This is a genomic window from Sorangium sp. So ce204, assembly GCF_051526795.1.
In the GTDB taxonomy this organism is placed as follows: domain Bacteria; phylum Myxococcota_A; class Polyangia; order Polyangiales; family Polyangiaceae; genus Sorangium; species Sorangium cellulosum_B.
Genome location: NZ_CP150317.1, coordinates 5,736,164 through 5,793,834, shown reverse-complemented (window position 1 = coordinate 5,793,834; position 57,671 = coordinate 5,736,164). Strand labels below are relative to the sequence as shown.

Sequence of the window (57,671 nt, the reverse complement as noted above, 5' to 3'; positions counted from 1 at the left end):
GATGAGGGGCTCAGGCGTGCCCTTCGCGAGGGGCGAAACCTCGGTGATCGGCGCGACCGCCGCCGCCGGAGGAACCGCCGCCGCCGGAGGAGGCGAGGCTCCGGCCGGGATGACGGCGACGACGATGCGTGGGACGAGGGCCGCGACGAGGCAGCCAAGGCATCCCGCGAGGCGCGGGACGAGAGGCGGAGACACCATTGATGAGGTCACCGACAAAGAGCATGTGAGGAGCGGCCGTGCAAGCCGACCCTGGAGCATTTCTCCAGCATCCGTCAGAGGGAGAGGTGCCCTTGATGGGTGGTTGTTCCCACCGAGGGGAATCGGAGATGGAAACCAGGTCGGCCAGGTGAGGGGCGCCCGGCTGGAGGCGCGCTCTCTGGACTCCCGCGCTCGTCGACTAGCCCCGGCCCGCCAGCGCGCGCGCGGCGCCGGCGCTGCTCGACGCGCCGAGGGCGAGGTGTCGCTCGATCAGGAAGATCAAGCACGACGACGCGAGCGTGAAGGCGATCGCCAGCGCGGCCACGGCGCCCATGCCGTCGAGGCGCTGGTCGGGGAGCTCGTGCAGCATCCTGGCCGCGAGGAACGCGGCGAGCGCCGACGAGAGGTGATCCACGGCCGACTGGATCGATCCGAAGCGCGCCCGCTCGGAGGGGAGCGGCACCCTCGAGGCGAGCGTGCCGTGGGAGATGTTGCGGATCGCCGTCCCGGTCATGAAGGCGACGAAGACGACGAGCACGGGCAGCCCCGGCACGTACGACTGGAACCCGGCGTAGAGGACGGCCACGAGCGTCGCCGCGCCGACCAGGCTCGTGCGGAACGCGCCGATGCGATCGATCAGCGCGCCCGCGGTGCGCATCACGACGAAGGTGAGCGCGCCGCCCACGAGGTAGAGCAGGCCGAGCCGCTCGCGCGGATAGCCGAGGTTATGCTGCACGTAGGCCGAGATGTTCGGGATGACGAGGAACGACGCCATCGTCATGACCGCCGTCGTCGCGTACGAGAGCAGCACGAGCGGGCGGGCGACGAGCGCGCGGAGCTCGCGCAGGGCGTCCTCCTCGGCGCGCGCCCGCGCCCCGGCGAGGTGGCCGCGCATCGATGGGAGCAGCAGCAGCGCGAGCCCCGCGACGGTGAGCCCGAGCGCCGCGACGGCGAAGAACGGCGCCTGGAAGCCGCCGCGCCGCGCGAGCTCGAGGCCGGCCGGCACCCCGAGCACCGCGGCCAGGGAGTAGGCGCCCATCACGACGCCCATCGCCCTGCCGCGCCGCTCCGGCGGGATCGCGTCCGCGACGATGGAGAACGCGATCGAGGTCGCGGGCCCCCCGAAGGCCCCGGCGAGCACGCGCGCCGCGAGGAGGCTCGGCAGGCCGGTGGCGAGGCCGCCAGCGGCCGTGCCGAGGACAAGGCCGAGCATCGCGATGGCGAGCGCGCTGCGCCGGTCGAAGCGGTCCAGGAAGAACGCGCCGGCGACCCCCGAGACCGCCGCCGCCGCGGTGTAGCTGCCGCCGATCAGGCCGATGTCGGACATCGGGATGCCGAGCGCGACAGCGAAGTCCGGCCCGAGCGGCATGACGATCATGAAGTCGAGCAGGTTGACGAACTGGACCGCGGCGATGAGGAACAGGAGGGTCCGTTCGGAGCGAGCGTTCTGCACGACCGTGGGCTCAGCTCCGGGCCTTCGCGCCCGCGCCGCGCTCGATCACGCCGCGGCTCGCCAGCTCGAGCAGCGCGTCGTGCGCCGCGTCGATCGTGTGATCGATCTGCGCCTCGGTGTGCGCGCCGCAGAGGAAGTTGACGTCGCGCCGCAGCAGGACGCCGCGCCTCGCCATCGCGCCGACGAACGGCTCCATGCGCTTCGTGTGGACGGCCAGATCCTCGGCCATGAGGAAGAAGGGGATCGCGTCGTAGCCCACGATGCGCAGCGGGAAGCCGCCCTGCTCCGCGCGCCGGTTGATGCCCTCGCGGAGCCGCCTCCCGAGCGCGGCGACCTTCGCGACGTAGTCGGTCTCGCGGTACTCGCGCAGCGCCGCCCTGCAGACCTCGAGCGAGAGCATCTCGCCGCCGAACGTCGTCGACACCTGGAGCTCCGAGAGCCGGCTCATCACCTGGCGCGGCCCGGCGATCGCCGACAGCGGCATGCCCGCGGCGATGCCCTTCGAGAGGCACACGAAATCAGCCTCGATCTGGTAGTACTCCTGCGCGCCGCCGCGCGCGAGCCGGAAGCCGGTGACGACCTCGTCGAGGACGAACAGCACGCCGTGGGCGCGGCACGCCTCGCGCACCTTGCGCAGGTAGTCCGCCGAGACGCACCGCTTGTAGGGCAGCGAGAGCAGCACGAGCGCGAGCTCCGGGCCCTTGCTCGCGATGAGATCGAGCAGCGGCTGCTCGTCGGCCTCGGCCATGAGCGGCATGCGGTGGGTGTACTCGCGCAGCACCGCCGGGACGCCGGGGGTGTCGAACATGAAGTGGTCGTGCCAGCCGTTGTAGCCGATGGTGACGACCTTCTCCTTGCCGGTCACGTGGCGGGCGAGCCGGATGGCCGCGGACGTCGCGTCCGCGCCGGTCTTGAAGAAGCGGGCCATCTCGGCGCCCGGGGTCAGCGCGACGAGGTCCTGCGTGGCGGTGACCTCGACCTCCGTCGGCAGCGAGTGAAGGATGCCCCTGTCGAGCCGCCGCCGGATGGCGTCGACGACCGCAGGGTGGTTGTGCCCCAGCGTGTTCGCCCCGAGGCCGCAGATGTAGTCGATGTACTGGTTGCCATCGACGTCGCGCACCAGCGCGCCCTCGCCGCCCTCGAGGTACACGGGGAACGAGCCGAGCGCGAACATCTCCGGCCGCTTCATGAGCGACTGCGTGACGCCGGGGATGAGCCGGCGCGCCTCGGCGAGCAGCGCGTTCGAGCGGTCGAGCCGGAGCCCCTCCGCGGCGCCTTGCGGCGCGCCGGTCCCTTGCTTCCTGTCCCGTGGGTCGATCATCTGTGTGGTCATCGTGGTCGTTCTCTCTGGCTGGAGGTTCTCGTCCGTGAGCCGGTGTCATGCGGGGCGCGGCGCTCGCCGCGCCGCGCGCGAAGGGGGCGGCAGGAGGCCTTCCTCGACGCAGCGATCGAGGTAGCGATAGAAGAGCGCGCGATCGATCGGCGGGCACGTGATGCCGGTGCCGGCCAGGCCGCGCTCCAGGTTGTCGCAGCGCACGCGCCCGATGCCGAAGGTCGCCTCTCCGTCGGCAGGGGCCGACTGCAGATCGAAGAACGCGAGCGTGGCGCTGTCCGCGGCGTCGGCGCCGTCCTTCAGCCGCGCGCGCCACGCCGCGACAGGGCGCCGCTCGACCGGGTAGCCGTAGTCGCGCGCCCAGTCGAAGAGCTCCGTCAGCCGGACCTCGGGCGCAGGGGCGACGTTGACCACGGCGCCCGTGTCCTGCGCGGTGAGCGTGGTGAGCGAGAGATGCACGATCGCGCGCCCGACGTAGTCGACGGGCGTCCACACCTCCCTCACGTCGAGATCGGGCAGGACGCCGGCGGGGATGCCGGCCCTCAGCAGCCGGAAGACCAGATCCTGCTCGTTGACGACGCCGGTGTCGGGCGCGCCGACGACGCGGCCCAGGCGGTACACGGCGACCGGCAGCCCGCGCTCCGCGGCCTGCTGCACGAGGCGCTCGGCCGCCCACTTGCTCTGCTGGTAGCCGTCGCGCAGGCCGGGGTGCGGCGGCACGAACGCCTCCGCGACCTCGGGGCTCGCCGCGATGCCCGGGGCCACGGCGAGCGTCGACACGTGGTGCAGCGGCTTGGGGCGCGCCGCCGCGGCCAGGCGGAGCGCCTCGCGCGTGCCGATCACGTTGGCGGCGCGCAGGCTGCGGTAGTCGCGCACGAGGCTCACCACCGCGGCGTTGTGGTAGATGGCGTCGCACTCCGCGGCGAGCTGGCCGAACCGCGCGGCGCTCAGGCCGAGGCGGGGCTGCGTCAGGTCGGCGGGCACGGCGAGCACCCGCGCGTCGATGCCGTCCACCGGCAGGCGCTGCTTCGAGAGCGCCTGCCGGATCCGCTCCGCTGCGTGCGCCTCGCTCGTGGCGCGCACCAGGCAGACAACGGTCGCGTCGGTCTGCGCCAGGAGCTCGTGGAGCAGGTGCGCGCCGACGAAGCCGCTCGCGCCGGTGAGCACGACCTGCCGCGGGCGACCGCCGCCGCCGGACCAGGCGAGCGATCGGGGGACGACGTCCTCGGGGAGCTCGGCGTCGGCCAGCATGGCGCCGGGGGTCTCGCCGCTCGTCCGCGCCGCCGCCGCCGCCGCCGCCGCGCCCTGCGCCTCGTCGAGGGCGCGCGCGAGCGCCGCGACGGTCGGGTGGCGGAAGACCATCGCGACGGGGATCTCCCGCCCGAGATCGACGCTGAGCCGGTTGGCGACCTGGATCGTCTGCAGCGACTGGCCGCCGCGCTCGAAGAAATCGTCGTGCGCCGACAGGCCGCTCACGCCGAGCACCTGCTCCCAGACCTGCAGCAGCTGCCGCTCGAGCGCCGTCGCGGCGGCCGGCGGCTCCGCCGCGGCGGTGATCGGCGCCTCCCGCAGCGCCTTGCGGTCGATCTTGCCGGAGCTCGTCCTCGGCAGCCGATCGGTGAGCACGAAGGCCGAGGGGATGGCGGCCGCGGGGAGCAGCGAGCGCGCGTGCCGGCGGAGCTCGGCCGGCGACGGGGCGGGGTCCCCGGCGACGAGGAACGCGGACAGGCGCTTGCCGCCGCCGGCCGAGGCGTGCCCGATGACGGCCGCCTCCCGCACGGAAGGGTGGCGCAGGAGCGCGGCCTCGATCTCGAGCGGATCGACGCGATGACCGCTGATCTTGAGCTCGTCGTCGACGCGCCCGATGAAGACCAGCTGCCCGTCGGCCCGCTGGAGGACCAGGTCCCCGGTGCGGTACGCGCGCGGGCGGCCCTCCAGCTGGTCGAGCACGACGAAGCGCGCGGCGTCGAGGTCCGGCCGCCCGAGGTACCCCCTCGCCAGCCCGGGCCCGATGAGGTGGAGCTCGCCCACGGCGCCCCGCGGGACCAGCCGGCCGCGCGCGTGCGTGTGTGTGTCGACGATGGCTGCGCGGACCCCGGGCAGCGGCGTGCCGATCGGCGCCTCGTCTCCAGCCTCGTCCGGAGCGTCGCCGCCGCTCAGCGTGGCGGCCGAGGCGACGACGGTCGCCTCGGTGGGGCCGTAGGTGTTGAGCAGCCGCGCGCGCCGGCCGACGGCGCGGCGGAAGCGCTCGACGCGCTCGGGCAGCGCCGCCTCGCCGCCGATGATGACGGTGCGGACGCCCTCGGGGAGCGACGCCGCGCCGGTCGAGAGGCCGTAGGCGAGCTCGTGCCAGAACGCGGTCGGCAGATCCAGGACGGTGATCCGGTGCCTCTCGCAGGCGTCGAGCAGCCGCGGCACGGATTGCAGCATCTCGTCCGTGCGCAGCACCAGGGCGGCGCCCGCGCACAGGGTCAGGAAGATCTCCTCGACGCTGGCGTCGAAGTGCAGCGGCGCGAACTGCAGCACCCGGTCGTCGCGGCGCAGATCGTAGCGGTGGGTCGCGGCCGCCACGAAATGGGCCAGCGCGCCGCGCTCGATCATGACGCCGTTCGGGCGGCCGGTGGAGCCGGACGTGTAGATGACGTACGCCAGGTGCTCCTCCGCGCCCTGGACGGGCGCCCGCGCCGGCGCCGGCGCGCCGTGCATCGCCTCGTCCAGGAGCACGAGGCGCGCCGCGCGATCGCTCCCCACCTTCGCGGCGTGCTGCGACGTCGTGACGACGATCGCCGGCCTGGCGTCGTCGAGGATCGCCGCGGTCCTCGGCTGCGGCCCGTCCGGATCGAGGGGGAGGTAGCCTGCGCCGGCGTAGAGCGCGCCGAGGATCGCGGTGACGGCGCCGACGCTGCGCGGAAGGAGCACCGCGACCAGCGTGTCCGGCCCGGCGCCGAGCGCGGCGAGCCGGGCGGCGAGCCGCCGGGCGGCGAGGTCGAGCTCGCCGTAGGTCACGCGCTCGAGGCCGTGGTGGACGGCGGTCGCGTCCGGCTGCTCGCGCGCGCGCAGGGCGATCTGCTCGACGACGGGTCGCGCCGGCGCGGGCAGCGGGCCCCCGTCGAGCAGCGCGCCGGGCTGCCCGGCCGCCTGCGCGCCGGGCGCGCGCGCCGCGGCCCGGGGGAGGTCGATCTCGGCGCGATCGAGGGCCTGCTCGGGGGCGGCGGCGACCTCCTCCAGGAACGCGAGGAAGCGTCGCTGGTGCGCCGAGAGATCCTCGTCGCCGTAGCAGGCCGGGTTGGCGTCGAGGTCGAGCCGCGGCCCGCGCCCGTCCGACCTCGCGTAGACGCCGAACGACAGATCCTCGACCGGGCCGGCGGAGATGTTGTGCGCGACGCCGCGATGCCCCGCGAAGCGCAGGTCGTAATCGAACGGCATGATGTTGACCACCGGGCCGAACAGCCGGCGGCCGCCGCCGATCAGCTTGAGATCCCGGCGGAGCTGCTCGTAGCGGTAACGCAGGTGCGGCCGGATGGCCGCGAGCTCGGCCGCGACCTGCCGGGCGACATCGACGAGGCTCGCGCCCTCCGCGACCGGCACCCGGAGCGGGACGATGTTCATGACCATGCCCGGGATGCGCAGCGACACCGAGCCGAGGCGCCCCATCACGGGCAGCCCCAGGACGATCTCGGGCGCGCCGGTGAGCCGGTGCACGTACGCGGCGGTCGCGGCGACAACGACGTCGGGCCAGGTCGCCTTCGCCTTTCGCGCCACGTCCTTCAGCCGGTCGACGGTCGACGGCGCGAGCGACGCCGTCCGGCGCAGGCAGGCGCGCGACGCGGGCGCCGGCTCGTCGCCGAGGCTCACCGGCTCGGGCCGGTCGGCGAAGCGCTGCGTCCAGAAGGCGCGATCGCGCTCCAGATCGGGGGAGGCGCGGTAGGCCAGATCCTCGTCGACGACCCGGCGCAGCGACCCGAAGGCGCCGCCTTCGCTCGATCGGCCCTCGACGCGCGCTGTGTAGATCTCGGCCACCCGCCGCGCGATCAGCGAGAAGCCGTAGCCGTCCAGCGCGATGTGGTGCGCGCGCTGGTACCAGAAGATCCGATCGGGCCCCGCCGTGAACAGCGCCTCCGTGAAGAGGGGCCCGCGCGCGAGATCCACCGGGCTCGCGAGATCCTCGCGCATCCACGCCTCGGCCGCGGCGAACGCGTCCGGCGCCGCGCTGACGTCGACGCGGTGTACAGGGAAGTCAGGGGACGGGTCGAGGCGCTGGCGCGGCCCGTCCGCCTCGCTCGTGAAGCGCACGTGAAGCGTCTCTGCCTCCGAGGCGGCCTGGCGTATCGCGGCCTCGAGGGTCGCGAGATCGACGGACCCGCAGATCTCGACGCACTCGCCCGCGTTGTACACAGGGCTCGCGGGGTCGAGCTGCTGGCCTAGCCAGATACCGTGCTGCGCGGCCGACAGCGGCCAGCGCGCGTCCTGAGGAGCGACCATGACGACAACCCTCCTGGTTCAACCGGCGCTCGACGGGACAGCCGCCAGAGGCACGCTCGCGGCAGGCGATCCGCGTCCCGCGACGACGGCACAAAGGCGGCCGTGACGCCCGCGCCTGCGCCGCTCGAACGAAAGCGGAACCCGCCGGCGCACGGGGCCCGACCCCCGAGAGCAAGCAGGGCAGGGGCGCCGGACGTCGTCCCGACAGCGGACCCAGCTCGATGACGCCGCGATGGGCGGGGCCACCCCGGCGTCGGCGATTGAATGAAAGTGAAAACTACTTTCAAGTTCGTTTATGGTGAGGTAGGGTGGGCATTGTCAAGTGAATTCGTTGGGACCCCCGCCGCGGGCCACCGTCGCGTGGTGGCCTGTCCGCGCCAGCGAGGCATGGCGCCGGCGACCCGGGCGAGCGCGCAGATCGCGCCGGTTTCGGCCGCGATCTCGCGTTGCTCGGACCTGCGGACGTCGCGACGCCTCGTGGACGCCGTGGACGCTCTCCGACCGCTTTCGCTTGACAACGCTGTTGGTAGCATGGCAGGTTCCGGAGTGAAAGTGAAAGTGACTTTCATTATTGAAAGTGGGGTTCCACGATGGACAACCTGATGTCGAAGGCGACTGCTCCGCTCGACAGCCGGTGTGATCACTGCGGCGTTGCTGGACGTGCCGAGCCCAACTCCGTGCGTTGCGGCTGCGGCAGCCTCCTCGCCCGGTATGTGCCCGGCGGCGTCGAGCTGAAGTGCCGGCGGTGCAAGCGCGTCGTCATCGTCCCGGTCCCGGCGGCGGCGGAGGACGTGAGCGGTTGAATCTCCCAGCGCGCTGACATGAGAGCTCGCGGCGGCGGCCCCTGGCCAGCGCGGTCTGCGCCATCCGGAGAGGCCTGAAGAGCCGGCGAGCGAGACGCCACGACAACCAGCTTGCGCAGAGCCGGCCAGAGCGCCGCATCGTCACGCTCCGGTGAGCATGCCCGGTGATCTCATGATTCGATTGCAGCCCTTGCGTTTCGCCGCCCTGGCCGGGACTCTTGTCCTCGCCCCCTGCGGTGCCCTGTTGGCCTTCGCCGCGGACGCGCGGGCGAGCGAAGAGGCACCCGGGGCCGAGGCAGCGCCGGCGGCGCGCGCCCCGGGCGATGGCGTCGCGCTCGCGGTGCGCCCGCCCGAGCTCACGGGCGCGGTCGAGGCGGCGTATCCCCAGGCGGCGCGCGAGGCGGGGTTGGAGGGGAGCGTCGTGCTGCGGCTGACGATCGACGCGGAAGGGCGTGTCACCAGCGCAGAGGTCGCCGAGCCCGCGGGCCACGGGTTCGACGAGGCCGCGCGGCAAGCGGCGCTGCGCTTCCGCTTCACGCCGGCCCGGCGAGGCGACCGGAGCGTCGCGTCGCGCATCCTCTACCGCCACGACTTCCGGCTGCCTGCGCCGCCCCCCGCGGCCGGGCCGGTCACAGGCGCCGCCGGTGCCGCGCCCGTCACAGGCGAGGCCGGTGCCGCGCCCGTCACAGGCGAGGCCGGTGCCGCGCACGTTACAGGCGAGGCCGGCGCCGCGCCGGTCGCTGCCGCCGCAGGGCCAGCGCTGCCCGCGATCGAGGTGAGCGTGCGGGGGGCCTCCGAGGCCGAGCGGCTCCGGACCTCCGCGCAGGCGGTCCAGGTGATCGAGACCGTCGAGGCCAGGCGGCAGGCCGCGGATCTCGGCCAGGTGCTGGCGCGCGCCGAGGGCGTGAGCGTGCGCCGCCTCGGCGGGCTCGGCTCCGACGCGCGCTTCTCGCTCAACGGCCTCACCGACGACCGGATCCGCTTCTTCCTCGACGGCGTGCCGCTCGACCTCGCCGGGCACTCCTTCGGGATCGCCAACGTGCCGGTCAACCTCGTCGAGCGCGCCGAGATCTACCGCGGCGTCGTCCCGCTGCGCTTCGGCACGGACGCGCTCGGCGGCGCGGTGAACCTGGTGACCGATCAAGACACGCGCGGCACGGCCGCGTCGGCGTCCTACCAGGTCGGCTCCTTCGGCACGTACCGGATGACCCTCGGCGCGCGCCACGCGCACGCGCCGAGCGGCCTCTTCGCCCGCGCGAGCGGGTTCGTCGATCGCGCGCGGAACGACACCCCGATCGACGTCATGGCGTACGACGAGCGCGGGCGCCTCTCGCCCGCGCGCGCCCGGCGGTTCCACGACGGCTACGTCGCGGCCGGCGGCGCGGCCGAGCTCGGGGTCGCGCGGCGGCCGTGGGCCGACCGCCTGCTCCTCCGCGCCTTCTTCACCTCGCACGACAAGGAGGTGCAGCACGGCCTGCTCGTCGACATGCTCGACGGCAGGGTCAAGTCGCCGCCCTTCGGAGAGGCCACCTTCGGCAGGCAGACCGGCGGCGCGCTGCTGCGGTATGCGCAGCCGTTCTTCGGGAGGGCGCGGCTCGACGCCCTCGCGGGGTACTCGTACGCGCGCACGACCTTCCTCAACGTGGCCACGTGCACCTATGACTGGTCGGGTGGCTGCGTGGAGCGCCCGTATCGGGGGGAGATCGGGGACGACGCGAACGACCAGCAAGTCCACCAGCACACCACCTTCGCTCGCGTCAACCTGGCCTGGCACCCCGCGACCGAGCACCTCCTGCGCTTCGGGCTCTCGCCGAGCCACGTGACGCGCACAGGGAGGAACCTTGTCGTGGCCGAGCCCGAGAAGGACCCGCTGACCGCGGAGCGGGCGCTGTGGAGCGGCGTGGCAGGCGTCGAGTACGAGGCCAGGCCGCTCGAGGGCCGGCTCGCGAACATCGCCTTCGCCAAGCTCTACCTGCAGTCGATCCGCGCCCGGGAGCACCTGCCGAGCGGCCGGATCGGCGACGTCGATCGAGCGACCCACCGGGCGGGGGCAGGGGACAGCCTGCGCTTCCGCTTCACCGACGCCCTCTATGCCAAGGCCTCGTACGAGTTCGCCACCCGCCTGCCGACGCCGGAGGAGCTGTTCGGCGACGGAGGGCTCATCGTCAGGAACGTCCACCTGGAGCCGGAGGTGAGCCACAACGTCAACCTCGGCGTGACCCTGGAGCGCGCGGAGAGCGGCGCGGGGCAGCTCCGGTTCAGCGCCAACGGCTTCGGGCGCTTCACCGAGGATCTGATCACGCTGCGAAGGCACCTGGGCTACTCGGAGTACGGAAACACGCTGTCGGCGCGATCCGTCGGTATCGAGTCGACCGCCGGGTGGACCTCTCCGGGCGACTGGCTGTCGGTCGACGGTCACGTCACATGGCAGGACTTCCGGGACGGCTCGACCGGCGTTCGCATCCAGAACCAGCCGTACCTCTTCGGCGGGGTCGCCGCGCGCGCGCAGTGGCCGGAGATCGCGGCGCGGCGCGATGTCCTGTCGCTGACCTGGAACGCCGATTATGTACACGCCTTCTTCGTCGGCCCGGAAGGCCGCGGCGCGGCCGACTCCAAGGCGGAGATCCCGTCGCAGCTCGTGCACACGCTCGCGCTCACGTACCTGGTCGAGCGCGGCGGATGGACGGTGAGCTCGACCGTCGAGGTGCAGAACCTCACCGACGAGAAGGCCTTCAGCTTCTACGGCGTCCAGCGCCCCGGGCGAGCGGCGTACGCCAAGCTCGCCTTGAGCCTGTGAGCCGATGTTCGTGCGACAGCGGTTGAAACCCGACACAAGGAGATCCTTCATGTTATTTCGTGCGCGCTACGCGAATGCCCTCCTCTTGACCCTGCTCCTCCCGTGCTTCGTCGCCTGCGGCGACGACACGAGCGATGGCACGAGCAGCGGCGCGACGAGCGGCGGCACCGGCGGCGCGGGGGGCGCGGGGGGCGCCGGCGGAGCCACCAGCGGCACGGGGGGGACGCCCGACGCGGGGCCGGCGTACGCCCTCACGGTCCAGGTGTTCGGGCCGGACGGCGGCGACACCCAGAGCTACGTCGTCGTGACGGACGACATCGACTCGGATGAGGCGCTGTCGCTGGACGACGCCATCGAGGTGCAGGGGCGCGCCCTCGGCGTCGGGCTGGACGGCGGAGGCGCTGTGTTCGTGGCGAGCGACGCCGCGGCGACCGTGACCCGCTACGACCTGCGGGCAGACGGCAGCCTCGAGGAAGGGGACACCGTGAGCTTCCAGGGCAAGGGCCTCGCGAAGCTCGGCGAGTACGGCACCCAGTTCCACTTCGTCTCGGAGACCAAGGCGTACTTCTTCGATGGTCCCACGGCCCAGGTGGTCGTCTGGAACCCTCAGGAAATGACGGTCACCGGCGACATCCCGCTCGAGGAGCTCGTGATCCCGGACGCCACCCTCACGTACTCCTCGTCGTCGCCGCTGGTCCAGGGCGACGACGTGATCACCTTCGGCGGCTTTCGGATCGGCTCGGAGGTCCCGAGCGTGGCCGCGGTCGTGGTCGTGGACAGCGCGACGGACGAGGCGACCGTCGTCACCGACGAACGCTGCGGTTACGTGCGCGATGGGGTCGAGGGGCCCGACGGCATGATCTACGTGGCCACCGAGGCGTACGGCGCGGCGGTGCACCGGCTCAACCCCGACAACGCAGCCGCCCCCTGCATGCTGCGCTTCGACCCCGAAACGAGGCAGTTCGACCCCGAGTTCCACGTCGAGCTGAGCACGCTGTTCGACGGCGACGCCGCCGGCTCGCTCTTCGGGGGTCCGGACGGCAAGGCGTTCCTGCGGGTGCTCGACGAGAGCCTCTTCGCGATCGCGGACGACACCCACCCGCGCGTGCTGGCGAGCGCCGCGGCGTGGCGGTGGGCCAGCGTGACGCTCGGCGATACGCCGACCGCCACGGTGCTCGACGCGGCGCCCGGCGGCGGCAGCGTCCTGAGCGTCGCGCTCGGCGACCGCACCTTCCTGCTGGAGTTCGAGGGACAGGAGTCGACGACGCTCCGCGAGATCGGCGAGGACGGGCCCGGCGAGGCGGGCGTGAGCGCGCCTGGGCTCACCTTCTCCGTCGCGAAGATCCGATGACGCTCGCGCCCGATCACGGAGGAGCGATGAGGGACGACGCCGCGCGAGGGCCCCGTTCGCCGCGGGGCCTCCGCGGGCGGCCGCGTTACGGCGCGATCATGAAGGTCGTGCGGCGCGTGCACATGTACCTGGGCCTATTGCTGTTCCCCTGGATACTGCTGTTCGGGATCAGCGGCACGCTCTTCAATCACCCGCAGATCGGGCGAGACATCGACAGCCGGTCGCTCTCGGGAGAGCGGCTGTCGGCGCTCACCGGGTTCCAGCCCTGGGATCCCGGCGAGCTCGCGCGCCAGGTCGTCGAGCAGCTCAACGCCGGCTCGCCCTCGCGCTACACGCTCGATCCGGGCACCCCGGGCGCGTTCTCCGGGTGGCCCCTGCTCGCGGCGCCGCGCGCCGACGGGGGGCGCGAGGTGGTGATCCTGCGCCTCGACGACGGCAGCGCGACGGTCTCCAGCCACCCTCCCGAGCCCGAGGCCCCCGCGCCCCCGTTCGCCGGCGTCGCGATCGACCTTCCTGCGCACAGGATGGCGGCGGTGCAGGAGCAGATAAAGGATCTCCTGCCCAGGATCGGCGTCGACGCCGCGGGGCCGCTGCGCGCCCACCCGAAGATCAGCCCCGAGCTGCGCTTCGGCATGCGGGACGCGGACGGCCGCGCCTGGAACGTCACGTACAACCTGGGCACGGGGCGGCTCGACGGGCGGCCAGCCGGCGCGCGGGGGTGGCCTCGCTTCGTCGAGGTGCTCGAGACGCTCCACAAGACGCATCACTTCCCCGTGCACGGCGGCGTGGCGTGGCTCTGGGCGCTCTTCGCGGACATCACCGGGATCACGCTGGTCGTGTGGGCGCTCAGCGGCCTCGCCATGTGGTGGCAGATGAAGCCCTCGCGGGTCCTCGGCGCCCTCGCGATCGCCGCCGCCGTGGCGCTCGCCGCGGCGGTGATGGTCGGCACGGCGTCGGACGCGCTGTTCGGAAACGTGGGCAAGGAAGGCCCCTAGAGCGACAAACGGGCTGAAGCCGCACGCAAACAGCGAGAAGTTGAGACGCCAAGAGACGCCAAGAGACGCCAAGAGACGCCAGAAGACGCCAAGATTTATTGTTTTCTTGGCGTCTTCTGGCGTCCTGGCGGTTCATTTCTCGCTCGAACGAAGCCAGGCGAGGATCAGGCGCCCAGCGTGGCGCCTCCGTCGATGCAGAGGTCGTGCATCGTGATGTGCCGCGCCTCGTCCGAGAGCAGGAACAGCACCGCGCTGGCGACGTCGTCCGTCGTGGCGATCCGGCGCAGCGGGATGCCCAGCCGGAACGCCTCGGGAGCGCCGGCGATGACCGCCTGAGCGCCGCTATCATCCGCCCAGAGCGCGCGCTGCATCGGCGTGTCCGTCGAGCCAGGGGAGACCACGTTGCACCGGATGTCGTGCTGCGCGAGCTCCAGGCCGAGGCACTTCGTCCACTGGGCCGCGGCGGCCTTCGAGGCCGCGTAAGCGCCCATGTTCATCCGCGGCGTGCGCGCGGCGTTGGACCCGACCGTCACGATCGACCCCGATCGGCGCGGCACCATGCGGCGCGCCACGGACCGGCTCACGTTGAACACCCCCCGGGTGTTGACCGCGAAGGTGCGCTCCCAGTCGTCGCTCGTCAGCGAGAGGGCGCCGCCCACGCGCAACACGCCGGCCACGCTGACGAGCATCTCGAGGGGGCCGAGCTCGCGCTCGATCCGCTCCACCGCGCCCTCGACCGCCTCGCCGTCGGCCACGTCCACCGCGAACGCCGCGGCGCGATGGCCGCTCGCCTGGAGATCGGCGACGACGGCGCCCAGGCGCTCCCGGTTCGCGTCCACCGCCGCCACCGCGGCGCCCCGCGCGGCGAGCCTCCGGGCGACGGCCTCGCCGATCCCCTGGGCCGCGCCCGTGACGAGCGCCGCCCTGTGCTTGAACTCCATCGATCGCTCCTGTCAGGCCCTGTCGAGCCCATCCATGATCCGGTGCCGCTCCGCGTGGTACGCCTCCTCGGACTGGCTCGCCTTCCAGTAGGGGATCGCGTACAGCGCCTCGCGCCCGAGCCCGCGCTCGTCGAGCAGGTGATCGCGGATCGCCACGACGGACGACGACTCACCCGCAACCCAGGCGAAGACGCGGCCCTCCGGCCATTCGAGGGAGCGGACGGCCGCCTCGAGCCGGGGGCCCGGGGCGTGCTCGCCCTGCAGGTAGATCCAGGTCAGCGCGACGTGCGGCGGGCGATCGATCTCCTGCACGTCCGCCGCGTCGGGGACCGCGACGATGGCGTGGCCGCGCGCCGTCTCCGGCAGGGCCTCGAGCAGCGCGCCGATGGCCGGCAGCGCGGAGAGGTCGCCGGCCAGGAGGTACCAGTCCGCGGGACCGAGCATCGGATCGGGGCCGCCCGGCCCGGCGATGCCGATGCGGTCGCCCGGCCTCGCGTGGTGGGCCCACCGCGACGCGGGGCCGTCGTCCCCGTGCAGGACGAAGTCCACGTCCAGCTCGCCGGCCTGCGCGTCGTACCTGCGCACCGAGTAGGTGCGCGTGATCGGCCGCCGCGGCATCGGAGGCCAGACGGGGCCGTCCGGGCCCAGCGTCGGCAGCTCCGGCGCCGCCTGGTCGCCGCGCGGGAAGAAGACCTTGATGTGCGCGCCGCCCGAGCGCGCGGGGAACCCCGCGATCGCCGCGCCGCCCAGCGTGATCCGCCGCATGCGGGGGGAGATCGCGGTCGTGCGCAGCACCTCGAGGAGGCGCGGCGGGGTGCGCGCCACCGTCCTGGGTGGGGATGTCGCGACCTGATTCATGCTGACCTGTGCCATGGGGAAGCCGTCGTCTGGCAAGCTCGGCCGGTCAGCGGGCGGCTTCCTGGAGGGGCGCCTCCGCGCGGTGCCGGGGCGCTGGTCTCGCCTCGCGCGGCAGCCGGGTCGACAGGAGCTCCCACCAGTGCCCGAGCGTCGGCAGCTCGGCGAGATCCACGAACGCGACGTCGATCCCCGCGGCGCGCCACTGCTCGACGAGCGTCATGAGCCGTATCGAGTCGAGCCCCAGATCGAGGATGCTGTCGCGATCGGAGATCGCCGAGGGGAGCTGGTCGAGGACCTCGGCGACGTCGCCGCGCAGGCCCTCGACCCACGGCGCCCGGTCCTGCGTCGCGCTGAGCGGCGCCGCCGCGTCGCGCTGCGGGGCGCTCGTCCGCTCGCGGGGGGCGAGCGCGGCCAGGACGTCGCTCGTCGGCAGCGCGACGCCGCACCGCTGCGCCACGTAGGCGATGGCCATGTCGTGCTGCTGCCGGGAAAAATCGGCGGTCGCGTCGGTCACGAGGAACGGCTGGACGTCGTTCATGAACGCCTCGCACGCGGTCAGCAGGCACCCGATGTGCGCGTACACGCCGCACACGATCAGCTGATCGCGGCCCCACCGGCGCAGGAGATCCAGGAGCTCCGTCCGCTGGAAGGCGCTGTAGCGCCACTTGGTGAGCACGGTGTCGGCGCTTCCCGGCGCGAGCTCGCGCACGATCTCGTGTTTGTCGGGCTGCTGCGTCAGCCCGGGCCCCCAGAGATCCGTCAGCAGACCGCGCTGGGCCCTCGTCTGCTCGGCGGGCTGCTTCGTGTAGACGACCGGGATCCCGCTCGCCGCGCACCGCTCCCGGAGCAGGCGGACACTCTCGATCAGCTCGACCATCGGAGACGCGCTCGCGTCGTAGAAGCCGAGGAAATACTCCTGCATATCGTGGATCAAGAGGACGGAGCGCCCCGGATCCGGCCGCCATGACGCCCGGCTCTCCGGGAGCTCCTCGGCTCGTGGCATGCGATAGGTCTGGATGCGGGGGATGGCCATGGTCGTTCCTCTCTTCTCTCTCTCGTGATCGCAGCGCTCCTGTCGATGGAACGGGCCGCGGGCGTCGCTGCGCCGCCTGGGCCCGCGCTGTCCTCTCAGGCGCGCGCGCCCTGCGCGAGCCTGTCGGCGATCCAGCGGCGGAGCGCCTTCTTGTCCACCTTGCCGACGCTCGTCGTCGGGAGGGCGTCGAGCCACTCGATGCGATCGGGCACCTTGAACTGGGCGACGCCGCGCTCGCGCAGGAAGGCGCTTATCTCCCTCGCCGGCGGCGGCTGCCCGCGGGCCACGAGGAACGCGCACGAGCGCTCGCCGAGGTGGACGTCCGGCATGGCGACGAGCGCCGCGTCGCGCACCGCCGGGTGGGCGAGGACGTGGTTCTCGACCTCCTCGGCCGCGATCTTCTCGCCGCCGCGGTTGATCTGATCCTTGGCGCGGCCCTCCACGACGAGGTAGCCCTCCGGGGTCCGCCGCACGAGATCACCCGTGCGGTAGAAGCCGTCGCGCGTGAACGCCTTCTCGTTGTGCGCGTCGGCCCTGTAATAGCCGCGGATCGTGTAGGGCCCTCGCGTGAGCAGGTGACCGACCTGCCCGGGCTCGACGTCGCGGTCGTCGTCGTCCACGACGCGGACCTCGTCGTGGGGCGAGATGGGCCGGCCCTGCGTCTCGAGCGCGATCGCGTCGGGGTCGTCGAGGCGGGTGTAGTTGACGAGCCCCTCCGCCATCCCGAACACCTGCTGCACCTTGCAGCCCAGGGTCGGCCCCACGCGGCGCGCGACCTCCGCGGGGAGCCTGGCGCCGCCCACCTGGAGCACCCTCAAGCTCGACAGGTCGTGCCGCGCCGCCCGGGCCGCTTCCAGCCAGACCGAGGCCAGCGGCGGCACGAGCGCCGTCAGCGTGACCCGCTCCCGCTCGATCCACGGGAACGCCTCGTCCGGGCTGGGGCGGCGGCAGAGCACGACGCGGCCGCCGGCGTGGAGAACGCCCAGGCTCCCGGGTGAGCTGAGCGTGAAGTTGTGCGCGACGGGGAGGGCGGCGAGGTAGACGCTGCCCTCGTCGAGCCCGCAGATCTCCGCGCTGGCCCGCACGCTGTAGAGGTAGTCGTCGTGCGTCCGCGGGATGAGCTTCGGTACGCCCGTGCTCCCGCCGGACAGCTGGAAGAAGGCGACGTCCCCCGCGGCGGGCTCCGGGAGCGCGACGGGCTCCCGGTCCAGGCCGGAGAGCGCCGTGTGCTCGCCCGGATCGCCGGCCACGAGCACGTGCCGCAAGGTCCTGACGTCGCGCCGGAGCTGGCTCGCCAGCGCGCGGTAATCGAACCCGCCGTCCCGGTCGGCGATGACGTACGCGACCGCCTCGGTGTGCTCGCAGAAATACGCGATCTCGGCGCGCCGGTGCGCGGGCAGGGCCAGCACGGGGAGCGCCCCGAGCCGGAACAGCGCGAAGCACACCTCGAAGAACTCCGCGATGTTCGGGAGCTGGACGACGACGCGATCCCCCGGCCGGAGCCCGAGGTGCAAGAGGCCCGCGGCGAGGCGATCGGCGCGCTGATCGAGCTCCCCGTAGCTCAGCCGGCGATCGCCGCTGACGAGCGCGATCCGATCCGGGTGCCGCGCGGCCCGCTCGCGCAGCAGGCGCCCGAAGGTCTCGCCGCGCCAGTAGCCGGCGCGCCGGTAGAGATCGGCCACCGCGGCCGGCCACGGAGTCCAGCCGTCGAGCGCCTGTGGTCGCGCCTGCGCGGGCGCCGGCCGGCTCTCCTCCGGAGCGCTCATGCCTTCTCCGGCGCCTGGTCGAGGCCGAGCGCGTTCAGCATCGTCCCGAGCTTGGCGGTGGTCTCGGCGAGCTCGTGCTCGCCGTTCGAACCGATGACGATCCCGGCCCCGGCATAGAGGCGGAGCGCCCGGCCCGCGACGTCGGCGCAGCGGATGACGACCGCCCACTCGCCGTCGCCGCTGGCGTCGGACCAGCCCACGAGCCCCGTGAAGAACCCGCGATCGAACCGCTCGATCGCCCCGATGGCCTCGCGGGCGCGGTCCGTCGGGTATCCGCACACCGCGGGGGTCGGGTGCAGCGCGGTGGCCAGCTTCATCGAGGAGATCGAGAGATCGCGCAGCTCCCCGGTGAGCCGGCTCGACAGGTGCCACAGCGTCGGGGTCTGCGTGAGCGAGGGCTCGTCGGGGACGCTCAGGCGCCGGCAGAACGGCCGGAGCGCGGCGGCGACGGCGTCGACGACGATCGCGTGCTCGTGCCGGTCCTTCTCGGACGCGAGCAGGGCGATCGCGCGCCGGCGGTCCTCGTCGGGGTCGGGGCTGCGGACCGCGGAGCCGGCGAGCGGATTGGCGATCACCCGGAGCCCGGAGCGCGACAGGAGCAGCTCCGGGCTCGCGCCGAGGAGCGTCCGCGCGCGCGACGTCGCGACGCCGCGCTCCGCGCTGGAGAGCCCCGCCATGGGATCCGAGAGGTTGGCGGCGAAGGTGTAGCCGTTCCGGTTCTGCTGCGAGAGGCGCTGGAGGACGAGGCGGAGATCGACCGGCTCCCGCAGGACCATCTCCAGCATCCTGGAGAGGACCACCTTGCTCAGCGCCTCGGACCGCATCAGGCCCACCGCCGTCTCGACGCCGCGCACGTAGTCGCGGGGCTCCGGGACCTGGCGCAGCTCCTGGACGGTGATCGGCAGGTGCGCCCGCGGCGATTCCGACGTGGGGTTGAGCGGGCCCGCGCTCTGGATCGCCCGCGGCACGATGAGGTGCGCCGGCGACGTGCTGTTGAACGGCACCGCGCCGACCACCATGGGGAGGTTCTGGCCGGCGCCGGCGCCGGCCCTCGACGCCGACGCGAGCACCCTCGTGACGCGGTCCGCGAGGCGGTCGCCCTGATCCGCGCCGTTCGGCTCGAGGATCATGTCGTGTACGCCCTGCGCGAGGAGGGTGCGTGTCGGCGACGCGAAGAAGAACGCCGACTCGGGGGTGTATTGCTTCAACAGCTGCCCTGCGTTCACCGCGGGCAGCGCGACAGCGGCCGGTATCGAGATGGAACTCGTCACATTCAGCTCCGATGGGCGTCGAGAGCCACGTGGGCTCAGGTCATCGGGCGCTGGACGTCAGGTCTCTGGCCGCTCGTTCCTGATAACTGATAAAGAAAATCAGTTTCAAGTGACTCATGGCACGCGCGTGCACGACTGTCAAGGGACTCCCGGTTCTGTCTCGGGTGTGCGTCGCCGGTGGGCTTGTGGACGGGGCGCTCCGGGTCTTCGCTTCTGCGTTGACATCCTGCGTGACGGGTGCGACGAGTCGCCCCGCCATCGGTGCTCGTCCGGCCATCACCGGGCGAGCTGAAAAGGGAACCCGGTGAGAATCCGGGACTGCCCCCGCAGCGGTGAACGGGAACGACCATCACCAAGAAGCACTGGGCACGCACCAGAGCAGCCTGGGAAGCGGTGATGTGTAGGAGAGCGACCGGCGACGGCCGCAGCGCCCGTGAGTCCGAAGACCTGCCGAAGGTGCGCGCGCCGGTGCGCCGGCGCGCGCTGACCTGAGCCTTCGAGGGGAAGGCGCCCAGGCCCTAGACCACCTCGCTCGCGCGCGGTGTCGCGGCCCGTCACGCAGCCCCCTCGCTTCGGCTCTCGGCTCACCCGGAGCAGCGCTGGGTCGACGCGGGCAGGCGGCGCGTGAATGGTTGATTCCTCGGATCGTCGGTCGCGGCGGCGCCGGAGCGCTGGCGTGGCGTGCTGGCTCTCGCTCGCCGCCTGCAGCGCCGTGGCGGCCCTGCCGGCCGCCCGCGCCGACGATGCGCGCAGGCCGGAGGCCGAGCAGGAGGGCGGTCGCGCTGCCGCTCCGCCGGGGCCGGACCCGCTGGAGGTGCGCGTCGAGGGGGATCACCTGCGCGCGCCCGCGCCGCCCAAGGACAGGTCCGTCGCGGGGTCGGTGCTGGGCCGCGAGCGCCTCACCGGCGCGGGGCTCGGGGCGGCGGACGTGCTCCGCACGCAGCCGGGCGTGCTCATCATCGAGACGGGCGGCTTCGGCGGGCCGGCGACAGCGGCCCTCCGGGGAGCGACCGCCACGCAGACGCCGGTGTACCTCGCCGGCGTCCGCCTGAACGACGACGTCGTGGGGACGGCGGATCTCTCCCTCGTGCCCCTCTGGCTCATCGAGCGCATCGAGATCTACCGCGGCCACGCGCCCATCGAGGCCGACCGCCTCGGCCCCGGCGGCGCGATCTTCTTCGAGCCGCGGCGGCCTTCCCGGACGACGGCCGGCGCGGGCGCCATGGCGGGCTCGCTCGGCGCGCGGCGCGGGTGGGCGTTCGCCGGCGCCAGCGCGGGCCCGGTGAGCGCGCTCGTCGGGGTGAGCGCCGAGGCCGCGGAGAACCGCTACGCGTTCGTGGACGATCGCGGGACGCTCTTTGACGAGAGCGACGACACCCTGGAGCGCCGGCAGAACGCCGACGTGCGCACGATCGACGCCTGGGCGCTCGCGCGCGTCGAGCTCGGGGGCGGCGCGATCGTCGACGTGATCGCGAACGGCACCGATCGCGAGCAGGGCGTGCCGAGGCTCGCGCTCCTGCCGTCCCGCGAGGCGCGGGGGGAGTCGCGGCGCGCGCTGGCGTCGGTCGCGGCGCGGGTGCCGTTCGGCGGAGAGGCGCAGCACACGCTCGAGGCGCGCACCTCGTTCATCGAGGCGCGGTCGGAGGTCCACGACCCCCTCTTCGAGCTCGCGCTGCAGACGCCGGAGCTCCGGCTCGCCGGCCGCCGCCTGGAGCAGACGCTCGGGGCGACGCTCTCCTTCGCCGACCGGCTCCGGGTGCGGCCTGTGCTCTCGGTCGCGCGCGAGGGCATCTCGCGCGCGCCGGACGACGTGCCGGTCGCGCGGGCGCGGCGCTCGTTCGCGCGCGGCGCCGTCAGCGCGGAGGCGCGCCTCGGCGAGGGGCTCGCGCTGCACGCCCTCGCGAGCGGGGAGTGCCACGCCACCGGCGCGGACCGCGAGCGCCCTTGCGACGTGCTCGTCCCGACCGGGCGGGTCGGCGTGGAAGTGGGGAGCGACCGGCTCCGGCTCCTCGCGACCGTGGGCCGCTACGTCCGCGTCCCGACGCTCGGCGAGGTGTACGGCGTCTCCGGCGTCGTCCACGGCAACGCGGCGCTCGAGCCGGAGTCGGGCGCCACGATCGAGGCCGGGATCCGGGCGCAGACGGGGCGCGGCGCCGTGCTGCGCGGCGCCTTCCTCGACGTGTTCGCGTTCGGGAGCGTGGTCTCCGGGCTCGTCGCTTACGAGAAGTCCGGCCAGGGCTACGTGAGCCCGTACAACGTCGGCCGCGCCCGCGTCGTGGGCGCGGAGCTCCTGGCCGGGGTCGAGGTGACCCGGTTCCTCCGCGCCGAGATCGCGGCGACGCTGCTCGATCCGCGGGACACGACGCCGGGGCGGACGACGAGGAACGACCTCCTCCCGTTCCGCTCGCGCCTCGTCGTCGCGCCGCGCCTGCACGCCGAGTGGAAGCGCCCGGGCGGCGCCGTGTTCTCGGGCGCGTCGGGCGAGCTCCGGGCCGTGTACCAGTCGAGCCGGTACGCCGACCCCGCCGGCCTCGGCGTGATCGCGGAGCAAGCGACCCTCGACCTCGACGCGGAGGCGAGGTGGCTCAGCGGGCACCTTGCGGTGAGAGCTCGCGTCGCGGACCTCCTGGACGCGCGGCGCACGGATGTCGTCGGGTTTCCGCTCCCGGGGCGGAGCGTGTTTTTCACACTGGAGTCAACATGGTGAAGATCAGTCTGTTTGCGTTCGCGATCTCGATTCCGATCCTCGGGTGCAACGTGGATTCGCCGCCGCCGTCGACGGGCGGCGTCCACGGCGGCGGCGACGACGCGTGTGAGAGCGGCGTTGTCATCGTGACGAGCGACTACCAGTCGACGAACATCGCCGTGTCGGCGCTCGACGGGACCACGCTGTCGCCCTCCTTCGTGTCGAGCGGCGCGGCGAAGCCGGGGCTCAGCCTCGCGCTGTCCGGCGATGTCGATGTCCCGGGGGTGGCGTCGCCGTCCGGCCGCGTCGTCCTGCTCGATCGGTTCGGAACGAACGTGATCACCTGGATGGATCTCGAGACGGCCGAGGTCCTCGCGCAGCTCCCGGTCGGGCAGGGGTTCGAGTCGAACCCTCAGGACTACATCGAGGTGGGCGCGGATCGCGCGCTCGTGTCGCGCTACGGGAGCAACCCGAGCCCTGGCGTGGAGCCGTTCGACGAGGGCGGCGATCTCCTGATCGTCGACACGAAGGAGTACTCCATCGCGGGGCGCATCGCCCTGCCGGAGGAGGAAGAGGGGCTCCTGCCGCGCCCGTCGGGCATGGCGCGCGTCGGTGACGACGTTGTCGTGGCCCTCGGCCGGCTCGCCGCGGACCTCTCGACCGTGGGCGAAGGGCGCTTCGTTGGCGTCTCGCCGGCCGAGGGCGCCGTCACATGGACGGTCGACGTGCAGGGGCTCTACGGCTGCGGGCGTCTCGCCGTGTCGCCCTCGGGAGAGCGGCTGGCGGTCGCCTGCTCGAGCCGCTTCGACGTCGAGGCGATGGAGTACGATCCGGCGACGAGCGATGTCGTGATCTACGACGCTCGCACCTCGCCCCCGGAGGAGATCGAGCGGCTCGGCGTGGCGAGGGCGCTCGGCGCCGCGGTCCAGCCCACGCTCGTCTTCGCCTCCGAGGACGTGCTTCTCGGGACGGCCTACGCGGGCGGCGCGTCCGCCGGGGACCGCGCCTTCTCCGTGAGCATCACCACGGGCGAGGTCACGACGCTCGCCGAGGCGACCCAGTCTTACGCCTTCGGCGGCGTCCACTGCTCGCCCGGCTGCGGCGATGTCTGCCTGCTGAGCGACGCGGAGAGGAGCAAGCTCCGGCGCTGGAAGGTGGCGGCGAACGGCGCGCTCGAGCCGCTGGAGGACGCGACCGTCGACACCGAGATCGGGCTCCCGCCGCGAGGGATCGGCGGGCTCTGATCGGCCCCGCGGGGGTGCGTCGGTTGATTGGCGTCAGAAAGCGGCGTCCAGGACGACCTCCCCGGAGACGCCGACCTGGTACGCGGAGACGCGGCGCTCGAAGAAGTTCGTGACCTCCTGGACGTCTTGCAGATCCATGAACGAGAACGGGTTCTTCGCCCCGTAGCGCTTCGGCATGCCGAGCGTGGCGAGCCGCTGGTCGGCGCAGAACTCCAGGTAGCTGCGCACGTCGCGCGCCGACATGCCCGCCACGCCGGCGCCGAGGAGATCCTCGGCGAACCGGGCCTCGCAGGCGATCGCCTCATCCATCATGTCGAGGATCGACCGCGAGAGCCCGGCGTCGAAGAGCTCGGGCTCCTCGCGCCGCGCCGTGCTCACGACCTCGAAGGCGAAGCGCATGTGCGCGCTCTCGTCGCGGAAGACCCAGCTCGTCCCCGCGGCGAGCCCGTGGAGCAGGCCGCGCGAGCGCAGGAAGTACACGTACGCGAACGCGCCGAAGAAGAAGAGCCCCTCGACGCACGCGGCGAAGCAGATGAGGTTCAGGAGGAACCGCCGCCGCTCGGCGCGCGACTCCAGCCGGCCGAGCGACTCGACGGAATCGAGCCACCGCATGCAGAAATCGGCCTTCTGGCGGATCGAGGGGATGTTCTCGACGGCCGCGAAGGCGCGGTGACGGTCCTCGGGATCGGGGATGTACGTGTCGAGGAGCGTCAGATAGAACTGGACGTGGAGCGCCTCTTCGTAGAGCTGCCGGGACAGGTACATCCGCGCCTCCGGGGCGTTGATGTGCCTGTACAGGTTGAGGACGAGGTTGTTCGCCACGATGGAGTCCCCCGTGGCGAAGAACGCGACGAGGCGCTGCACGAGGTGCCGCTCCGCGTCGGTCATCTTCCGCAGGTCGCCCACGTCCGTGGAGAAGTCGACCTCCTCCACGGTCCACGTGTTCTTGATGGCGGAGCGGTACATCTCGAAGAAGGCCGGATAGGCCATCGGGCGCAGCGTGAGGCACTGGCCCGGATCGAGGAGGCGCGCGGGGCGGCTGACGCGGCTCACTGGCAGGCCTCGCAGGCCTCGGGGTTCTCGAGCGCGCACGCCACGTCCGCGGCCGCCTTCGCCGGCGCCGCCTCCACCGTGGCCTTGGTGATGCGCGTCGCGGGGCGCGATCGCAGGTAGTACGTCGTCTTGAGCCCCTTCTTCCATGCGTGGAAGTACATGCTCGAGAGCTGGCCGATGGTGGGGTTCTCGATGAAGAGGTTCAGCGACTGGCTCTGATCGATGAACGCCCCGCGATCCGCGGCCATGTCGATGAGCGAGCGCATCGGGATCTCCCACGCCGTCCGGAACACGGCGCGGAGCTGCTCGGGCAGCTCGTCCATGCCCTGGACCGAGCCCTCCGCGAGCTTGAGCCGGGCGCGCACCGCGTCGTTCCAGGCGCCGAGCCGCTTGAGCTCCGCGACCAGGTAGCGGTTCATCTGCAGGAAGTCCCCCGAGAGCGTCTCGCGCTTGAAGAGGTTGGACACCTGCGGCTCGATGCACTCGTAGCAGCCCGCGATCGACGCGATGGTGGCCGTCGGCGCGATGGCGACGAGCAGCGAGTTCCTGAGCCCCTCGGCGCGGATGCGCGCGCGGAGCGCCTCCCAGCGCGCCGCGTCCTCCGGGACGACGTTCCACGCGTCGAACTGGAGCTCTCCGCGCGCGGCGCGCGTCTCGTCGAACGCCGGGTGCCGCCCCTTCTCCGCCGCGAGGTCCGCGGACGTCGAGAGCGCGTTGTAATACACCTCCTCCGAGATCCGCCTGGAGAGCTCCCGCGCGGCCGGGGCGTCGAAGGGCAGGCGCATCTGGAAGAACACGTCCTGCAGGCCCATGAGCCCGAGCCCGACGGGCCGCCAGCGGAGGTTCGATCGCCTCGTCGAGGGGATGGGGTAGTAGTTGAGGTCGATGACGCGGTCGAGCTGGCGGACCGCGGTCCGCACCGTGCGCGCGAGCTTCTCGAAGTCGAACGCGACCGCGCCGTCCGCCAGCGTGGCCGTGTGGCGCGCGAGGTTGATCGAGCCCAGGTTGCAGACGGCCGACTCCTCGTTCGAGGTCACCTCCAGGATCTCGGTGCAGAGGTTCGAGAGGTGGACGATCCGGCCCGGCAGCGCCGTCTGGTTGCAGGCGCGGTTCGACTTGTCCTTGAACGTCATCCAGCCGTTGCCTGTCTGCGCGAGCGTGCGCATCATCCGCGCGTAGAGCTCGCGGGCCTTCATCGTCTTCTTGGCGAGGCCCGCCCGCTCGGCCTCGACGTAGCGACGCTCGAACGCCTCACCGTAGAGATCGGGGAGATCGCGCGCGTCCTTCGGGTCGAACAGGCTCCATTCGCCGTCGGCCTCGACCCGCTTCATGAAGAGGTCCGGGACCCAGCTCGCGAGGTTCAGGTTGTGCGTGCGCGCGGCCTCGTCGCCCGTGTTGTCGCGCAGCGAGAGGAACTCCTCGACGTCGGCGTGCCACGGCTCAAGGTAGACGCAGCACGCGCCCTTGCGCTTGCCGCCCTGGTTCACGGCCGCGACGGACGCGTCGAGCGTCTTGAGCCACGGCACGATCCCGCTGGAGTGCCCGTTGGTGCTCTCGATGAGCGAGCCGCGCGAGCGCACGCGGTGGTAGGCGAGCCCGATGCCGCCCGAGAACTTCGAGAGCATCGCGACGTCGGTGTAGCGCTGGTAGATGGTCTCGAGGTGATCGTCCGGCGAGTCGAGCAGAAAGCAGCTCGAGAGCTGCTCGTGGCTCGTCCCGGAGTTGAACATCGTCGGTGAGCTCGGCAGGTAATCGAGCGACGAGAAGAGCCGGTAGAGCTCGACGGCCTGCGCCGCCGTCTCGGACAGCGCGCACGCGATGCGCAGGAAGAACTGCTGCGGCGTCTCGAGGACGAGGCGCGTCTCGGGGTGCTTCAGCAGGTAGCGGTCGTAGAGGGTCCGCAGGCCGAAGTACTCGAGCTCGTGATCCCGCCTCGGCTCGATGGCGTCGTTCAGCTTGCGGGCGTTCTGCGCCACGAAGCCGTGGAGCCGATCGTTGATGAGGCCCAGCCGCCGCCCCACGGCGACGGACTGCGAGAAGGCGTGGATCTCCTGATTGCGGACCTCCTTGTCGATGTACGTGGCGAGCAGGCGCGCCGCGAGCTTCGCGTACTGGGGCTCATCGGCGATGAGCGACGCCGCCGTCTGGATGGAGAGCTGATCGAGCTCGCGCGTCGTCGCGCCGTCGTAGAGGCCGCTGATGGTCTTTGTCGCGACGCGGAGCGCGTCCACGTCGGACAGGGCCGCGCACGAGCGGCTCACAGCCCGTACGATCTTGTTGACGTCCACGGGCTCGCTCGACCCGTTCCTCTTCTTCACCCGCATCGTCGTGTGCGGGGGCGTCTCCTCCGCGCCGGCGCTCGTCATGGCGGGCGCATGAGGTGCGTGGAGTGCGTGGGGGGCGTGGAGCGCGCGCAACGGCGCCGCGCCGTTGCTCTTCACCAACGGTTCGTTCAGCATGGCATCCTCCTCGTGCTCGTTCCGAGCGGTCCCGGACCGCTCGCGTCGATGCCGCGAGAGCGAAGAGGCCAGCCGATGCGCACGGGTGCGCCAGGCTCTTTGGAGGAGCCCTCGGACCGACCGCTCGCCCCCGCGGGCGAAAGGAAGACAGCGCGGGAGGGGGTCGGAACCGGGACAAGCGCGAGAGTCTGCGCCAGCTCGGACCTACCCGCCTCCCGCGAGGCTTCCAGGTCAAACCGGCGCCGGATGTCTCCCCAGCGCAGGATGTTGGCAGGTCTTCGGGCTCACGAGCGCTCCGGCTCTCGCCGGGTTCCTACGGTCCACCGCTTCCCAGCCCGAGGGCCAGTGCGCGTCGTGGAGATCGTTCTCGCTTACCGCTGCGGGGCAGCCCCGGATTCACACCGGGTTCCCTTTTGAGCCCGGGCCGAAGCCCGAGGCACCAACATGGGCACTACATATGGTGGTGCAGTGAGCCGGTCAAGCGAGATGTTGTGGGGGGAGCTCCGTTGCTCGGTTGCACGCTCGATTGCACGCTCGATTGCATGCGCGGCTGCGTGTTCATTGCACGCTCGGTTGCCTCGGTTGCATGGTCGGGCGGTCGACGCACGCTGGCCTGGCGGCGCGCGCCGTGGCGGGCCACAACCCGGGCATATGTCGCTCAGCGAAGCGCGTCCGGCCGATCCGCTCGACGACCTCGTCGCGCTCCTGCGCGGCAGGCGGATCGTGGCGCTGACGGGCGCGGGGTGCAGCACCGAGTCCGGCATCCCCGACTATCGAGGGCCCGAGACGCGGCGCCGCGCGCGGAACCCGATCCAGGGGCGGGAGTTCTGCCGCTCGGCCGAGATCCGGCAGCGCTACTGGGCGCGCGCCGTGATCGGCTGGGAGCGGTTCTCCAGGGCCGAGCCGAACCCCGCCCACCGCGCCCTCGCGCGGCTCGAGCACGCGGGGCAGCTCGAGGGCCTCATCACGCAGAACGTCGACGGCCTCCACCAGGCCGCGGGCAGCCGTCGCGTCATCGAGCTGCACGGGACGCTCTCCGAGGTCGCCTGCCTCGCGTGCGGCGCGATGGAGCGGCGCGCCGCCCTCCAGGAGCGGCTCCTCGCCCAGAACCCCGGCTGGTTGCGCCTCACGGCCGACCTCGCCCCCGACGGCGACGCCGACCTGCCCGCCGAGCGCGTGGCGGGCTTCCGTGCGCCGCCGTGCCTCCGCTGCGATGGGCCGCTCAAGCCGCGCGTCGTCCTCTTCGGCGAGAACGTGGCCCGGCCGATCGTCGACGCGGCGTTCGCGCTGGTGGACGCGGCGGACGCGCTCCTCGTCGTCGGCTCGTCGCTGGCGGTCTTCTCGGGCTACCGCTTCGTGCTGCGCGCCGCGCAGCGAGGCATCCCGATCGCCATGATCAACCTCGGCGCCGCGCGCGGCGAGGAGCTCGGCGCGCTGAAGATCGAGGCCCGCGCCGGCGAGGTGCTGCCGCGCCTCGCCGAGGCGCTCGGCGCCGGCGCGACCGCGGCGCCGCGCTGAGGCGCCGAGCGCCGGCGCACGCGCGGCGCTGGCATCAGCCGCGCCGGTACATCACGTCGCTGCGGAGGACGTACTTGCTCCCCCGTGTCACGGCGGCGCCGCGGTGGAGCCGGCGGTGCTCGAACAGCAGCGCCATCCCGCGCTGCGGGGCGATGCTCCGGCCGCCCCAGAAATCGGTCGTGCCGCCCTCGAAGTCGTCGTTCAGGTAGATCATCGCGGTGAACAGGCTCCGCTCGCCGTCGGATCGCACGAACGACCCGTCGCCGTGCCAGTTGAAATATTCGCCTTCGGTGTAGCGATAGTAGCGGAAGCGCTCGTTCAGCCCGACGGCGCGGTGGAGGCCGAAGCGCGGCGGCATCCAGGGCGCGAGCCGCTCCCAGAGGCTCGCGGCGAGGTCCGGATCGTCGATCATGACGCGGCCGTTCCTGCGCACCTCGAGGTTGATCACCTCGGTGCCTCCGATCGGCGCCTGCTCGAAGCCGCGCGCCTCGGCGAGCGCGATGAAGGCCTCGCACTCCTCGGGCGACAGGACGTTCGTCACCGTGAAGATGCGGAGATCGTCGGTGTAGTCGGTGCACTGGGCGGTCCGTTCGGCGTGCAGGGTGCTCATGCGTGGAGCGTGGGTTCGGGCGGACCGGATCCGGAAGGGCGGGATCCGGGCAGGACCGGGCAGGACCGGGCAGCGCGGTGGACAGGAGAGCGCCCCATCGCCGATGATCGAGCGCTCGCACCGATGGCACGGGTCTCCAGGGCGGGCCGCGGCGCGGAGCCCGCGGTCCGCTTCAACCACACGCTCCTCCAGCGGGCGCGGCTCGATCTCGACCTGACGCAGGAGCAGGTCGCCGCGTCGATCGGCGTCGACGTGCGGACCTACCGCCGCTACGAGTCGGGCGCCGTCAACGATCCGCGGCTCGGCTTCTCGGTCCGGAGCCCGTCCCGGCGGCGCATCCTCGAGCGGCTCGGCGCCGAGCTCGGCCTCGCCGAGGCGGAGCTGCTCGTCGTCGAGGCCGAGGCCGAGGCCGCGCCGGCGGCGGATCCCGCCGCAAAGGAAGCGGGTGCGGCGAGCCAGGCCGCGGAGGCGCCCGCCGGGGCGGGGGAGGCGCTCCACGAGAAGGCAGGGGAGAAGGCGCCGGCCGGCGCGCCCGCGCCGTCGCGGGGAGCCGCCCCGGCGTGGCGCCCGCTGCACGCGCACACGCTCCAGCGAGCGCGGCACTTCGTCGGGCGCGCCGAGATCCTCGATCGGCTCGCCGCGTGGGCCGGCGGCTCGCCGCCGCGCCCCCGGGTGATCGCGCTCCTCGGCGTCGGCGGGGCGGGCAAGACGGCGATCGCCGAGCGCTTCCTCCAGGGGCTCGGCGACGCACCGCGGCCCGGCGGGGTGCTCGTCTGGAGCTTCTACGACGACCCCAGGACCGAGGCGTTCCTCGACCAGGCGGCCGCCTACTTCGCGCCGGGCGCGGGCGCCTCGGGCCTGGCGGCGCCGCGGCCCGAGGCGCCCGGAGAGCAGCTCGCGCGGCTGAAGGAGGCGCTGGGGCGGGGGCCGCCGCACCTGCTCGTGCTCGACGGGCTCGAGACCGTGCAGGCCGAGGGGGGCGCAGGGCGCGCGCACGGCGAGCTCCACGACGCGCTCCTCCGGCGGCTGCTCTGCGCGATCGCGTCCGGGCTCGGCGGCGCGCGGGCGCTCGTCACGTCGCGCTTCGAGCTCGCGGATCTGTCCGCCTGGGCCGAGGGCGGGCTCGCGACGATCCGGCCCGAGCCGCTCTGCGAGGGCGACGCCGCGTCGCTCCTGCGCCGCTGGGGCATCCGCGGCGACGACGGCGCCCTCGGCGCGCTGTTCGAGGCGACGGGCGGCCACGCGCTCTCGGTCGCCGTCGTCGGCTCCTACGTGGGCGCGTTCCTCGGCGGCGACGCGGGGCGGCTCTCCGCGGCGCAGGCGGCGCACCTCGCCGGGGCCGAGCAGGACGACGTCCTCGCCCGCCGCCTGAGCTCGGTGCTGTCGGCCTACGCGCGCGCGCTGCCGCCGGGCGAGCGGGATCTTCTCGCGCGCCTCTCGGTGTTCCCCGGCGGCGCGGGCGAGGAGGCGCTGCTCCAGCTGGTCCGGGCCGGCGGCGAGATCGCGGGCGCCATGGCCGGGTGGGGCGCCGCGGAGCTCGCGCGCGGGCTCGCCCGGCTCGAGCGGCTGGGGCTCGTGTTCGCGGCGCGCCCGGGCGAGCGCTGCTACTCGACGCACCCCTTCGTGCGGCAGCACTTCAAGTCGCTGCTCGGCGTGTCGCCGGAGCGCGTCCACGCCGCGGGGAGCGCCGCGCCGCCGCCGCGCCTCGACGAGGCGCCGCGCCGGGCGCCGCGGGAACGCGAGGCGGTCGACGCGTACGAGGCCATCCTCACCGAGCTGCTCGGCGCCGGGCGCGCGGGCGAGGCGTACGAGATCTACGCGCTCGCCCTCGGCGGCTTCGCGCACCTCGGGCTCAAGCTCGGCGACATGGCCCGCGGCGCCCGCATCCTGCGCGCGTTCGCCGGCGGCGACGACCCCCGCGGCATGCCCGCCTCGCTGCCCGCGCGGGTGCGCGCCTCGCTCGCGTACGACGCGGGGCTCTACGCGGGCGCGCTCGGGGATCTCGCGTTCGCCTGCGCCTGCTACGAGGCGCACAACGAGATCGCCGGGGCGCTCGCCGACCCGGCCCCGATCGCGACCGGCCTGCGCACGCTGGCGTACACGGAGCGGCTCCGGGGCGATCTGACCGGCGCGCGCCGCCTGCTCGAGCGGTCGGCGGAGATCGCCGGCGGCGCCGCGGGGGGCGCCCGTCGCGCCGCGGCCCACGTGGACCAGGTCCACGCCGTGCGCGCGCTGGCGCTGCTCGCCGCGGTGCTGCACGACCTCGGCGAGGTCGACGCGGCGGGCGAGCGCTTCGCGCGCCTGCGGGCGCTGGGCGACGCGCCGGTGGCGCGCCGCGCGCTCTGGGAGGCGGAGCACGCGCTCGCGCTCGGGCGCCGCGACGAGGCGCGCGAGGCCACGGAGCGGAACATCGCCGAGTGCAGGCGGAGGGGCTGGGAGGGGCACGTCGCGCACGGCCACACGCTGCTCGGCCTCGCGCTGCTGGACGGCGGCGACGGCGGCGACGGCGGCGGCGGCGACGTCGCGCCGGCCGAGGCGCACCTCGTCGAGGCGCGCCGCTGGGCTGCCGCGACGGGCGAGGTGGAGGTCGCGCTGCGGTGCCACGAGCTCGCGGCGCGGATCGCGCTCGCCGCTGGCCGGCTCGACGACGGCGCGCGGCAGGCGCTGGAGGGGCTGCATGTCGCCGAGGCGTGCGGGTTCGGCCCGTTCCGCGCCCGGCTCGCGGTCGTCGCCGCGCGGTGCGCGCTCGCGCGCGGCGCGGGGGCGGCGGCGTCCGCGACGGCGCTCGCCGACTCGTCGGTGGCGTGGGCGGGCGAGGACGCGTGGGCGAGGGCGGACGCGCTGCACTGGGCGGGCGTGGCGCGCGCGGCGGCGGCGCGCGGCGAGGAGCGCGCGCGAGGGCGGGAGCTGCTCGCCGAGGCAGCGGCGCTGCGGGCGCGCCTGCGCCACCCCGGGGCCGGAGCGTCGCGGGAGGCGCTCGCGCGGCTAGAACGACAAACGGGTTGAAACCGCCAGAAGAGAGCAGAATTCGAACCGCCAAGGCGCCAAGGACGCCAAGAAAATCACAAAAATCTTGGCGTCTTATGGCGCCTTGGCGGTTCACTTCTCGCTCGATCAACGTGATCGGTTTTCTAGGCGGATGAGGGCGTGGCCCGCGCGCGCGCCGGCGACGAACGGAGCGCCGCGGGCGGACACTCCGCTGCTCGCTGTCGGGATCGTGCCCGCGAGGGGGATTTCCGGGCTCCGCGTTACGAGCGCGGGATAACGTGCCGTGAATCGCGGGTCGCATGCGAGCGGCCGCGCAGTTGCGCTGTTTTCCTTGCCAGGAGCGACCATGTTCCACCGATGTCCCAAGCTGACGATCTCTCTCGTGCTCGCCCTCTCCACGGCGCTGGGAGCACCGGGCTCCGCGAACGCCGAGCCAGTGATCATCGAAGGAGGTCCTGTAGCGCCGCTCCCCGCCGAGGGAGGAACGGGCCTGTGCGCCGCGCAAAGGCCATCGTCCGCGCCGGATGTCGACTTCTGGGTTCCGACGGGCGAAAGCGCGGGCTTCATCGAGAAGATGAGCGCGTTCTTCGACGCGGGGGAGGAAGAGCTCGTGAGCTCCGTGGTGCGCACACCGCTCGATCTCTCGAACAAGTACGACGCCGGGAGCGGGGCGAGCTTCGGCGATTTCACGGACGCTGTCTCCGACTGCCCGGCAGGAGGGTGCGACTTCGTCGCGAACGAGCCCGACGCGGCGTTCGGCATGCGCTTGCGCGGGTACCTGGCCGTGCCGAGCGACTACATCGGGCAGCCTGTCCACTTTGGCATTTACGCCGACGACGCCGTGGCCCTCGTGATCTACGACTCGGTGCAGGCCGCCTATCCGGTGCTGGTGCAGCCACCCGCGCTCGGCGCGCCCAGCTGGCGAATGACGAATACCGTCACGTTCGGCGAGGAGGGCCTGTACCCCGTCGAGATCCTCTATGCCGCGATCGTCGAGCATTCAGAGCTCGAGGTGTCGCTCCTGGTAGGCGAGTTCCAGGATTTTCAGCTCAAGTCCGGCGAGGCCGCCGGCACGAACCTCGCCGAGTCCGGCTTCACGCTCCTCGCGCCGGCGGCGTTCCATCGGAGCGTGGCGGGCGACGCCTCCGCGCCGGACGAGGACGCCTGCGCGCAGTGCGGCCGCGAGTTCGTCGGCCAGAGCGGAAACAACGGCTGCGAGGCGGGCTCCTACTGCAACGACGCCGCGCTGTGTGCGCCGTGTGTCATCGACGCCTTCTGCGGGCCTTCGTGCAACCCGTGCAGCGCGGCGGCGCCGCGCTGCGCCCTCGTGGAGGGGACGCCGGCGTGCGTCGCGTGCGTGAGTGATGCGGACTGCGATGACGGCGAGGCCTGCGACCTCGAGGCGCACGCCTGCGCGGTGCCGCCCGGCCCCGACGCGGGCGCCGGCGGGACCGGCGGGGGCGGGGGCGGCGCGGATGCGGGCGGCGGCGGCGCGGCGTCCGAGCCAGACGCGGAGGGCGACGACGGCGGCTGCGGGTGCCGGGTCGGCGGCGAGGGGCGGCAGGGCGGCGGGCTCGCCTTCGCGCTCGCGGGGCTCGGGCTCGCGCTCGCGGGCGCCCGTCGCCGGACGCGCGCGGCCTCGCGGTGAGCGGGTCCACGGAGCGCGGCTCGCGCTGAGCTCCCGCGGCGCGGCCTTGCCTGCGCGTCAGAGGGCTGCCGGGCCGCGCCCCGGCAGCCGCAGCAGGATGTCCGTCGTCTCGGCGCTTTTCTTGAGCCCGGCGAGGCGCTGCTCGATGTCGCGCCTCAGCACGCCAGCCATCACCGGCTCCAGCACCGGGGCGAGGGCCTGCGGGCGCGCGGTGAAGTTGTAGCGGAACGTGACGCGCGTCCGTCGCGGCGACAGCGCCTTGAAGAGCCATGCGCCCGAGAACTGGCGGAAGATCCGTGGCCCATCGACCATCGTGATGGCCACCTGCTCCGGCGGGTTCAGGGTGATGTAGCGGGCCTCCATGGACAGCCCGTTCTTCGCCCGCACCCACACCCGCACGCCGACGGCGGGCTCGGTCGCGCCGTCGCGGTAGCGCATCTCGCGGAGGAACGGGTCCCACTGGAGCCGGAGAGCGTAGTCCTGGGACAGCGCGAAGAGCTCGTCGCAGGCGGCGTCGATCTCGGCGGTGCTCTGGATCGTGGGCATGGCGTCGACGATAGGGTCGTGACGCGCTGGCGTGGCATACTGCCGGACCATGAACGAGCCGGCGCGCAGGATCGTCTGGACATACGCCGAGTATCTCGAGCAGGAGCGGGCGAGCCCGACGAAGCACGAGTTCCTGAACGGCGAGATCTTCGCGATGGCCGGCGGGACGCCGGAGCACGCGCGCCTGTGCCTGAGCGTCGGCGCCGAGCTCCGGGCGCAGCTCCGCGGGCGACCCTGCGCGGTCTACTCCTCCGATCTGCGCGTCCGCGTGCAGGCGACCGGGCTCGCCACGTACCCTGACGTCAGCGTCGTCTGCGGGAGGCTCGAGCGCGATCGCGAGGACAAGGACGCGGCGCTCAACCCGATCGTCCTGGTCGAGGTCCTCTCCGAGAGCTCGGAGGCCTACGACCGTGGGCAGAAGTTCGCGCACTACCGGCGGATCCCCTCGCTCCGGGAGTACGTGCTCGTCTCGCAGCACGAGCAGCGCATCGAGGTGTTTCACCGCAACGAGGACGACTCGTGGACGCTCCGGGAGGCCCGCGCTGGAGAGGGCGCACATCTGGAGGCGATCGGGTGCGCTCTGTCGGTAGACGAGGTTTACCGAGACCCGTTCTCCCAGGTCGCGACGGCGGCAGAGGGGTGACTCCGGTATTCGTGATGAGCCTCGCTACTTCGGCTCGATGAGCGGCTTGCCCGGAAGTCGTCGCGCAGCGGGCCGAGGTCACGGGCGCGTCGAGGACCGGAGCCTCCGCAGCGGAGTGGGCCCTCTGCGGGGAAGCCCGCATCCAGGAACGGGAGCCACGACGCTCGATCCAGAAGAGTGGCGGCTGTACGTATCCGGCGCGCTGCGTTCGCCGGCCTCGCGACCTGCACGCCGCGCCAGTCCCTTCGGACCTCCGCGCCCGCCTGCGCCAGCTGGCCCTGTGCCGGCGGTCTGCACCGTAGCGCGGCGTAGCGCGGCCGGTGGCCCCCGCACGGCGGGCGCTACCGGAGGTCACGTGGATCGCTCCACCGCTGTGGCGTCCTGCCGGGTGACACTACGTGCGTCCCCCCATCGAGAGGAGGGCATCCGGAGTGACACTACGTGTGTCCCGCCGTTTACAGATCGGCCTGCGAAATGACACTACGTGTATCCAACCGTTTACAGATCGGCCTGCGAAATGACACTACGTGACCCCATCCACACCCGCCCCGGGGTTCGCGGCCACGGGGGCGCCTCCCTCCGCAGCCCCATCCCCCTCGCGTCGAGATCCTGCGCTCCTCCGAGCACACATCCGGCGCTGCTGTGGCCTACCGTCGCGCTCGCCTGGACGTAGGTTCCCACGATGGCCAAAGCCAAGACCCAACAAGCACACACCGGGAAGGCGCCCACGGCGACTCCCACGGCAAAGACAACCTACCACGCCTGTTACAAGCGTTTTGCCCCGCAGGCCATGGCGCTCCCGGACCGCGACGTCGAGGTCTGTCGGGCGGACGTGCGGATCGCCTTCGCCAACGTGAAGCGCGGCTTCCAGGCCGCCTGCGCGGATCCCGCGCGGATTCGGCGAGCGCTGCCCGAGCTGCCGCTCGACGACGTGCTCGCGCTGCCGGACCTCGGCCGGGCCCTGGTCTTCGCCGCCACGCGCGTCACGGCGAAGCCGGCCAGCTCCGGTGAGATCGAGGCCAAGCTGAAGGTCGTGATCGAGCTGCGGGAGCCGATGCTCACGCTCGCCGAGACCCTGGCCAAGCGGGGGCTCCTGCCGAAGGACGTCGTGGCCGAGATCCGCGCCGGCAGCGGCAAGTACGATCTCGCCAGCGACGGGATGGCGCTGGCCCACCTCTACGAGGAGCACGCGGTCGCGCTCCGCGGAAAGCACCCGTTCAGCCAGGAGGAGTTCGAGCAGCTGCGGGAAGCGAGCGAGTGGCTGCTCGACACCCTCACCCCCGAGGGGGCCCGCCGGCCCGCGGCAAAGCAGCGCGGCGAGGCCGAGACGATGCGCGACCGGCTCTGGACCCTCCTGGTCCGTCGCTACGCCGACCTCCGGAAGATCGGGTATTACTTTCACGGCGACGCGTTCGAGGAGGTGACCCCGAAGCTCCTGTCGCGGGTGTCGAGCACCGCTGTCGACGACGTGAGCGAGGAGGAGGAGATCGAGGCAGATGCGGGCGGCGGCGAGGACGCGGGCGAGGGCGGCAACCACGGCGCCGTCTCGCAACCCGCCGTCGTGTCGTCGCCGTAAGCGGCGCGCAGCCTACCGCGCCGCGCGCGGTCGAAAGCGCCCGTGCGGTGTGGCGCTGCCCCCCGCGCCGCCCGCTCGCCCGGCGCTCGCCCTCCTGCACATCGTCGCTCGCGGCACGCGGCTTGCGACGCGCGTGGGGCGGGGGACGCGGCCGCCGCTCATGGCGGGATCGCGCCACCCTGGAGCAGGGCAATGGATGGCGCAGCCAGGGATATCTTCGTCATCAGCGATCTGCACATCGGTGACGGCGGCGCGCGCGACAACTTCGAGGCAGGCAGGAAGACGTCGCAGCTGCGTGCATTCCTCGACCACGTGGGCAGCGAGGGGGGCGAGCTCTTCATCCTCGGCGACCTCTTCGAGCTCTGGCAGATGAACCTCAGCCTCCTGTTCGTGAAGCGGCGGGCGCTCCTCGACCAGCTCGCCGCGCTGAGGCTCGTCTACGTGCCCGGCAACCACGACGTCGATCTCGTGCACTTCATCGAGACGGACCTCCTCAATCACCCCTTCTTCGCGTGCATGCGCGCGCCGTTCACCCGACAGCTCGGCGGCAAGCGGTTCCACTTCTGCCACGGGCACGAGACCGATCCGTTCAACGCCGGGGACGAGCCTGGCTTCGGCCGCATGTTCTCCATCCTCGCCGGCGTCGCCGAGGACGAGAACGGCTCTCCTCTCCTCAAGGGCGGCGAGAGCGTGGAGGACGTCCTCGAGAAGTTCGGCGACTCGATACTGACGATCTGGAAGCGCAGCCTGGCGGCGATGAGCCAGCGCGTGACGGAGAGGGACCCGTCCCCCAGCGGGGCATTGACGCCGGCGCAGAACCCGGACCGGCTCGGCGAGCACGTGGTCGGGGTCCGCGCGGAGCTCGACACGGGCGCATACGACGTGGCCGTCCTCGGGCACACCCACAAGGCAGGCGCTATCGGTGACTGGTATTTCAACAGCGGTTCATGGGCCGGGCCTCTCAACTCGTTCCTTCGCATCTCTCCGGACGGACATGTCCGCTATCTGGAGTGGAAAGACGGTCGCGCCGTCGAGCGCGGGATGCCCCTCGTGCTCCCGGACGCGAAGCCCGATCGCGCACGTCCGGCGACGAAGAGCCCGGTCGCCGCGGCCCTCGCCGCCGCGAGGACGATCTTCCCGAAGCCGACGCGCCCGGAGCGCTCCCGATGGATCCTCATCGCGCAAGGCGCCCTCGCGCTCGCCGTGGGCGCCGGCGCGCTGGCGATCTCCGTCGGTCAGGGCTCCTCCGCGGGGTGGCGCCTGCTCGTCCTGGCCTTCGCCGCCTACGCGATCATCGATGGCGCCCTGTCGCTCGTCGGTGCGTCGCGGGAGCCGCCCGTCCGGCGCCTGCTCTCCCGCGTGCGCGGCGTGGCGAGCCTCCTCCTCGGCCTCGTCGTGCTCCGCCGCGGTACCATGGTCGAGATGTTCGCGGTCTTCGTTGGATTCTGGGCGTTCATCTCCGGCGCGATGCGCGTCGCGGCGTCGATCGTGCTCAAGGGAATGGTGGAGTCGAGGTGGCTCTTCGTCGTGGGCGCTGGCTCGACGCTCGCCGGCCTCGTTCTGCTGTTCTTGCCCGCGTCGGCGGTGCCTCTCAAGTTCGTGCTGGCCGGCTATCTCTGTTACTACGGGGCAGGGGAGCTCCTGGCAGGCATCTTCGGGCAGCGGCTGCCCAGGGCGGCGGACGTCCGTCCCTCCGCATGAGGCCGCTCCCGCGCCGCCGGACAACGCTCCTTCCTGCCCGCGCGTAGAAACACCCCCTCTCCGGGCGTCCTTGTTCTACGCTCCTGCGCGTCTGGCAGTCCGGCGGCCGATCGCGCGGGGAGGCGTTCTCGCGGCGCGACCAGGGCGCCGGGCGCTCTCGCGGCGCGCCTCCTCGCTCTCGCTGGCCTCCCGGCCGCCCCGCGCGCCTCGCAGGTCAAGGGCCCCTCGGAGCTCCAGCCATGAAGATCTCCCTCCCGATCCCGCCGTCCCGCCGCGCCCCGCTCGCCGCCCCCCTCGCCGGGCTCGCCGCCCTCGCCGCGGGCGCATCCTGCTCGGCTCCGCACCCCCCTCTGCCGGCCGAGCCGCCGCCGGCCGCGACACCCGCGCCCACGCCGACCCCGGCCGCGCCCCAGGCCCCGCGCTTCGATCAGATCCCCCGGATCGAGCTCAACCGCATCGCCGTGGAGCTCGATCTCCCGCTGTTCTGGATCGCCGACCGCAACGGCTCGGGCGCCGTCGACCCCGACGAGGTCTCCGCCCTCTGGCGCCACACGCCGGCGCCGGCCTGGGTCGCCTCCGGGGCCTTCACCCCGGCGTTCACGTCGGCGTATGCCGCGATGACCCGGGTCAAGGCCGAGGGCCACCTGCGCGCTGGCCTCGACGAGGCCGAGGTGCGCCGCCGCGATGCCGTCCTCGCGGAGCTCGCGGCCGGCCGCCCCTCGCTCCTCCGGTCCGACTTCCGCGGCGCGCCGGCCGAGGACCGCGCCATCGTCGGCCACCTGCTCAAGGTGGCCGAGCTCATCGAGCAGATCCACGCGAAGCAGCTCGGCTCCGCCGGCATGGCCGACCAGATCCCGGCCGACGACCCCGCCAGCCGGGCGCTGTTCTGGCGCAACCAGGGGCCCTGGTGCCAGCAACCGAGGACGCGTGACAATCCGGACTGCAGCGCGCTGCCGAGCAGGCCGCCCCGCGTCACCGGCGTCTATCCGGCGCGCCTCCAGCAGGACAAGAAGTTCTGCGCTGCGCTCGAGGCGCGCCCGGATCAGAAGGCGCTCCTCTCTCCCTTCACCGTCGTGGTCGAGGAGCGCGGCGCCCTCAAGGCCGTGCCCTACAGCGAGGCCTACAAGCCCGAGATGGAGGCGGTGAGCCGGGAGCTCAAGGCGGCGGCCGAGGCGATCCAGAGCCCGAGCGAGGCCGCGTTCAAGGCCTACCTGCTCGCGGCGTCGCAGGCGTTCCTCGACAACCGCTGGGAGGCCGCGGACGAGCCCTGGGCGAAGATGAACGCCGAGAACTCGGCGTGGTACCTGCGCGTGGGGCCGGACGAGACCTACTGGGAGCCGTGCAGCCGCAAGGCGGGCTTCCACGTGAGCTTCGCGCGGATCAACCAGGAGTCGCTGACCTGGCAGAAGAAGCTCGATCCGGTGAAGTCCGACATGGAGACGGCCTTCGCGGCCCTCGCGGGCGCGCCGTACAGGGCGCGCAAGGTCGCTTTCCACCTGCCCGACTTCATCGACGTCCTCCTGAACGCCGGCGAGTCGCGCGCCGCGACCGGCGGGACGGCAGGGCAGAGCCTGCCGAACTGGGGGCCTGTCGCGACCGAAGGCCGCGGCCGCACCGTGGTCATGGTGAACCTCCTGCAGGACGACGACAGCCGCGCCGCGCTCCGGGAGGCCGCCGCGTCGCTCCTCTGCAAGACCACGATGGAGAGCGTGTCCCTCGAGCGCCCCGTGGCCGCGCTCGGGACGGTGCTGCACGAGGCGGCCCACAACCTGGGCCCGGCGCAGGGATACAAGGTGCAGGGCAAGACCGACGACGAGCTCTTCGGCGGCCCGCTCGCCTCGATGCTCGAGGAGCTCAAGGCCCAGACCGGCGCGCTCTTCTTCACCGGCTGGCTCGCGCAGAAGGGCGTCCTCGACCCGGCGCTCGCCCGCATGTCCGAGGTGAGGGACGTGATCTGGGCGCTCGGGCAGGTGGGTCAGGGCATGTACACAGCGGGCGGCGAGCCGCGGCCGTATGGTCACCTCGCCGCGATCCAGCTCGGCAGCCTGCTCGACGCAGGAGCGATCGGCTTCTACCGCGGCGAGACCGCGGCGAACGGCGCGGACAAGGGGTGCTTCTCGATCCAGTCGGACAAGCTGCCCGCCGCGGCGGAGGCGCTCGCGAGGGCGGTGCTCGGGATCAAGGCGCGCGGCGACAAGGCCGGCGCGCTGCGCCTCCGCGAGACGTACGTCGAGAAGGCCGGCGCCTGGAAGGCGCTCCGCGGCGTGATCGAGGAGCGCATGCAGCGCATGCCGCTCGGCAGCGTCGTCTACGCGATCGAGCTGTAGGGTCCGCCGTGATCCCGGCACAACCCCGCGAGACCGCCGCGCCCGCGGGCGAGGCGACGAGCGCGCGCGGCCGGCGCCGCGCCCTCGGCCTGCTCGCCCTCCTCGGCCTGCCGGCGCTCGGCCTCGGAGAGCTCGCGGCGCACGTGTACTTCAGCGAAAGCGCTCCGGATTTCGACGCATGGCGCGAGGTGGGGGCGCCCCTCGCGGCGATGAAGCAGCCGGGGGATCTCGTTGTCGTCGCGCCCGGGTGGGCCGATCCGGCCGCGCGCCGCGCGCTCGGGGACGAGCTGATGCCGCTCCGCGACGCCGCCCGGCCCGACGAGAGCCGCTACGCGGCCGCGGTCGAGATCAGCGTCCTCGGCCAGCGCGCCGAGGAGCTCGCGGGCTTCCGCGAGGAGGCGCGGCAGGAGCGCGGCCCCTTCGTGCTCCGGCGCCTCGTGAACCCGTCGCCCGCGCGCGTCGTCTACGACTTCGTCGACAGCGTCGCGCCGGCGTCGGCCGACGTGCGCGTCACGGATCCTCCGGCCGCGTGCCGCTGGAACCCGCGCGCGCGGATCGCCGCCGGCGGGCTCGGCGGGAACCCGACGTTCCCCGCCGAGCGCTTCGAGTGCCCCGGCGGCCCGTTCTTCAACGTGGGCGTCACGGTGATCGCGGACGAGGAGTTTCGCCCTCGCCGGTGCATCTGGTCGCACCCGCCGAGGGACGGCGAGATCGTCACGCGCTTCCGCGGCGTCCCGCTCGGCTCGGTGATCCGAGGGCACGCGGGCATGTACTGGATCATCGAGCGGGAGCGGCGGGGCGCGCCGGTCACGCTGTCCGTGCGCGTGAACGGCGAGGCCGTGGGCGAGGCGACGCACGCCGACGGCGACGGGTGGGCGGCGTTCGAGTTCCCGCTCGGCGCCCACGCGGGCGCGGCCGGGGCCGAGGTCGAGTTCGCCGTGAGATCCGACGACTACACGCACCGCCACTACTGCTTCGAGGCGGACACCCGATGAAGCGCCCGGCGCCCCTCGCGCCCGCCGACGGCCTGATCGCGCTCGCGTTCGCGGCCGCGTACGTCGCCCTGCTGCTCGCGACCGCGGGCGATCTCGGCTACGCGCGCGACGAGGGCTTCTACTTCTTCGCCGCGGACCGCTACGGCGCGTGGTTCCAGGCGCTCCTCGAGGCGCCGCGCGCGGCGCTCGATCCGCGGCGCGTCGACGCCGCCTGGTCGGTGAACCACGAGCACCCCGGCCTCATCAAGTCGCTCTTCGCGCTCTCCAACCTCGTCCTGCAGAAGCGGCTCGGGCTCTTCGCCATGGAGGGCACGAGCTACAGGTTCCCCGCGATGGTCCTGTCGGGCGTGGGGGTGGCGCTCGTGTACCTCTGGGGCACGCAGGCGCGCGATCGGCTCGCCGGCGCGTCCGCGGCCGCGCTCTTCGCGATGCTGCCGCGGTACTTCTACCAGGCGCACCTCGCGTGCTTCGACGCGCCGATCGTGACCGTCTGGGCCCTGTGCGCCTACGCCTACTGGCGCTCGCTGCGGGACGGCGGCGCGCTGTGGCCCGTGCTCACCGGGATCGCCTTCGGCCTCGCGCTCGACACGAAGCACAACTCCTGGTTCTTGCCGATCGTCTGCGTCTCGCACGCCGCCGGCATGGCGCTCAGGGACCGGATCGCCCTGCGCGCGAGCGCGGCGAGGGCGGCGCCCGCGGCCGCCGCCGCGGCGTCGCCTGCGCGGCCCGGAGGCGCCCGGCGAGCGCTCGCCGCGCTCGCCGCGATGGCGACGATCGGCCCGCTCGTCTTCTACGCGCTCTGGCCGTGGATCTGGCGCGACACGCTCCCGCGCCTCCGCGAGTACGCGTCGTTTCACCTGAACCACGAGTACTACAACATGGAGTTCCTCGGCCGGAACTACTGGACGCCGCCGATGCCGAGGGCCTACGCGCCCGTGATGACCGCGGCGACGGTCCCCGTCGTGACGCTGGTCCTCTTCGCCGCGGGGCTCTGCGCGGCAGCGCGCGAGCGCCTCCTCTATCCGCTCGCGTGCGCGGCGGCGCGGCTCGCCCCGGAAGGCGGGAGGCTCGCGCTCGCCGCGGAGCGGGCGCTCGCCGCGCGGCTCCGTCCGCCCGCGGACGACCCCGGCGGCACGGCGCTCCTCTGGTTCCTCGCCATCGCCGCTGTGTACGGCGCGTGGCTCTCGCCGAGCACGCCGATCTTCGGCGGCACGAAGCACTGGATGACGGCCTACCCGTTCATCGCCCTGTTCGCCGGCGCCGCGTTCTCCGCCGCCGTGCGGCGCGCGCGCGCCGGTCTACGCGCGCTGCTGCTTTCCCGGCGCGCGCGCGGATCCCGCGCGCGCGCCGGCGCGAACACCACGCGCGCGGCCGCGCTCGCGCGCGGCCCGCTGGTCCCGGCGCTGCTCGGGGCGGCGGTCGTCGCGGCGCCCATCGCCGAGACGCTGCACGCGCACCCGTGGGCGCTCTCGAGCTACACGCCGCTGGTCGGCGGCGCGCCCGGCGCGGCGAACCTCGGGCTGAACCGCACGTTCTGGGGGTACACCACGGGCGCGGTCGTCGCGTACCTCAACGAGCACGTCCCACCCCGAGGGACGGTGTACATCCACGACACCGCTGGCCCGGCGTGGGAGATGTTGCTGCGCGACGGGCGCCTGCGAGCGGACATCCGCGGCGTGGGGGCGGTCGCGGGCGCGGACTTCGCCCTCTACCACCACGAGAAGCACATGCTGGGGCAGGCGTACCAGGCGTGGGTCGCGTTCGGGACCACGCGCCCGGATCACATCGCTGGACCCGATGGCGTGCCGGTGATCCTGGTCTACCGCAACCGCGCCCGCTGAGCGCGATCAGCGCTTCTTCGCCGCCGCCTTCTTGGCGGGCGCCTTCGCCGCCTTCTTGGCGGGCGCCTTCGCCGCCTTCTTGGCGGGCGCCTTCGCCGCCTTCTTCACGGAGGCCGGCGCCGCGGCCTTCCCGGTCGCCGCCTTCTCCGCCGGCGCGCTCGCCTTCCTGGTCGCGGCCGCCGGCTTCTTCGCCGGCTCCTTCTTCGCGCCTCGGACCGCCACGGCCCTGGGCTTGCTCGCCGCGGGCTGCTCCGTCGCCGGCTTGCGGGGCTTCTCACGCGGAGCGGCCTTCTTGGAGGGCGCCTCCTCCTCGTCGAGGTTCTCGTCCTCGTCCTCGTCCTCGTCCTCGTCCTCGTCCTCGTCGAGGTCTTCTTCCTCGTCCTCCTCGTCGAGGTCTTCTTCCTCCTCGTCGAGGTCTTCTTCCTCGTCCTCGTCGAGGTCTTCGTCCTCGTCGTCGAGGTCTTCTTCCTCCTCGTCGTCGAGGTCTTCGCTCTCTTCCTCCACCGCCACCGGAGCAGGCTCGCGGCGTCGCGACGGCGGGGCGTCGTTGCGCAGGGGAGCGGCGGCCGGCTTCCCGGCGACGTCGAGCTCGTCGAGCGGGTCGCCGAGCACCACCGCGACCTCACGCCTGAAGTCGGTCATGTGGCTGTCGACCTCGAGCGCATCCTGCTCGGACAGCGGCGTGAGCTTGAGCTTGAGGACCCGATCGCCCGCGAGCTCCCACGACGCGGCACAGCCGCCCTCGCGCAGCATCCTCGAGGCGATGGAGTCGATCCGCTGGCGCAGACCGCCGCGCGCCCCGGGCTCGATCTTGCGCTGCAGCTCGAAGCGGCGCTCCATCATCGGGAGCGTCACCACCTTCGCCTCGACGAGATCGGAGAGCTCGTCGGCCACCGCCTCCTCGATCTCGAGCCGCGCGTCGGGGTCGCTGCTCTCGAGCGAGAAGGTCGCCTCGCGGAGCTCGGGATCGTAGCCCGTCAGCTTGCCGCCGGCGCTCTGGGCCGCGCGCGTCAGCGACTCGTGCAGCACCTGCGCCGGCGCGCGCTTGCCGACCGTCGAGGCGACGTACCCGAGGGTGTCCAGGCGCACGTGCACAGGGCCGTCGTCCTCGAGGCCGAGCTCGGGCCGCGGCCCGAGCAGCGCGTCGCGCATCACGCGGAAGACATCCCGCTTGATCACGTTGTCCTCGGTGAAGATGTCCTCGACGTGCTCGGACTCCATCAACGTGCTCGTGAGGCTCGCCACGAGCTCCTCGACCTGGTCGTCGATCTCGTCGGTGCCGAACGTGGTCGTGGGCTCTCCGTCGACGAGGGCCCACGGCTCGAGCCGAGGCGTGATGGCCGCGATGTCCGCGGCCATCTTGTCCTCCAGCTCGCGCGCGAGCGCCGTCGCGCCGCCCCTGGCCACGAGGATGTGCCCGTGCGCCTTCAACGCGTCAACGATGCTCGTGGAAAGTCGGCGGGAGAGATTGCGCTCGTTCACGAGGCGCGCAGCTTACACGGTTTGCGCGGCCTGGCGATATTTGAAGACCGCGGATCGGCCGTGCTCAGGGGTCGTTCTCGATCACCTTGATCAGCACGCCGCCGATGCGCTCCGGGATGACCGTGCGCGCCGCGTCGGCTCCTCCGGACCGGATGCTGACGCGGACGATGAAGCCCACCCCGTCCTCCCGCTCGACCCCGACGCCGACACACCACGGCTCGCCGCTGATCTTGGCCTTGAGCTCGTCCTTGGCCCGCCGGGCCGATCCCACGTCGCTCATCTCGTTCACCTCTCCTGAATGGGAGCGCGCTCTGGCAACCTCTCGCGCTCACTCGCTGGTTCCGACCGCCAAGACCTGCCACGTCGCGGGCGCGTCGGCGACGCCCGCGGCGCCCGCCTCAGAGGTGCCTGCGCGCGATCTCGGCCCACGTGCCGGTCGGCTCGATCTCGAGGTACCTGCGCCAGCACGGGCGCGCCTTCGTCGGATCGCCGATCTGCTCGTAGGCCATCGCGAGGTTGTAGTAGGCGTCCGCGAAGCGCGGATCGCTCGAGATCGCGCCCTGGAAATAGCGGATGGCGTCGGCCGCCTGGCCGCGCTCGAGCATGACGTAGCCGAGGTTGTACTGCGCCTCCGGCTGGGCCGCGTCGAGATCGAGCGCCTTCATGTAGAGCGCCTCCGCCTGCTCCTCGGCGTTGCGCCGGAAGCAGATGTTGCCGAGGTTCGTGTAGGCGATGGCCAGCCACGGGTCGATCTCGAGCGCGCGACGGTAGAGCGCCTCGGCCTCGTCCATCGTCGCCGGATCCTCATCGAGCTGGCTGGCCTGCATGTAGAGCTCGTAGGCGGTGCGCGCGCGCTCCCGGCCCACCTTCGGGCGGAGCACCCGCACGACGTCGTCGCGCAGCTCCTTCACGTCGAAGTCGAGCACCATCTGCCCCGTGAGCGGCTCGAACGCGCCCGACGCGCCCCGGACCACGACCGCCTTGCCGTCGAAGGCGACGCGGAGCTCGGCGAGGGGGCGCGTCACCTTGGGGAGCGCGGTCCGGATGTTGTCGATCGCCCGCGCGACGTCGCGCAGGCGCACCTTGCGGGCGATCAGGTCGCGCGCGGCGCGCAGCGCGATCAGGTCCGAGAAGGTGTACGCGCGCCGCCCCCGCCGCCGGCCGCTCGGCGCCGCGATGCCGGCGCGATCGAGCGAGCGCAGTCGCCCGGGCGAGATGCCGAGCAGCCGCGCGACCTCGGTGCCGGTGAACATGTCGGTGACCGGCTCGCGGGCGCCCGGCGCAGGGGGCGGCGGCTCCGTCGCGCCCGCCCGCGGCGCCGGCGGGGGCTGCGACACCCGCCCGCCACCAGGGCCGAACACGACGTGGATCACCTTGTCGGAATTTCCGGAGGCGGAACGGTCCTTCTTGCTCATCGCAGCGTCACCGGCTCCGCGCCGAGGATCGGCGGAGGCAGAGCGCGTCGTGGGGAGCGTACCCCGCCTCGCGCCGGAGTGCTCCCGTTCTCCACGTGGACACGCGCGTCAAGGGGGCACGGCCCGCGGTCGCGCTCTCGTCGGGAAGGTCCTTGCATCGCCATCACGCGCGCGCCGTCCTGTCCGTCGTTACCAGCACGCGCGCCGTGACGTCCACGGTCAGCGCGAACGAGACCGCCGCGGCGCGCGCCGCGAAGCCGCAGCGGATCTCGGCCTGCATCGGCCCGAGCGGGCCCCCCGCGCGCGCGGCGGCTTCCCGGTGCGCCACGCGGAGCGCCCGCAGCCTGAGGTGAGGGTCGAGCGTGAGCGCCCGATCGAGCAGCGCCGCCAGCGGCGCGTCCGGCGGCAGCGCGACGTGCAGGCTGGTCGACCCGTAGTAGACGAGCGCGCCCCCCTCGTCGCGGGTGCTGCCCTCGCTCAGCACGTCGGCGCTGTCGAACAGCGCGTGGAGGCGCCCCGTCGAGCAGGTCACGAGCTCGATGTGCCTCCGCTGGAGGAGCGGTGGACGCTGGACCTTCGCCAGACCGGGACCGGGTAGACGCTCGCTGCGCGACATGGCGATCGCGATCGTGGCACCGCCGCGCGCTGCGTCCCAAAAGCGCGCGGAGATTCGCACAAAGTTGCTGCGGCACCTGATTTCGTGCGGGACGCCGGGGGCCGCGCGGCAGCGACGAATTTGGCCACGCGCGGCGCGCCTTGCCACGATGCGTGCCGCGCCGAAGGGCGGGAAGGAGCGAGCATGGACTACACCGGCATGGAGCGCCGCAAGCACCGGGTCTTCATCACCCGCAACACGGAGTATCACGTCCGCGACGACGTCTGCGTCGCGGTCCGCGATCGGGCCGCGCGCAAGTTCAGGCCAGCCCACCTCGCGCTGCACCTGAAGCTCCAGGGCGCGGTTCGGATCAACCCGAACGGCGTCGTGATCCCGGAGCCGCAGAACGCGCGCGTCGGCAGCCCGATCTATTTCACCCAGATGGATCAGGACGGGATGGAGCGGCAGATCGTGACGAGCCGCGTGGAGGCGATCGAGCGGCCCGAGAAGGCCACGGTGCTCCAGTACCCCTCGTGACACAGCGGAGCGCCCGGCCGCGCGGCGCGGGCGCTCGTCGTCGTGGATGGGGTCCTGGTGGTCGTCGTCGCGCGCGCCCCGCCGCGCGGGCGCTCGTCGTCGCGCGCGCCGCGCGTGGCGTGTCCGCTCAGCCGAGCGTGCAGAAGCCTTCGTAGTCGATGTAGCTCGTGATGGTCGGCGACTCGCCGCAGACGGGGCAGTTCTTGTCGCGGCGCAGCTTGAGCTCGCCGAACTTCATCCGCAGCGAGTCGTAGGTGAGGAGCCGGCCGATGAGCGGCGTCCCCTTGCCGAGGATCAGCTTCACCGCCTCGGTCGCCTGGATCATGCCGATGGTCCCCGGCAGGATCCCGAGCACGCCCGCTTCCTGGCAGCTCGGCGCGAGGTGGGGGGGCGGCGGCTCGGGGTAGAGGCACCGGTAGCAGGGGCCGACGCCCGGCATGAACGTCGTGACCTGGCCCTCGAAGCGGAAGATCGAGCCGTGCACGACCGGCTTCTTCTTGAAGACCGAGGCGTCGTTCACGAGGTAGCGCGTCGGGAAATTGTCGCACCCGTCGACGATGACGTCGAACTGCTCGAAGATGCGGTCGACGTTGCCGCTGTCGACGCGCTCCTGGAACTTCACGACCTTCACGTCGGGGTTCAGGTCGCGGATCGCGATCTCGGCGCTGTCGACCTTGGGCTTGCCCACGCGCGAGGTCGCGTGGAGGATCTGCCGCTGGAGGTTCGAGTTGTCGACGACGTCGGCGTCGACGAGGCCGAGCGTCCCCACGCCGGCGGCGGCCAGGTAGAGGGCCGCCGGGCTGCCGAGGCCGCCGGCGCCCAGCAGGAGCACCTTGGAGGCGAGCAGCTTGGCCTGCCCCGCCTCGCCGACCTCGGGCAGGAGCAGGTGCCGGGAGTACCGATCCCGCTGCGCGTCCGTGAGGCTGGGCGGCATCTCGACCGGGTAGGCCATGTCCTTCCAGCGGGTGAAGCCCGGGTTGGCGCTCTCCACGTTGGTGTAGCCGAGCTCCTGGAGCGTCTTCGCGGCGAGCGCCGAGCGCGTGCCGCCGGCGCAATAGGCCACGATGTGGGCCGACTTGTCCGGCAGCCTCTGCTCGACTTGGATCTCCAGAAAGCCTCGCGGGATCGAGATCGCGCCCGGGATGAAGCCGGCGCGGTACTCCTCCTTCTCACGCACATCCAGGAGCACCATCGGGACCTTGTCGTCGAGGCGGCGCTTGAGCTCAGTCAGCGAGAGCTCGCGGATGGACTTGCGGACGTCGGAGATGAGGTCGCTATAGGTCGTAGGCATCGTGGCTCCTCAGGGAGGGAGAGACTTAGGTGCCCGGCGCGACGAGTCAACGACGGACGGCCGGCGGTCGAGAATTGTGGCAGCGCGGGCAGCGCGGGCGCCGCGCCTGTCGGCAGGGGCGAGGCGGGTCGGCTCGGCCTGCCGGCGCGGCGCAGCCAGCCGCTCGGCGGCGGCCGGAGGGCGGGGCTCCGAAAGGGCGGCGCTAGCGGCTGCGGGGCAGGAGATCGGGCCGCGATCGGAGCGAGGCGAGGGGCTCCTCCTTCTGCATGCCCCCCTCGCACTGGATGCGCGCGACGCGGCCTGCGGGCGGCACGTCGATGATCGTCGCCGGCTCGTTCTCCGACTTGCAGAGCGCGAGCACCTTGGTGCCCGGGGCGAGGCGCCCGCTGCGCAGCTGCTTGCGCGGCAGCTTGATCTCGGCGTCGTCGGCGAGCCGCCGGACGGTGATGTCGGCTCCCTGGACGTCGCTCACCACGCCGAGCTCGAGCGTCGGCTGCTTCTCCCGGAGCGGGCCCCACACGCGCTCGCCCTTCAGCTGGTCGTTCGGCGGCAGCCAGTCGACGGTCGGCTCCTGGGCGAGGCGCGCCAGCGGCACCCACCCGATCGCGACGTCGAACGCCGCCGTGACCACGGCCGTGCCGGGGTCGACCTCGGTCACCAGCGCGCGATCCTTGGTCTGGCCGATCACCCACACGGGCGTCGAGGGCAGGAGGCTGCGCGTCGGCTCGCCGTCGCTGTCCGACGCGGGCGAGACCGCGACGGTGCCGTGAGACCAGCGCTTTTCCGGCTTCTTCATGGGCTTCATCCGGACCTTCCGCGCCTCGACCCACGCCGCGAGGGCGGCGCGCTTCCGCGCGAGCAGCTCGGGCAGCGCGCCGCTCCCTGGCAGCTCGGCCGCGTCGGGCGCGGGCGCCTCCCAGCGCAGGAGCGCGATGGTGGCGTCGAGCTGCTCGAGCGTGGCTTCCGCGTCCTGGGTGCCGAGGGCCCTGCCGGCGAGCTCGGCCAGCCGTGGCGCCGCGGCCGCGCGGACCCGCCCGAGGATCGCGCGCCCTTGCTCCTCGGAGGTGTCTCCACGCTTCACGGCGGCGTCGATCTTCTCGACCACGCTCGCCCAGCGTCCGGCCGAGACGTCCGCCTCGACCTGCGCATAGAGGACCTCGGCGATGGTGGCGTCGAGCTCCGCGGTGAGCCGGTCCGTGGCGGCGTCGCCGAGGACCGCCCTCGTCGGCGGGGCCGCGAGGAACGCGCGCGCCTCCGCGAGCTTGCCGGCGATGGTCGCGTCGTCGACCTTCCTGCTCGCGCACGCCGCGGCCTGCGACGCCACGAGCCGCCGCACCTCGTGGGTGAACGCCTCGCTCTTCAGCTCGTCGATCCGCGCCGACAGCTTGTGGAACGCGGCCTCGCACTCCTTCTTGTCGAGCAGCTCGGCGGCGTCGTCGGCCCAGACCTTCGCCTCGCGCCTGTCGATCTTCTCGCGCAGCTCGCCGATCTGGTACCGGTGCGAGTCGACGCCGAGCCCGCTCGCCTCGTCGAGCAGCCCGCGGGCGTCGGCGTACCGCTTGTCGGACAGCGCGCGGCTCGCCTCGTCGACGCGGCGCTGGCTCTCCGCGATGCGCGCCATCTCCGCCGTGACGGCGGGCTTCGGCGCCGGTCGCGCGGCCGGCTCGGCGGCGCAGCCGGCCGCGACGGGGATCGCGGCGAGGACGAGGGCGATGGAAACGGGATGACGGAGCAGCGGCCCTGCTGAGCGCATAGGGACAGGACTCTTCCACTTCCCCCGGAGGATCGTCAACATCACCCCCGGCGGCGTTTCTTGACCCTCGTGCGCTGACCCCTTACGTGAGCTCCCCGTGAGCGACGACGATACGCGCGGGACGGGTGACCACGAGCCGGCCGCCGAGGAGAGCGGCGGCGCGCGCGTCTTCAAGGCGCCGAAGATCACGATCAACCGCGTCTACACGCGGCAGGGGGACGGCGGGCTGACCCGGCTCGTCGGCGGGCAGCTCGTCCCGAAGGACGACGCGCGGATCGAGACCTACGGCACCGTCGACGAGCTCAACGCGCTCGTCGGCGCCGCGCGGCAGACGTTGATCGAGCTGCTCCCGGGGGCGCCGGGCGAGGGCGCCCAGCGCCTCGTGGAGCTCGGGCGCACGCTGCTCCGCGTCCAGCACGAGCTCTTCAACCTCGGGTCGATCCTCGCGACGCTCCCGGAGGACGTCCACCCGAAGCAGCCGCGCGTGACGCAGGCCGAGATCGATCTCCTCGAGGCCGAGATGGACCGCTGCCAGGCCGATCTGCCGCCGCTGCGCTCGTTCGTCCTCCCCGGCGGCTCGCGGCTCAACACGGATCTCCACGTGGCGCGGACGGTGTGCCGTCGGGCGGAGCGCTGCTGCGTGCGCCTCGCCCAGGACGGCCACGCCGATCCGCACGCGGTCCGCTACCTGAACCGCCTGAGCGACGCGCTCTTCGTCTGGAGCCGCTGGGCGGCCGCGCTCCTCGGCACGCCGGAGCTCCTCTGGGAGCCCGACGTCTCGGCGAGCGGCGGCAAGGCGCCGCTCGCCTGAGCCGCGCCGCCCTGGCCGGCGTCACAGCGGCGCGCTCGTGGCCTTTCCGCCGCGGAGCAGGCGCGGGGCTCTCCACCGGAGCGCGCGGTCGTCCTCGGCTCGGGTAGCGCCGCCGCGTCGGCCGCGGTGAGGGCGGCGCGCGTGCGCTGCACGAGCCGCAGGCCCGCGGCGAGGCCGACGCCTGCCACGAGGGCGAGGCAGGCGATCGTGATCGGGAAGGGGAGGGCGCCTGTCAGCCGCGTGGTCGGCACGGCGGGACCGAAGATGAGCGCCGCGACGAGGTAGGCGAGCCGCTCGTGCCGGCGCATCAGCCCGTCGGGCAGCGAGATCTGGTAAGCGTCGGCCTTGGCCCGCGCGTAGCTCACGAGCGACGAGGCGACCATCGCGACGAGCGGGATCGCGAGCGCCGCGGGGTGCTCTCGGTAGAAGACGGCGAGGCCGATGAGCGGCGCGGCGTCGGACAGGCGGTCGAGGCACGAGTCGAGCACCGCGCCGGCGCGCGACGCCTTGCCGCCTTCGCGCGCCACCATGCCGTCGAGCGCGTCGAGGACGGCGCCGGCGATGAGCAGCGCGGCGCCTGACCGGAAGCGGCCGGCCGCGAGCAGCGGCGCGCAGGCGAGCGACAGGCCGAGCGAGAGGTAGGTGAGCGCGTCCGGCGAGACGCCGAGGCGCACGAGCGCGCGTGCGGGGGCGTGGAACGACCAGTAGAAGGCCTCGACCACCGGCCTGGGGAGCAGCGCGCTCCCAGGAGAGGCGCCGAGCCGCGGCATCGCGGGTCGGCCGCGGCGCGCGACGCGCACGGCGTAGGCGCCGAGCACGGCTGTGCAGATTAGGATCGCGAGGGCGCAGGGGAGGACGGCCACGCCGAGGGCGGTTGCAGGGTTCGATCCGGGGCCGCGTCAGGCGGCGCGGGCGATCGGGCTGCGCCGCTGCGAGCGACGACCTCGCGCCGTCGCGGGCGGCCACGTTGAAACCCGGAGAATTTTCACAGGGAGACGGGGAGGCGGGGAGGAAGAAGAAATGAATTTCTCCCTCTTGCCGTCTCTCGCTCCCCGCCTCCTCGCCTCCCTGTGAAATCTCTGCTTTTTCTCGTCGTTTCAGCCCGTTTGTCGCTCTAGGGGCATCTGGCGCGCGAGAGCCGGATGCCCTGGTCTTGCTCCGTGTAGGCGATACCGAGCTCCTGGCCTGTCCAGGCCAGCGCCGGGTACCGGGCGGTCGCGCCGCCGCTCGCCTCGATCTCGTCGCCCATGGGCTCGAGGTCCCGGCCCAGCAGCGTGACGAAGACGCCCGGGGGACCGTCGCGGAACTGGTAGTACGCGACGGCGAGGCCGTGCCCCGTCCACGCGAGCGCCGGCCAGTTGGCGCTGCCTTCGCCGCGCGAGACGATGGCCTCGGGCGACACATCGTCCTGCGCGGAGATCCGGAGCGCGCGGATCTGCTCCGCGCCGCTGCGGGTGTCCTCCCAGACGACAAAGGCGTCGTCCCCGCCGAGCACGACGCGCGGCAGCTTCGCCGTGACGCCCGGGTGCGCGATCGGATCGAGCGGAGCGCTCTCCTGGCCCGGCCTGGCGAAGTCGAGCGCGTCGCCCTGGGTCCAGACCACCGCGGTCTTCTCGCCGTCCGAGGCGACGGCCGGAAATTGCGCCTGATCCAGCGGCGTCGAGCTGCTCAGCGCGCCGCCGTCGAGGTGGCCGAGCTGCGACCCGCCCGCGTCCATCCACGCGACGAGCGTCCCGTCCTGGCCCGCCGCCGCGGTGGGCCAGGACTCGGCCGCTCCGCTCCTGGCCAGATCGAAGGCCGCGCCCTCGACGACGCCTCCCAGCGTCGCGCGGCGGCCGCGCACGACGCTGCCCGCGCCGTCCTGATCCTGCCAGAGGACGAGCAGGCCCTGCCCGTCGCGGTGAACGCTCGGGTGGCTGGAGACCCCCGGCCCGTCATCGATCACCTCCTCCCGCAGCTTGTCGCCCTCCGCGTCGACCATGGCGAGGTGGATGTCGCCCTCGTCGGCCGCGCGCTCCTGCCAGGCGATGGCGAAGCCCGCGCCGGTCCACGCGATCGAGGGCGTGATCCCGCGGCCGCTGCTCACCTTCAGGCCCTCGGCCGCGATCGTGCAGGCCGCGGCGTGGCTCCCGGTCCCTCCGCCTCCCGCCGCGTGCCCTCCGCCTCCCGCCGCGTGCCCGCCGCCTCCCGTCTCTGCTTGCCCGCCTCGTTCTCCGGAGCCGCAGCCCCATGACGCCGCGAGGATCGCCGCGCTGATCGAGCCAAGAACCCAGTGCCTCATTGTTCCCCCGTCGTGGTGATGGGAGGCGCTCGGCGCGGCGCGCGCCGCGCGGAGATCGCGCCGAGTGCCTCGATTCACGGGTCCGGCGCGGCGACGTCCTCCGTCTCGGAGACGGCGAGGCGCGGATCGCCGTGCGGGACGACCGCCGTTTCTCTGTTCGATGTCCGGAGGGGCCGCGGGTCGCGGCCCGGCCCTGCGCTTCGCGCAGATCACGCAGCGTGCGCCGCGCTTCGGGCCGCGAAGCGCCGTTCGCTCAGCGCGCTTCGGCTCCAGCGCCGTGCGCGCCTGCAGGCATTCTCCGATCGGCGCTGCCCTGACTGGATCGCGCGCCGCGCGCGCGGATCCGACCGGCGGCGCTACCCGTCGCTCTGCTGCGGCTGCAGCGCCTCGGCGACGGCCGCGAGCACGTCCTGCGCGGCGTCGAGCTTGCGCCGCGGCATCGACTTCAGCGCCTGTCGCACGGCCGCCTCCACCGTGCCGGTGCGGAGGCTGTCGAGCTCGCGCCCGCGCGCGGTGAGGCCCAGGAGCGCGCGGCGCCCGTCCTTCGGGTCGACCCGGCGCTCGATGATCCCGCGCTCTTGCAGCCGCTTCAGCACCCCCGTGAGGGTGCTCGGGTGCAGCTGCATGATCTCGGCGAGCTGCCCGGCGGAGATCCCCGGGTAGCGCCCGACGATGCGGATGACGAGCCGCTGCGGGCCCGTCACGCCCATCTTCGCCTCCATGCGCTTCGACGTCGACTGCAGGCCGTGATCGACGGCCCACAGGAGCTTCATGAAGTCGAGCACCTCGCCCAGCCGAGAGCTCTTTTCTGAAGGGGATCCGGCTGGAGGCGAGCGCATCGCCGATGCGTGCTAGCTCGCCCGGACGCGGGCGGCTAGTGCTGGTCGCAGCGAGGGCCGTCGGCCCCGGGCAGGCGCGGGGCGCGGCGCCGGGGCAGATCGCCGAGGAATTCGTGCGGGAACACCGCGGGAACACCGCGGGATGCGGCGAACACCGCGATCGCCGCGGGCGCGCCGGGGCGCACCGGGAAGCGAGGCGACGTCGAGCAACCCACGGCGCCGCCGTTGACTCCGCGCTTTGCCGTAGCGCTGGCGGGCGGTTTCGGAGCAAGATCCACGTCGATGAGCTGGGCACGGCGAGCCGCTCTGTGGACCGGGCTCGGCGCGCTGCTCTGCATCTCGGGCGCGGCCGTCGGCCAGGCGCCGTCGGTGCGCGCGTCGTTCTCGGCGGCGTACCGCGCCTTCCGTGATCCCAGCCTGCTCGATCGCGCGCCCGCCCTCGCGGCGGCGGCCGACGCCTGCCCGCCGCCCGCTGGCGACGCGCCGCCCGCCCTCACGGCGCTCCTCGTGCACGAGTTCCAGCCCGCCGCGGACGAGGATCTCGAGGACCCCGACGGGGCGGTGCTGGCCACGCTGGCGATGCCGGACCTCGACGTGCCCCTCACGCGCCGCACGATGCGGTTCGTCCGCTTCTTCGCCCAGTCCGACGAGGGGCGCGCCCTCTTCCAGCGGCGCTTCCGGCGCGCCGGCGCGTACCGCGACATCATCGAGCGCTCGCTCCGCGAGGCGGGCCTGCCGGAGGATCTGCTCTGGGTCGCGGCGATCGAGAGCGGCTTCGACCCGCGGGCGGTCTCGCCGGCCGGCGCGGCGGGGCTCTGGCAGTTCATGCCGAGGACGGGCGAGGCCTACGGCCTGGAGCAGTCCGAGTGGATCGACGCCCGCATGGGCATCACGCGGGCCACGGACGCCGCGACCGCGCACCTGCGCGACCTGTACGAGCGCTTCGGCCGCTGGGACCTCGCGCTGGCCGCGTACAACCTCGGCCACGAGGGCGTGCTCCGCGCGCTGTCGAAGGTCGCGGCGGCGCGCGATCCCGAGGCCCGCGGGCCCGTCGGGCTCGCGGAGCTCTCGCAGGCCGGCGCCATCCCCAAGGAGACCGCGGACTACGTGCCGCAGATCGTCGCCTTCGCGATCGTCGCGGCGAACCGCGGGCGCTTCGGGCTGGACCTGCCCGACGTCGCGCCGCTCCCGCCGCTCGACCTCGGCGAGGTCGCGGTGCCGCCGGGGACGCGGCTCCGCACGATCGCGCGCGCCGCGGGCATCTCGACGGCCGTGCTGCGCGAGCACAACCCCGAGCTCCTGCGCGACCGTGTCCCGCCCGGCCGTGTCGACCACCTGATCTCGCTGCCCGCCGAGCGCGTCGCGCGCGCCATGGCCCTCTTCCCCGCCTACCTCGACCACGAGGAGCTCGACGAGGACGAGGGCGACGGCGCGAGCGCCGGGCTGCCGCGGCGCGCCGCGATCGGCGAGCTCGCGCTGGACGGCGCGTCGCTGCCGCCCCGCCCCGTGTCGCTCGGCCGGAACCGGCTCCCCCTCTTCACCCCGCCCGGCCAGGCGCCGGCGCCCATGCCGCTCCTCGGCAACCCGGAGGCGCTCGACGCGAGGCTCCCGATCGTGATGATCGGCGGCGGCGTCGGCTTTCGCCCCGCCTTCGAGGACGACCCGCTCGGCATCCGGAGCGGGCGCCTCGTCCCGCCGTCGCCCTTCGACGACGCAGGAGGCCCGAGCGCGCGCCGCGCCCTCAAGGGGCGCGAGGCGGCGATCGAGAAGCAGATCGGGCTCCTCGCGGGCCTCGGCCAGGAGCAGGTGCAGCGCTTCCGCCTCCCGAACGGCATCGCGGTCGACTTCCGGGAAGACCCCGCGGCGCCGCTCGTCTCGATCAGCGCGGCCGTCGCCGTCCCGGCGCGGTCCGCGGGCGACGCCGGCGCGGCGGGGCCCGCGCTCGCCAGCGAGGCGCGCGTCGCGATCTCCGTGCCTCCGCGGGATCTCGACGTCGGCATCGACCTCGTCGCCGCGCGGCTCAGGATGCTGCTCGGCGAGGCGAGCGACGCGCGCGTTGCCGAGCTCCGGCGGCAGGCCAGCGCGGCCTCGCGGCGCGCGCTCGAGCGGGCGCCGTACGGCCCCTCGTGGCTTGCGCTCGGGGACGCGCTGTTCCCCGCCGGCCACCCGCTGGAGGGCACCTTGATAGGTGCGCGCGGCGACGCAGGCGCGGCGAGCGATCTCCTGCTCACCGAGTCGCTCCGGCGCGAGCGCGCCGCGGCCCAGGCGACGATCGCGCTCTCGGGCGACGTCTCCCGCGCGGCGGTCGAGCAGGCGCTCGCGCGCTCGCTCCAGCGCGCCGTCGAGGAGCCGGAGCGGCCCATCGGGCCGCATCCGCGCGAGGAGCGGATCGTCATCGAGGACGCGGTGCCGGCGCCGCGGCTGCTCTATGGCTGGATCGCGCCGCCGGAGGGAGGCACGGACGAGGCGCCGCTCCGGGTGGCGATGGAGATCCTCGTCAGCCCGCGCGTCGCGCGGCTCGCGAAGACCCTCGTGGCCGAGGGGCAGCTCGCGTCGGAGGTGACGGGGCGCCTGTCGCTCGGCGCGCAGGCGAGCGTCGCGGCGGTGGAGCTCACGCCCGCGCCGTCGCGCAGCGCCGCCGAGCTGGAGCAGCGCCTCGACGCCGAGCTCGCGTCGCTCGCGACGTCCGGGCCCACCTGGAAGGAGCTGGCCCTCGCGAAGGCCTTGCTCAAGCTGGATCTCGAGAGAGAGCTCACCCGGCGCGCGACGGTCGCGCCGCCGCCCGCGTCTCCTCGGCCGATCACCGATCTGCGGCTGCGGGCTGCGCTCGATCCGGGCAGCCTGCCGAGGCTGCTCCGCGCGCTCGAGGAGGTCGAGCCGGCCGACGTGCGCGCCGTGGTCGCGCGGACCTTCGGCCGAGAGCGTCGGGTGAGCGTCACGACCTGGCCGCGCGGCGGAAGCGCCGTGGCGACCGCGGCCCCCTCGACGCTCCCGCCGCTCGCTCCGCCGCAGCAGCCGTGAGGCCGCTGGCGCGTGCTCAATCGGCCGAGCGCGGCCTAACGCGCCCAAGCGTGTCCGAGCGTGGCCAAACACCGCTGAACATGCCGCCGTGTAACCGGCGTCACATGTTCAGCACCCCGCGCGCCAGCCGGCCTTTTTCATCATGAACTTATGGACAGGTATGGACAGCTGGTAGTGATCGGAGATAACACGGGAGAATGACGACCCCTGTGAAGCCGCTGATGGCTGCGGTACCGGCGAGCGAGCACTCCGGCCATTTCCAGGATGGTGTCTATCGGCCCTCCCTCTCGTCGCCCGCGGAGGCGCAGGCGCTCCGGACGCGGAGCGGCGTCGTGGAGCGCGCGACGCGGACCACCGCGAGGACGCACTCCGGCGTGCGGTTCTCGGAGGCGTCCGAGCTGCCTTCGCTGCTCGACCACGTGCCCGCGGTCATCGCGCTGGAGCGGCAGCCGGTGCTGCGCAACCTGCTCATCACCCAGTGCTACTACGAGATCTCCGCGGAGCTCGTGAAGCTGCTCGGCGGACGCAAC

The 57,671-nt window shown here is 73.2% G+C and carries 40 protein-coding genes, 1 pseudogene and 2 riboswitches (2 of these 43 running past the window's edge); of the genes and pseudogenes, 19 read left to right on the top strand and 22 right to left on the bottom strand.

Going from position 1 to position 57,671, the window contains the following annotated elements; genetic code table 11:
* From WMF22_RS21530 to mxcG, 4 genes are all read right to left on the bottom strand, one after another.
* On the bottom strand, window positions 1–198 hold the 5' end (the start) of the coding sequence (locus WMF22_RS21530; protein ID WP_437300910.1) for a trypsin-like serine protease. 738 nt of this gene lie to the left of the window's left edge; 198 of the gene's 936 nt are visible here — the first part of the coding sequence; its start codon is at window positions 196–198; the stop codon falls past the left edge of the window.
* Between the two features lie 199 nt (window positions 199–397).
* Complete coding sequence (locus WMF22_RS21525) at window positions 398–1,651, bottom strand: MFS transporter (protein ID WP_438036870.1); 1,254 nt, start codon at window positions 1,649–1,651, stop codon at window positions 398–400.
* Between the two features lie 10 nt (window positions 1,652–1,661).
* Window positions 1,662–2,984 (bottom strand): aminotransferase class III-fold pyridoxal phosphate-dependent enzyme, encoded by a 1,323-nt coding sequence (locus WMF22_RS21520; RefSeq protein ID WP_437300908.1) that lies wholly within the window; start codon window positions 2,982–2,984, stop codon window positions 1,662–1,664.
* Window positions 2,985–3,029: 45 nt separating this feature from the next.
* A complete protein-coding gene (gene mxcG / locus WMF22_RS21515; RefSeq protein WP_438036869.1) occupies window positions 3,030–7,466 on the bottom strand; it encodes a myxochelin non-ribosomal peptide synthetase MxcG in 4,437 nt (1,478 codons plus the stop codon).
* Window positions 7,467–8,068: 602 nt separating this feature from the next.
* Here mxcG and WMF22_RS21510 point away from each other — a divergent pair.
* The 4 genes from WMF22_RS21510 to WMF22_RS21495 all read left to right on the top strand — a co-directional run bounded on the left by WMF22_RS21510 (window position 8,069) and on the right by WMF22_RS21495 (window position 13,412).
* Window positions 8,069–8,269 (top strand): hypothetical protein, encoded by a 201-nt coding sequence (locus WMF22_RS21510; protein WP_437300906.1) that lies wholly within the window; start codon window positions 8,069–8,071, stop codon window positions 8,267–8,269.
* Window positions 8,270–8,459: 190 nt separating this feature from the next.
* Complete coding sequence (gene mxcH, locus WMF22_RS21505) at window positions 8,460–11,066, top strand: TonB-dependent siderophore myxochelin receptor MxcH (RefSeq protein WP_438036868.1); 2,607 nt, start codon at window positions 8,460–8,462, stop codon at window positions 11,064–11,066.
* Window positions 11,067–11,115: 49 nt separating this feature from the next.
* Window positions 11,116–12,417 (top strand): hypothetical protein, encoded by a 1,302-nt coding sequence (locus WMF22_RS21500; protein ID WP_438036867.1) that lies wholly within the window; start codon window positions 11,116–11,118, stop codon window positions 12,415–12,417.
* 98 nt (window positions 12,418–12,515) lie between these two features.
* Complete coding sequence (locus WMF22_RS21495; RefSeq protein ID WP_438036866.1) at window positions 12,516–13,412, top strand: PepSY domain-containing protein; 897 nt, start codon at window positions 12,516–12,518, stop codon at window positions 13,410–13,412.
* 164 nt (window positions 13,413–13,576) lie between these two features.
* Here WMF22_RS21495 and WMF22_RS21490 read toward each other — a convergent pair whose 3' ends face one another.
* The 5 genes from WMF22_RS21490 to dhbC all read right to left on the bottom strand — a co-directional run bounded on the left by WMF22_RS21490 (window position 13,577) and on the right by dhbC (window position 19,281).
* Window positions 13,577–14,353 (bottom strand): 2,3-dihydro-2,3-dihydroxybenzoate dehydrogenase, encoded by a 777-nt coding sequence (locus WMF22_RS21490; RefSeq protein ID WP_438036865.1) that lies wholly within the window; start codon window positions 14,351–14,353, stop codon window positions 13,577–13,579.
* Between the two features lie 12 nt (window positions 14,354–14,365).
* Window positions 14,366–15,211, bottom strand: a complete 846-nt coding sequence (locus WMF22_RS21485) for a siderophore-interacting protein (protein ID WP_438037274.1) — start codon at window positions 15,209–15,211, stop codon at window positions 14,366–14,368.
* A gap of 46 nt (window positions 15,212–15,257) precedes the next feature.
* Window positions 15,258–16,244 (bottom strand): isochorismatase family protein, encoded by a 987-nt coding sequence (locus tag WMF22_RS21480; protein WP_438036864.1) that lies wholly within the window; start codon window positions 16,242–16,244, stop codon window positions 15,258–15,260.
* 95 nt (window positions 16,245–16,339) lie between these two features.
* Window positions 16,340–18,010: a (2,3-dihydroxybenzoyl)adenylate synthase gene (locus WMF22_RS21475; protein WP_438036863.1), complete on the bottom strand. Its 1,671-nt coding sequence runs from the start codon at window positions 18,008–18,010 to the stop codon at window positions 16,340–16,342.
* Window positions 18,007–19,281: an isochorismate synthase DhbC gene (gene dhbC / locus WMF22_RS21470; RefSeq protein WP_438036862.1), complete on the bottom strand. Its 1,275-nt coding sequence runs from the start codon at window positions 19,279–19,281 to the stop codon at window positions 18,007–18,009. Before dhbC ends, WMF22_RS21475 begins: the two co-directional genes overlap by 4 nt.
* A gap of 242 nt (window positions 19,282–19,523) precedes the next feature.
* Window positions 19,524–19,750, top strand: a riboswitch (cobalamin riboswitch).
* A 207-nt stretch (window positions 19,751–19,957) separates the two neighbouring features.
* On the opposite strand from dhbC, the gene WMF22_RS21465 reads away from it, so the two are divergent.
* Together WMF22_RS21465 and WMF22_RS21460 are read left to right on the top strand one after the other, a co-directional pair.
* A complete protein-coding gene (locus tag WMF22_RS21465; protein ID WP_438036861.1) occupies window positions 19,958–21,988 on the top strand; it encodes a TonB-dependent receptor in 2,031 nt (676 codons plus the stop codon).
* Window positions 21,982–23,211, top strand: a complete 1,230-nt coding sequence (locus WMF22_RS21460; RefSeq protein ID WP_438036860.1) for a hypothetical protein — start codon at window positions 21,982–21,984, stop codon at window positions 23,209–23,211. The genes WMF22_RS21465 and WMF22_RS21460 overlap by 7 nt, the downstream gene beginning before the upstream one ends.
* 33 nt (window positions 23,212–23,244) lie before the next feature.
* Here the strand turns inward: WMF22_RS21460 and WMF22_RS21455 are convergent, their stop codons facing one another.
* Both WMF22_RS21455 and WMF22_RS21450 read right to left on the bottom strand, forming a co-directional pair.
* The gene (locus WMF22_RS21455) at window positions 23,245–24,201 is read right to left on the bottom strand and encodes a ribonucleotide-diphosphate reductase subunit beta (protein WP_437555444.1); all 957 of its coding nucleotides are present in this window, start codon (window positions 24,199–24,201) and stop codon (window positions 23,245–23,247) included.
* A 59-nt stretch (window positions 24,202–24,260) separates the two neighbouring features.
* Entirely contained in the window at window positions 24,261–26,723 is a 2,463-nt protein-coding gene (locus WMF22_RS21450; protein WP_438036859.1) for a ribonucleoside-diphosphate reductase subunit alpha, read from the bottom strand.
* A gap of 252 nt (window positions 26,724–26,975) precedes the next feature.
* A riboswitch (cobalamin riboswitch) is annotated at window positions 26,976–27,182 on the bottom strand.
* 192 nt (window positions 27,183–27,374) lie between these two features.
* Here WMF22_RS21450 and WMF22_RS21445 point away from each other — a divergent pair.
* The gene (locus WMF22_RS21445; protein WP_438036858.1) at window positions 27,375–28,241 is read left to right on the top strand and encodes an NAD-dependent protein deacetylase; all 867 of its coding nucleotides are present in this window, start codon (window positions 27,375–27,377) and stop codon (window positions 28,239–28,241) included.
* 34 nt (window positions 28,242–28,275) lie between these two features.
* Here the strand turns inward: WMF22_RS21445 and WMF22_RS21440 are convergent, their stop codons facing one another.
* Window positions 28,276–28,851: a prolyl hydroxylase family protein gene (locus WMF22_RS21440; protein WP_438036857.1), complete on the bottom strand. Its 576-nt coding sequence runs from the start codon at window positions 28,849–28,851 to the stop codon at window positions 28,276–28,278.
* A 123-nt stretch (window positions 28,852–28,974) separates the two neighbouring features.
* Here WMF22_RS21440 and WMF22_RS21435 point away from each other — a divergent pair, with 123 nt between their 5' ends.
* Window positions 28,975–31,857, top strand: coding sequence for a helix-turn-helix domain-containing protein (locus tag WMF22_RS21435; protein WP_438036856.1), 2,883 nt, complete (start codon window positions 28,975–28,977; stop codon window positions 31,855–31,857).
* A 328-nt stretch (window positions 31,858–32,185) separates the two neighbouring features.
* Entirely contained in the window at window positions 32,186–33,487 is a 1,302-nt protein-coding gene (traA, locus tag WMF22_RS21430; protein ID WP_438036855.1) for an outer membrane exchange protein TraA family protein, read from the top strand.
* Window positions 33,488–33,544: 57 nt separating this feature from the next.
* Here traA and WMF22_RS21425 read toward each other — a convergent pair whose 3' ends face one another.
* The gene (locus WMF22_RS21425) at window positions 33,545–34,033 is read right to left on the bottom strand and encodes a type II toxin-antitoxin system RatA family toxin (RefSeq protein ID WP_438036854.1); all 489 of its coding nucleotides are present in this window, start codon (window positions 34,031–34,033) and stop codon (window positions 33,545–33,547) included.
* Between the two features lie 49 nt (window positions 34,034–34,082).
* On the opposite strand from WMF22_RS21425, the gene WMF22_RS21420 reads away from it, so the two are divergent.
* From WMF22_RS21420 to WMF22_RS21395, 6 genes are all read left to right on the top strand, one after another.
* Window positions 34,083–34,676: a Uma2 family endonuclease gene (locus WMF22_RS21420; protein ID WP_438036853.1), complete on the top strand. Its 594-nt coding sequence runs from the start codon at window positions 34,083–34,085 to the stop codon at window positions 34,674–34,676.
* Window positions 34,677–35,358: 682 nt separating this feature from the next.
* Complete coding sequence (locus tag WMF22_RS21415; RefSeq protein ID WP_438036852.1) at window positions 35,359–36,252, top strand: hypothetical protein; 894 nt, start codon at window positions 35,359–35,361, stop codon at window positions 36,250–36,252.
* Window positions 36,253–36,444: 192 nt separating this feature from the next.
* Window positions 36,445–37,953 (top strand): metallophosphoesterase, encoded by a 1,509-nt coding sequence (locus WMF22_RS21410; RefSeq protein WP_438036851.1) that lies wholly within the window; start codon window positions 36,445–36,447, stop codon window positions 37,951–37,953.
* Window positions 37,954–38,192: 239 nt separating this feature from the next.
* A complete protein-coding gene (locus tag WMF22_RS21405; RefSeq protein ID WP_438036850.1) occupies window positions 38,193–40,280 on the top strand; it encodes a hypothetical protein in 2,088 nt (695 codons plus the stop codon).
* A gap of 8 nt (window positions 40,281–40,288) precedes the next feature.
* Window positions 40,289–41,275: a hypothetical protein gene (locus tag WMF22_RS21400; protein ID WP_438036849.1), complete on the top strand. Its 987-nt coding sequence runs from the start codon at window positions 40,289–40,291 to the stop codon at window positions 41,273–41,275.
* Window positions 41,272–43,116 carry an ArnT family glycosyltransferase gene (locus WMF22_RS21395; protein ID WP_438036848.1) on the top strand — a complete coding sequence of 615 codons (1,845 nt, stop codon included), beginning with the start codon at window positions 41,272–41,274 and terminating at the stop codon, window positions 43,114–43,116. Before WMF22_RS21400 ends, WMF22_RS21395 begins: the two co-directional genes overlap by 4 nt.
* Window positions 43,117–43,122: 6 nt before the next feature.
* Here the strand turns inward: WMF22_RS21395 and WMF22_RS21390 are convergent, their stop codons facing one another.
* The 4 genes from WMF22_RS21390 to WMF22_RS21375 form a co-directional block, all read right to left on the bottom strand.
* Window positions 43,123–44,598: a hypothetical protein gene (locus WMF22_RS21390; RefSeq protein ID WP_438036847.1), complete on the bottom strand. Its 1,476-nt coding sequence runs from the start codon at window positions 44,596–44,598 to the stop codon at window positions 43,123–43,125.
* Between the two features lie 64 nt (window positions 44,599–44,662).
* Window positions 44,663–44,878 carry a hypothetical protein gene (locus tag WMF22_RS21385; protein ID WP_438036846.1) on the bottom strand — a complete coding sequence of 72 codons (216 nt, stop codon included), beginning with the start codon at window positions 44,876–44,878 and terminating at the stop codon, window positions 44,663–44,665.
* A 118-nt stretch (window positions 44,879–44,996) separates the two neighbouring features.
* Entirely contained in the window at window positions 44,997–46,013 is a 1,017-nt protein-coding gene (locus WMF22_RS21380) for a tetratricopeptide repeat protein (RefSeq protein ID WP_437300882.1), read from the bottom strand.
* A 163-nt stretch (window positions 46,014–46,176) separates the two neighbouring features.
* Window positions 46,177–46,629, bottom strand: coding sequence for a hypothetical protein (locus WMF22_RS21375; RefSeq protein WP_437300881.1), 453 nt, complete (start codon window positions 46,627–46,629; stop codon window positions 46,177–46,179).
* A 183-nt stretch (window positions 46,630–46,812) separates the two neighbouring features.
* Here WMF22_RS21375 and WMF22_RS21370 point away from each other — a divergent pair, with 183 nt between their 5' ends.
* Window positions 46,813–47,145, top strand: coding sequence for a hypothetical protein (locus WMF22_RS21370; RefSeq protein WP_437300880.1), 333 nt, complete (start codon window positions 46,813–46,815; stop codon window positions 47,143–47,145).
* Window positions 47,146–47,272: 127 nt separating this feature from the next.
* On the opposite strand, the gene moeB is transcribed toward WMF22_RS21370, so the two are convergent.
* Both moeB and WMF22_RS21360 read right to left on the bottom strand, forming a co-directional pair.
* Entirely contained in the window at window positions 47,273–48,436 is a 1,164-nt protein-coding gene (gene moeB / locus WMF22_RS21365) for a molybdopterin-synthase adenylyltransferase MoeB (protein ID WP_437300879.1), read from the bottom strand.
* 202 nt (window positions 48,437–48,638) lie between these two features.
* A complete protein-coding gene (locus WMF22_RS21360; protein ID WP_438036845.1) occupies window positions 48,639–50,189 on the bottom strand; it encodes a hypothetical protein in 1,551 nt (516 codons plus the stop codon).
* 97 nt (window positions 50,190–50,286) lie between these two features.
* On the opposite strand from WMF22_RS21360, the gene WMF22_RS21355 reads away from it, so the two are divergent.
* Window positions 50,287–51,000 carry a cob(I)yrinic acid a,c-diamide adenosyltransferase gene (locus WMF22_RS21355; RefSeq protein ID WP_438036844.1) on the top strand — a complete coding sequence of 238 codons (714 nt, stop codon included), beginning with the start codon at window positions 50,287–50,289 and terminating at the stop codon, window positions 50,998–51,000.
* A gap of 323 nt (window positions 51,001–51,323) precedes the next feature.
* Here WMF22_RS21355 and WMF22_RS21350 read toward each other — a convergent pair.
* The 3 genes and pseudogenes from WMF22_RS21350 to WMF22_RS21340 all read right to left on the bottom strand — a co-directional run.
* Window positions 51,324–51,770: pseudogene (locus tag WMF22_RS21350) on the bottom strand (CDP-alcohol phosphatidyltransferase family protein); the annotation flags it as partial.
* 344 nt (window positions 51,771–52,114) lie between these two features.
* Complete coding sequence (locus WMF22_RS21345) at window positions 52,115–53,281, bottom strand: hypothetical protein (RefSeq protein ID WP_438036843.1); 1,167 nt, start codon at window positions 53,279–53,281, stop codon at window positions 52,115–52,117.
* Window positions 53,282–53,637: 356 nt separating this feature from the next.
* Window positions 53,638–54,120, bottom strand: coding sequence for a MarR family winged helix-turn-helix transcriptional regulator (locus WMF22_RS21340; RefSeq protein WP_437300874.1), 483 nt, complete (start codon window positions 54,118–54,120; stop codon window positions 53,638–53,640).
* A 282-nt stretch (window positions 54,121–54,402) separates the two neighbouring features.
* Between WMF22_RS21340 and WMF22_RS21335 the strand changes: the two genes are divergently transcribed.
* Window positions 54,403–57,141 (top strand): transglycosylase SLT domain-containing protein, encoded by a 2,739-nt coding sequence (locus WMF22_RS21335; RefSeq protein ID WP_438036842.1) that lies wholly within the window; start codon window positions 54,403–54,405, stop codon window positions 57,139–57,141.
* Between the two features lie 221 nt (window positions 57,142–57,362).
* A protein-coding gene (locus WMF22_RS21330; RefSeq protein WP_438036841.1) for a hypothetical protein crosses the window boundary here: on the top strand, window positions 57,363–57,671 show its start. Its footprint extends 1,038 nt past the window's final position; 309 of the gene's 1,347 nt are visible here — the first part of the coding sequence; the start codon lies at window positions 57,363–57,365; its stop codon lies off the right edge, out of view.

What these genes read in the sequence shown, in the direction of transcription:
- WMF22_RS21440 (WP_438036857.1), bottom strand. Translation starts at nt 28,851, where the DNA reads ATGAGCACCCTGCACGCCGAACGGACCGCCCAGTGCACCGACTACACC.
- WMF22_RS21420 (WP_438036853.1), top strand. Translation starts at nt 34,083, where the DNA reads ATGAACGAGCCGGCGCGCAGGATCGTCTGGACATACGCCGAGTATCTC.
- WMF22_RS21340 (WP_437300874.1), bottom strand. Translation starts at nt 54,120, where the DNA reads ATGCGCTCGCCTCCAGCCGGATCCCCTTCAGAAAAGAGCTCTCGGCTG.
- WMF22_RS21520 (WP_437300908.1), bottom strand. Translation starts at nt 2,984, where the DNA reads ATGACCACACAGATGATCGACCCACGGGACAGGAAGCAAGGGACCGGC.
- WMF22_RS21335 (WP_438036842.1), top strand. Translation starts at nt 54,403, where the DNA reads ATGAGCTGGGCACGGCGAGCCGCTCTGTGGACCGGGCTCGGCGCGCTG.
- WMF22_RS21450 (WP_438036859.1), bottom strand. Translation starts at nt 26,723, where the DNA reads ATGCTGAACGAACCGTTGGTGAAGAGCAACGGCGCGGCGCCGTTGCGC.
- WMF22_RS21415 (WP_438036852.1), top strand. Translation starts at nt 35,359, where the DNA reads ATGGCCAAAGCCAAGACCCAACAAGCACACACCGGGAAGGCGCCCACG.
- WMF22_RS21375 (WP_437300881.1), bottom strand. Translation starts at nt 46,629, where the DNA reads ATGTCGCGCAGCGAGCGTCTACCCGGTCCCGGTCTGGCGAAGGTCCAG.
- WMF22_RS21395 (WP_438036848.1), top strand. Translation starts at nt 41,272, where the DNA reads ATGAAGCGCCCGGCGCCCCTCGCGCCCGCCGACGGCCTGATCGCGCTC.
- WMF22_RS21380 (WP_437300882.1), bottom strand. Translation starts at nt 46,013, where the DNA reads ATGAGCAAGAAGGACCGTTCCGCCTCCGGAAATTCCGACAAGGTGATC.
- WMF22_RS21385 (WP_438036846.1), bottom strand. Translation starts at nt 44,878, where the DNA reads ATGAGCGACGTGGGATCGGCCCGGCGGGCCAAGGACGAGCTCAAGGCC.
- WMF22_RS21410 (WP_438036851.1), top strand. Translation starts at nt 36,445, where the DNA reads ATGGATGGCGCAGCCAGGGATATCTTCGTCATCAGCGATCTGCACATC.
- WMF22_RS21480 (WP_438036864.1), bottom strand. Translation starts at nt 16,244, where the DNA reads ATGGCCATCCCCCGCATCCAGACCTATCGCATGCCACGAGCCGAGGAG.
- WMF22_RS21490 (WP_438036865.1), bottom strand. Translation starts at nt 14,353, where the DNA reads ATGGAGTTCAAGCACAGGGCGGCGCTCGTCACGGGCGCGGCCCAGGGG.
- moeB (WP_437300879.1), bottom strand. Translation starts at nt 48,436, where the DNA reads ATGCCTACGACCTATAGCGACCTCATCTCCGACGTCCGCAAGTCCATC.
- WMF22_RS21510 (WP_437300906.1), top strand. Translation starts at nt 8,069, where the DNA reads ATGTCGAAGGCGACTGCTCCGCTCGACAGCCGGTGTGATCACTGCGGC.
- WMF22_RS21485 (WP_438037274.1), bottom strand. Translation starts at nt 15,211, where the DNA reads ATGAATCAGGTCGCGACATCCCCACCCAGGACGGTGGCGCGCACCCCG.
- WMF22_RS21455 (WP_437555444.1), bottom strand. Translation starts at nt 24,201, where the DNA reads ATGGCCTATCCGGCCTTCTTCGAGATGTACCGCTCCGCCATCAAGAAC.
- WMF22_RS21460 (WP_438036860.1), top strand. Translation starts at nt 21,982, where the DNA reads ATGGTGAAGATCAGTCTGTTTGCGTTCGCGATCTCGATTCCGATCCTC.
- WMF22_RS21500 (WP_438036867.1), top strand. Translation starts at nt 11,116, where the DNA reads ATGTTATTTCGTGCGCGCTACGCGAATGCCCTCCTCTTGACCCTGCTC.
- WMF22_RS21495 (WP_438036866.1), top strand. Translation starts at nt 12,516, where the DNA reads ATGAAGGTCGTGCGGCGCGTGCACATGTACCTGGGCCTATTGCTGTTC.
- WMF22_RS21345 (WP_438036843.1), bottom strand. Translation starts at nt 53,281, where the DNA reads ATGAGGCACTGGGTTCTTGGCTCGATCAGCGCGGCGATCCTCGCGGCG.
- WMF22_RS21445 (WP_438036858.1), top strand. Translation starts at nt 27,375, where the DNA reads ATGTCGCTCAGCGAAGCGCGTCCGGCCGATCCGCTCGACGACCTCGTC.
- WMF22_RS21435 (WP_438036856.1), top strand. Translation starts at nt 28,975, where the DNA reads ATGGCACGGGTCTCCAGGGCGGGCCGCGGCGCGGAGCCCGCGGTCCGC.
- mxcG (WP_438036869.1), bottom strand. Translation starts at nt 7,466, where the DNA reads ATGGTCGCTCCTCAGGACGCGCGCTGGCCGCTGTCGGCCGCGCAGCAC.
- WMF22_RS21425 (WP_438036854.1), bottom strand. Translation starts at nt 34,033, where the DNA reads ATGCCCACGATCCAGAGCACCGCCGAGATCGACGCCGCCTGCGACGAG.
- WMF22_RS21405 (WP_438036850.1), top strand. Translation starts at nt 38,193, where the DNA reads ATGAAGATCTCCCTCCCGATCCCGCCGTCCCGCCGCGCCCCGCTCGCC.
- WMF22_RS21475 (WP_438036863.1), bottom strand. Translation starts at nt 18,010, where the DNA reads ATGAGCGCTCCGGAGGAGAGCCGGCCGGCGCCCGCGCAGGCGCGACCA.
- WMF22_RS21360 (WP_438036845.1), bottom strand. Translation starts at nt 50,189, where the DNA reads ATGCGCTCAGCAGGGCCGCTGCTCCGTCATCCCGTTTCCATCGCCCTC.
- WMF22_RS21370 (WP_437300880.1), top strand. Translation starts at nt 46,813, where the DNA reads ATGGACTACACCGGCATGGAGCGCCGCAAGCACCGGGTCTTCATCACC.
- traA (WP_438036855.1), top strand. Translation starts at nt 32,186, where the DNA reads ATGTTCCACCGATGTCCCAAGCTGACGATCTCTCTCGTGCTCGCCCTC.